This window comes from Oceanisphaera marina (genome assembly GCF_014643915.1).
Lineage (GTDB): Bacteria > Pseudomonadota > Gammaproteobacteria > Enterobacterales > Aeromonadaceae > Oceanimonas > Oceanimonas marina.
Genome location: NZ_BMKE01000020.1, coordinates 1 through 57,246 on the forward strand (window position 1 = coordinate 1; position 57,246 = coordinate 57,246).

A 57,246-nucleotide genomic window follows, 5' to 3' on the forward strand; every position below is an offset into this window, starting at 1 on the left:
TCGGCCGTGAGTGACTGACCTAACAAGTTCCGTTTCATGGCAGGCTCCCGAATGTAGCTATATGTAGAAATTATAGATCCACATGGGTTATGCCGTACTGCTTAATAATAAAAACGGGCACCAGGGCCCGTTTTTATTACCGACTAACAATACGCTTAGCTCATGAATTTGGCCTGGGCCGTGAGGCGAATGGCACCATCGGCGGCCGTCGCCAGTTCTTGCCCTTTGAGTATAAAGTGGCGGCTATAGTATTGCTGGTGCTCATCATGCTCGTGAAAGTGGTGTGGAGTGAGTATGGCGGTTAGCACCGGCACCTCGGTTTCCAGCTGTACCTGCATCAATCCGGTACACACTGTCTGCGCAACAAAGTCATGACGATAAATACCACCATCAACCACCAGGCCGCTGCAAGCGATGGCGGCATAGAGGCCGGTTTTAGCCAACAGCTTGGCCTGTAGGGGAATTTCATAGGCGCCGGGCACGGCAATGACGTCAATCTTGTCAACATCATAGCCAAGCTCGACAAGCTGGCTGCGAAAACCTTCCAGCGCCTTCAGTACGATGTCGGCGTGCCATGAGGCGTGAATAAAGGCGATGCGTTGGTCGCGAACGTTAAACTCGTTTGCATTCGTTAAGCTCTGATCCATGGGTCAATCCTGTTATAAAAATCACTGAATCAGGGCGAACGTACAGGCAAGTACGGCATCAGGCGAAGCGATGCTTCGCGAAAAGCCGAAGGTCTTTGGTCAGCACAAACCACACCCGGACGGGGTAGTAAGCTGCTGTATTAAGGACATGTCTGACGCTCTCTCTCATCCGGACTTTCACCGTCGGCTCTGGAGTTACACCAGATCTGCTGGACCCTTGCCGCTGATAGTTCAGCTGGTAAGGCGCTCGCGGGCTTAATGGTTGGCCTGTTATGGCCGGTCATTTTACCGCCGGTGGGGAATTTCACCCCGCCCCGAGAACGAAGTCGGTTATACCGATCACCAGAATATAAAATTTTATGGCCGCATAGTAAAGCGCACCAGGGCCGGCATTGTCGAATTTAGCGGCTGAAACGCGCGACTACCCTGGTGCGGTACTGCTTTAGCTGTTCAAGCTAGCGAGTGTGCTGCGTACCTCATTGAAGCGGTGTTGTTCCAGGCGCGCAAAACCGGGCTGCTTTCTTGCTTTTAAACGATTCAGCACTGGGGTGCTGATACCACATAAAAAGCAGGTAAGGGTGTGCGTGCTCAAAGACTGCGGACTTTGCTTTTGTAGCTGTTTGCACCAGAATTGCAGCTGATCGAGTGCCGGCAAGGCTGGTTTGGCAGGGGCGGGCAGTTGTGCGGTATTACCGGCACAGACCGAACAGTGACCACAGTGTTCGGGGGCATGATGGTCGGCAAAATATGCGGCAAGTTCTTGACTCAGGCAACGCTCACTTTCAAAGAATGCGAGCATTTTGTTAAGGCGGGCAATTTCGCTGTGCTCCTTTTGCTGAAACAGTTGATGCAAACGATAAGTCTCTGCCGCCAGATCCAGTGCTGGCTGCAGTATCTTGTAGACTTCCACCATTTGTTTGCTTTCCAGGCTGATCAAACCTTGCTGATGCAAATAATCCAGGGCGTTGATCACGCGCTTGCGTTCGCCGCCACTCTGCTGCCAGATGGCTTCAAAATCGACCTGACACCAGGTTCTCGCCATCGGTGAACCGGCAAAGACGGCCGTTAAAAAGGCCTGACGTTCGGGGTTGAAGCGGCTTATGATGTCTTCTTTGGCAACCATAAACTTGAAGCGATAGTCGGCATAATAGCTGTATTGCGGCTCGACAATGCGGTCCAGTTCCAGATACACCAGCAAGGTTCTCAGCGGCAATAACCGGATATTGCAGTCGTTGGCAAGGCGTATCGGCATGATTTCCCACTGTTCGCCGGCGGCAGGTAACTGTTGCAGCAATGAATGAATGGCCTCGGGCTCGGGCGTATCGCCGTACACAAAGTTTTCCAGCACATTCTGCCCAGCCAGATTGCCCAGCAGAGTACAGCGAGCAGGCTGGCCGTCGCGACCGGCGCGGCCAATCTCCTGACTGTAGTTTTCAATCGACTTGGGCAGATCGAAATGGATTACGCGGCGAATATCGGCCTTGTCGACTCCCATGCCAAAGGCAATGGTGGCCACAATACAAGGTGTGGTACCTGCCATAAAGGCCTGCTGCAGTTGTTGGCGTCTGTCCTGATCCATACCCGCATGATAGGCGCTGGCCTGCAAACCCGCGGCCACCAGTTGCTCAGCTACCTGCTCAGCCGTGTGTTGCAGTGTGACATAAACAATGGTGGGGGCATCGGGCGCTGGCCGCAGCTGTGCTATCAAGGTGTTGACCTTGTCTGCCTCGGCTACCGGCAAAACCTCAAGGTATAAGTTGGGGCGGTAAAAGCCGGTCAGCACCACGTTATTGGCGGGCAGTGCAAATTTCTGTTGCATGTCATTGATAACGGCAGGGGTGGCCGTGGCCGTCAGTAACAATACCTGAGGAATCTTGAGACTCTGGCAATAAGTGGGCAACTTTAAATAATCGGGCCGAAAGTTGTGGCCCCATTCCGAAATACAGTGCGCTTCGTCGACCACCAGTAATGAAATCGGCACCTGACCGATAAACTGCCGAAAACGCTCATTTTTCAGCCGTTCTACCGAAATCATCAACACTTTGATGTGTCCGTCGCGTACGCCCTGCATGATATTGCGGCTTTCTTCAGCGCTCTGGGTGGAGTCGATACTGGCGGCGGTAATGTTCATGCGTCGCAAAAAAGCCAGTTGATCCTGCATCAGGGCCAGTAATGGAGAGATAACCAGAGTGAGATGCGGCAGTAGTACCGCCGGTAGCTGGTAGCACAGTGATTTACCGGAGCCGGTAGGAAAAATCGCCGCTGCCGATTGACCAGCCATGATGTGTTCTATGACGGCCTGCTGACCCGGGCGCAAGCTAGAAAATCCAAAGTGGTGTTGCAAGCTGTTGAGCAAATTCATTATTTTTGATCCGAGAAAGCGGTGCTTATAGCTTGGCTTGCAGAGGTGGCTTTGGCAACGTTAAAGTCAGCGCCATACGCCATACGCCATACGCCATACGTCATACGCGATAAGAGAAGATCAAATGTCCGTGTTCGTTTAGCCTACGGCTTAAAGCTGCCCGAAGGGCTTAGATACCGTGGCGAGAGATTGTGTTCCGCCTTCGGCGAAATGCGAGAGCAAGCGTTCGCCTACCAGTACCAAAGCTAACGAGATACCGGTAATAAGGCATAAAAAGCCAAGATCCTGATTCGGATCTTGGCTTTGGTTTTGGATTTTTCTTTAGCTTATGGCTTAACGCTGCTAGTTAGAAGGTCATGAAGTCTTGATGGAAGGACTTTTCGCAGTAGCTACAGCGAAAGCGTACCTGGCCATTGATGGCACGCACCTTGAATTTGCTGCTCACTGGCTCGTTATGGCTGATGCAGTTGGAGTTGGGGCAGGAAAACACACCTTCTACCCGCTCGGGCAACTGCAACTGGAGTTTTTCCACCACTTCAAAGTCTTCAATCAGATTCACGGTGGCATCGGGAGCAAACAGCGCCAGCTGGTTGGCCTGTGCGGCCGAGAGCCGAACATTTTCCACCTTGATGATATCTTTGGCGCCCTGTGCCTGAGAGGGCAGATTAAGACCGACGGTGATTTTTTCCTGGTTTTTCACCAGCCCGAACAATTGCAGTATCTTGATGCCTTGGCCGGCTGGAATATGGTCGATGACGGTGCCATTGTGAATGGCTTCAACTTGTAGTTGGCTTTTGTTCATGATGTCTCTCACAGGCTCTCGTTCAGTACCAGGGCAAGCAGGGCCTGGCGTGCATAAACACCATTCTCTGCCTGTTCAAAGTAATAAGCGTAAGGGGTGTCATCCACTGCCGCCGATATTTCATCGATACGCGGCAGAGGGTGCAATACCTTGAGGCTGTCTTTGGCGCCTTCCAGTACTTCTGGGGTCAGCACGTACTTTGATGCCACATGCACATATTCTGTTTCGTCGAAGCGTTCTTTTTGCACTCGCGTCATATACAGAATATCCAGCTCGTCCATCACCTCTTCCATGCTGTCACGAATTTCGAAGTTAATGCCTTTTTCGCTCAGCTCATCACACAGGTAGCTGGGCATGGACAAGGCTTGAGGGGCAATAAAGTAGAACTTGCAGCCAAACAGGCTGAGCGCCTGGGTGAGCGAGTGCACGGTACGGCCATATTTCAGATCGCCCACAAAGGCGATGGTCAGCCCTTGCAGCGTGCCCTGGGTTTCGTAGATGGTAAACAAGTCCAGCAGGGTCTGCGTGGGATGCTGGTTGGAGCCATCGCCGGCGTTAATCACCGGTACAGAAGAAAACTCGGCAGCCAGTCGAGCGGCCCCTTCCTGGGGGTGGCGCACGACAAAGGCATCACAATAAGAGCTGATTATTTTGACCGAATCAGACAGGGTTTCGCCTTTTTTTGCCAGTGAGGTGCTGGTGCTATCGGAAAAGCCGATCACCGAACCACCCAAGCGGTGAATCGCGGTTTCAAATGACAAACGCGTACGGGTCGAGGCTTCAAAAAAACAGCTCGCCACAACCTGGTGTTGTAATAGATCGGGATGAGGCTGGGTTTTAAGCTTCACGGCGGTATCTATGATCAGTTCCAGCTCGGGTCGAGTGAAGTCGGAGATAGAAATTACATGCTTTTGATATAGGGGATTTGCCATCAGCAACGCTCTTGCAGGTATAAGGTGAAGGGCACAAAAAAGCCCCAATACGGGGCCATTAGAGCTAATCGACTGCAAACGCCGGTACTTTCACCGTCACCAATAGGGGCGGATCTCAATACAGTGGACTGTTCAAAAACAGCAATGAGCATTTTGGGGTCACTCCGAGCGCTTGCGAATCGTGCAGATTATAAAGAAATGTAGAACATAAGCAAAATATCCTGTGAATGCGGTGAAAATATAAGCGAACAAACCAATTAATGCCAAATAGCACTTTACCTTTGAGCAGGTATCTTTATAATTCGCTTCGTATTGCAGGGGCGTAGTTCCAATTGGTAGAACGGCGGTCTCCAAAACCGATGGTTGGGGGTTCGAATCCCTCCGCCCCTGCCAACTTCTTGCAAAAAGCCAGCCTAACCGCTGGCTTTTTGCGTTATGGAGTAGCTAAATGACGCCGAATCAAACACAGCTCTGGCAGCTGCTGGCATTGCCAGCCTGGCACTGCGCTCACCCCGAGCGACTGCCTTTTGCCCCTTCTCCTGCCGTGACGGCCGCCGAGGTACTCATCATCCTTGGTCAGGGAAAGATATTGTCTGCTACCTTTATTGCCGATATCAGGCTGGCCCTGTCGTTAACCGAGGCCCAGTTGCAGGTAATGGATGAAGCAAGCTGGCTGGCGGCAAAGCAGCCATTGGCCCCCATATTGCTTGGTTTGAATCTCACCAGTGCCTCGAACCATTTCCACTGGCATGACAGTCTGCCGATGGCTGATACCGGCAAGCCGGCGATGGACTTGTCTGCTCAGCAAAAACAAGCACTCTGGAGTTGTTTATGTCGCCTGTATTTCGCCCATTAACACCTGACGATCTCGATGCCATGCTCGCACTGGAGCAAGCAGCCCATGCCCATCCCTGGAGTCGCAATGTGCTGGCTGACAGCTTTGGCAATCGCTACTTTACCGGATCCTTGTGGTTGCAACAGCAACAAGCGGCCACTGAAAAGAGTGAGCAGCTATTGGGGTACTTTATTGCCGACGGCATACTGGATGAAAGCACCCTGATGAATATATGTGTGGCGCCGGAACAGCAAGGGCAGGGGTTTGGTCGCCAGCTGATAACGCATTACCTGCATCTTTGTGAACGGCAACACATCACCCAGTGCTGGCTGGAAGTCAGGGCGTCCAACATGGCGGCCCAGGCTTTGTATCAGGCTTGCGGTTATCAGGAAAATGGCCGCCGGCGCCATTATTATCAAAGTGCGGCTGGTGCTGAAGATGCGGTATTGATGGCATTATTGCTGAATAAGTAGCCTGATTGTTTCTATACTTAGTTGCACACTCTCTTTCAAGGACAGAAAAATGAGAGGTTTATGGAAAGAAGGGGCTGGTATCGGGCTCGGTATGGTCTTGTTTGGCAGCCTGTGGCCATGGTCCTGGCATGCACAGGCGGATATACATCGTTATCATGATGCCAATGGCGTGGTGCATTATACCGATAATCAAAAATATGTCGTAAAGTCGCTTCCCGCCAGCGGGCAAGAGCACGCCTTCAACCGCGATGGCGTCCTGGTTCGAGTGGTAGAGAAGCCGGATGGCCATTATTTCTTTGTCTTGAATCGACTGACCGTCGCCGTGGATCTGCGCTTTCGCTTTTCTCGCCAACACAACGTGACTATCCCCAAGCCGATGCGGCAGGTACTGACCCTACCGCCCACGGAGGAGCTGTTTGTTGGCAAATTGTCGGCACAAGCCGGTGGGGACTGGCGCTATGATTATGATTTTGATTACAGCAACGACGATATAGCGCAAGCCCATTCAGAGACGTCAACCAAACGGGATGCCCGCTCCATTTCATTGCCCCCCGGTTTTGTCAGCAATAAAACCACCGGCTCTTATTTTTCTGCCCATCATGATTTGGCTTCACCGGTTGCCGGGCGCTATCGTATTGCGCAAGGGTTTAATGGTGACTTCAGCCATAACAAGCTGTCGAACCGTTATGCGCTGGATATTGCCTTGCCCGTGGGCACGCCTTTGTTCGCCACTCGAGATGGGGTCGTCATCGCTGCGGTGGATACGCATACTGGCGGCGGACTGGCGCCACAATATCGTGGCAAGTCCAATCACCTGCGTCTGCGTCATGCCGACGGTACCATGACTTTGTATGCTCACTTGCAAGCCGGATCGCTACGCGTGCGCAGGGGGGATCGCGTTAAGGTGGGGCAGCGGGTTGCGGCGTCGGGCGACACCGGTTATAGCTCAGGGCCTCATTTACACCTGGCGTTACAAATAGACAAAGCCGGGCGCAGAGAATCCATTCCGTTTACCTTGCAAGGCAGTCAGCCTGTTGCCGGACTCTGGATGCTGGGTTCGGCTTTGGGTGATGAATAGTGAAATATGCCAAACATCCTGTTCCGTATTATATAGGGCATATAAACATCATTTAGTCAGTCCGGTTGGTGAAGCGCCTCTGCGTTAGGTTAAGATTCTATTTGTATGTTTTGTATTGGTTCTTTATGTTTCAATGGGTGGTGTGTGAATACAAAAACCAGTTGATTTATCCATTCCCCTGTGGCCTTTTACTTTCTTTTTTATGTGAAAAGCAAAGCTAACAGACAGGGTATTAAAGATGTCAGAGTTAATTGATGTTGCGAAAGATGACACCCGCAGCATAAGTCACTACATGCAGGTGCTGGGCCCCGGCATTCTTGGGGCTGCTGCCGCCATCGGTGGCTCGCACCTGGTGGCCTCAACCCAGGCCGGCGCCATTTATGGCTGGCAGCTGGTGGGCCTTATCTTGTTGGTCAACCTGCTTAAATATCCGTTTTTTCAAATCGGCGCGCGCTACACCATGGCGGCAGATGAAACCCTGATCCAGGGTTACGATCGCATTGGTCGCGGCTATCTCTATTTATTTACCACGTTGAACCTGGTAGCTGCGGTGATTAGCGCCGCCGGCGTGGCCATGCTGTGCGGCAGCATTCTGGGCTTGTTTATCGGCGACAGCCTGACCGTCACCCAGCTCAGCATGATAGTGCTGGCCGGCTCGCTGGTGTTCTTGCTGACCGGCCATTACAAGACCCTCGACAAGGTGACCAAATGGATTATCGTCGGCCTGGCCATTGCTACTGTGACGGCGGTGTGTATCGCCCTGAACAAGGGCGGCGTGGCTCCCCCCGATTTTGTATCCCCCAGCCCGTGGAATCTGGCCTCGGTCGGCTTTCTGGTGGCATTAATGGGCTGGATGCCGGCTCCTATTGAACTTTCTTCCTGGAACAGCGTCTGGCTACGGCAGAAAAAAGCCCTGAACAACAGCCTGGACTACAAAGATGCGCTGGTGGATTTTAACGTCGGCTACATTACTTCTACCTTGCTGGCGCTGGCCTTTGTTGCCCTGGGTGCCCTGGTGTTGCATGGCAGTGGTACCAGCCTGGCCACCTCGGGCATTGGCTTTGCTCATCAGCTGGTTGATGTTTATGCCAGTGTGATCGGTGAATGGAGCCGTTGGCTGATCGCTCTAATCGCATTTTTATGCATGTTCTCTACAACCGTGACGGTACTGGACGGCTACAGCCGTGCCTTGAGCGAGTGTTTTGTGCAGTTTGGCCAGCCCCAGGGCAGCGGCCCTACCGGCAAGGGGAGTCGCTATACCTACCCCTTGATGATTGCCATGGGCATTATCAGCGCCTTTATTATCATGTTTTTTAAAGGTGCCTTACTGGCCATGCTGGAACTGGCGATGATTTCTGCCTTTATCAGTGCGCTGGTGTTTGCCTGGCTGAATTATCGATTAATGAGGCTGCCGCAGGTTCCCGAGCGTTATCGTCTGGGGCGGGGCATGATTGCCCTGAGCTGGGTAGGGATACTATTTTTTGCCGGTTTCAATTTGCTGTTTTTTTATTGGTATCTCTTTGTAAAGTAAGCTAAAAATAATGCTTTTGGCGGCCTGGCGGTTGCCATTGCTCAGCCTGTGTTTTACTTCGCGGCCAGCTGTATAGCTGGCCGTTTTTCATGGAGCCTTCATCGGTCAGGCTGGAGGTGGGGGCTGGCTTTCTCTTTTGTGATCCTGGGCGCTAAAACCTTGCCATCTTGGACGGCAATCAATGCTAACGTAGGAGAGCAAGTTAAAACTTGACCAAAAACAGGTTTATTTTCAGGTGAAGATAAATATATAGTGTGCAGGCTGCACACTATTTTTATGCAACTTTATTGACTTGTTACGCCTTTTTGTTTGGGAGCAATCGAGTGGTTTGTGGTATCGAACCGCGCGATGCGTGCTTTAAGGTGGGTGAAAAGTAGCAAACCGTCGAGTCAGGTGCGGCCTTTGGGCGAGTACCTATAAGTGAATGCGGCTTATGGACGGAACAAGCAGCTTGCTTAACGCCAGGCAAGCAATGGGCCTGGTGGCAATATCAACATTAATTAGGGATGTATTATGTTAATCGCAATTCCAAAGGAAACGCTTGGCGGCGAGACTCGGGTGGCTGCGTCCCCCAAGTCGGTAGAGCAGCTACGCAAACTGGGGTTTGAGGTGTGCATCGAGCAGGGCGCGGGCAGTTTGGCCAGCTTTGACGATAGCGCCTACCAAGCCGCGGGTGCCACGTTGGCGGATGCCAGCCAGGTATGGCAAGCGGCCATTATCTACAAGGTGAATGCCCCCACTGCCGAGGAAATCGAGCGGCTGCAAGCAGGCACTACGCTAGTCAGCTTTATCTGGCCGGCACAGAATCCAGAATTGGTCGAGCAGCTGAAAAACAAAGGCGTGACCGTGCTGGCCATGGACATGGTGCCGCGTATCTCGCGTGCTCAGTCACTGGATGCGCTGTCTTCCATGGCCAACATTGCCGGTTACCGCGCGGTAGTGGAAGCCGCTCACGAATTTGGCCGCTTTTTTACCGGTCAGATCACCGCCGCCGGCAAGGTGCCACCGGCCAAGGTGCTGGTGATTGGTGCCGGTGTGGCCGGCCTGTCGGCCATTGGTGCCGCCGGTTCACTGGGTGCCGTGGTGCGCGCCTTCGATACTCGCCCCGAGGTAAAAGAACAAATCAACTCCATGGGCGGCGAGTTTTTAGAGCTGGATTATGAAGAAGATTCAGACTCAAGCGATGGTTACGCCAAAGAGATGAGCCAGGCGTTTATCGATGCGGAAATGGCGCTGTTTATGCAGCAGGCCAAGGAAGTCGACATTATCATCACCACGGCGCTTATTCCCGGTAAGCCGGCGCCCAAGCTGATTACTGCCGACATGGTGGCCAACATGCAGCCCGGTTCGGTAATCGTGGACTTGGCGGCGCAAAACGGCGGCAACTGCGAATTGACTCAGCCGGGCGAGCTGTTCGTATCCGACAACGGCGTCAAGATTATCGGTTATACCGACCTCAACGGTCGCCTGCCTACCCAGTCTTCCACTTTATATGCCACCAACCTGGTGAATCTGGCCAAACTGCTGTGCAAGGAAAAAGACGGCAATATCAAGGTCGACTTCGACGACGTGGTACTGCGCAACATGACGGTGGTCAAAGACGGCGAAGTGACTTTCCCGCCGCCGGCCATCAGCGTGTCTGCCGCTCCCAAGGCACAAGCCAGCGCGCAGCCTCAGGCCAAGCCCGAGCCAAAAGCGCCTGGCAACCTCAAATATTACCTGGGGGGCATTGGCGTCTTGCTGTTTGCCTGGTTGGCCGCCGTGGCACCGGCGGAGTTTTTATCGCATTTCACCGTATTTGTACTGGCCTGCATCGTGGGGTACTACGTGGTGTGGAACGTATCCCACTCGCTGCACACGCCCCTGATGTCGGTGACCAACGCCATTTCGGGGATCATCGTGGTGGGCGCCTTGTCTCAGGTAGGAAACGGTGGCTTTGTCAGTTTTCTGGCCTTTGTGGCGATACTGATAGCGTCAATTAACGTGTTCGGCGGTTTTACCGTGACACACCGCATGCTGAAGATGTTTAGAAAGGGCTAATAGAATGTCACAAGGACTTGTAACTGCGTCTTATATTGTTGCCGCCGTGCTCTTTATTTTGAGCTTGGGCGGTTTATCCAAGCAGGAGTCGGCCAAGGCCGGTAACTGGTATGGGGTAGCGGGCATGACTATTGCGCTGCTGGCCACCATTTTCAACCCGGAAATCACGGGACTGGGCTGGATTATCGTGGCCATGGCCATAGGGGCCGCCATTGGTATTCGTCTGGCGCTTAAGGTCGAAATGACCGAAATGCCCGAACTGATCGCCATCTTGCACAGCTTTGTGGGTTTGGCGGCAGTGTTTGTCGGTTTTAATACTTATCTGGATCATGAGCCGCTGTTCGGTGCCATGCTCAATATTCACAATACCGAAGTCTTTTTGGGCGTGTTTATTGGTGCGGTCACCTTTACCGGCTCCATTGTCGCCTTTGGCAAGTTGCGCGGGGTGATTTCCTCCAAGGCACTGCAACTGCCTCACCGTCACAAGCTGAATCTGCTGGCGGTGGTGGTGTCGGCATTGCTGTTGATCTGGTTTGTGCAGGTAGAAGGTTCTACCTTCCCGTTATTGGTGATGACCCTGATCGCACTGGCCTTTGGCTGGCACCTGGTGGCCAGCATCGGTGGTGCTGATATGCCGGTGGTGATCTCCATGCTGAATTCCTACTCGGGTTGGGCAGCGGCGGCGGCAGGCTTTATGCTGTCCAACGACTTGCTGATCGTCACCGGTGCTCTGGTGGGTTCCAGCGGTGCCATTCTGTCTTACATTATGTGCAAGGCCATGAACCGCTCCTTTATTTCGGTGATTGCCGGTGGTTTTGGCTCCGATGACACCGCCAGCAGCGGTGATGAAGAGCAGGGTGAGCATGTTGAAGTGACGGCGGAAGATGTGGCCGACATGCTGAAAAACTCCAGCTCGGTGATTATCACCCCGGGTTATGGCATGGCGGTGGCCCAAGCGCAATATCCAGTGGCCGAGCTGGTCTCCAAGCTGCAGGCCGCGGGCGTAAAAGTACGCTTCGGTATTCACCCGGTGGCCGGGCGCTTGCCCGGACACATGAACGTCTTGCTGGCTGAAGCACGGGTCCCTTACGACATCGTATTGGAGATGGATGAAATCAACGATGATTTCGGCGATACCGATACCGTACTGGTGATTGGTGCCAACGATACCGTTAACCCGTCTGCGGCAGAAGACCCCGCCAGCCCCATTGCCGGCATGCCGGTGCTGGAAGTGTGGAAGGCCCAGCAGGTGGTCGTATTCAAACGCTCCATGAATACCGGTTATGCCGGGGTACAAAACCCGCTGTTTTTCCGTGAAAACAGCACCATGCTGTTTGGCGATGCCAAAGACAGCGTGGATAACATCCTCAAGGCGCTGTAATCGTTTTGAAAACATGAAAAAAGGGAGCTTCGGCTCCCTTTTTTATTGCACTGCTCTTTTACTGCGGTTGGTGGGTATTTTAATCCAGCTGGGAAATGCCAACGACAACACCAGCCCTGGGGCTGGTGTTGAATTATACAGGGTAAAACAAATCTTAATGCCTTAGGGCAGAGGCTTAGTTACCGCGATAGGTAGAGAAGCCGTAAGGGCTCAGCAACAGGGGCACATGGTAATGCTCTACGCTGGCATCGGCAGAGAAGATAACCGGAATTTCAGGGAAGAACGTCTCGGTATCGTGCTTCTTGAACCATTCGCCGGTTTCAAAGGTAACGCGATAGGTACCTTGCTCCAGCTTTTTACCTTCCGGGTATAAGGCGGTGATGCGACCTTGCTCGTTGGTCACGCCGGTATTGAGTTGAGCCCAGTCATCACCCTGCTTTTGTTCCAGTACGACTTGTACGCCTGGTGACGGCAAACCGTTTTCCAGGTTGAGTACGTGTACGCTCAAAGGATTGCCTGCGGCAAAGGCAAAGCTGGAAGCACCGGCCAGCATGGCACCGGCCATAACATATTTAAGTTGTTTCATAGGATTTCCTCGAGTTGATAGCATGATTAAGGTGAGACCTTAATTTCCTGCTCGCCTGGTCATTTACCAAGGCGTGCGTGTGTTCTGGACTCATCATGCCTGCACCTGGCTATCAAACCCATTACCGGTTTATTACAAAGCTGTCATCTTTCTGGATCCGGTTATCGGCAGATAAGTCAACAGTGATAAAGTGACGACTATTCACTGCCACGCACCGAAAAAGGGGAAGGTCACCATGAAAATACTTGTCGTGGAAGATGAGGCTAAAATAGCTGATTATCTGAAAAAAGGTTTTAGTGAGTCCGGCTATTCGGTGGAAGTTGCCTTTGATGGACGAGAAGGCGAGTTTCTGATCCGAGAGGGGCATTTTGATCTGATTATTCTCGATATCATGCTACCGGGACTGGATGGCTGGCAGCTGCTGCAGATTATTCGCCGTACCTCCAGCACGCCGGTTATTTTTCTCAGTGCCCGCGATGCGGTAGAAGACAAAGTGCGAGGCCTGGAGCAGGGCGCCGATGATTATCTGGCCAAACCGTTTTCGTTTGCCGAATTGCTGGCGCGGGCACGCAAGCTATTGCAGCGTGCACCGGTACGCGAAGTCACCTTATTCCAGCTGGCCGATTTACAGCTGGAATCTCTGAGCCGGCGCGTAACGCGAGCAGGACAGCGCATCGAGCTGACCAACAAGGAGTTTACCCTGCTGCAGCTGTTGCTCGGTCATCAGGGGGAAGTGCTGTCTCGCACCTATATTGCCTCTCAGGTGTGGCACATGAACTTTGACAGCGACACCAATGTGGTGGATGTGGCTATTCGTCGATTGCGCGCCAAAATAGACGACGGCTATCAGCCCAAGCTTATTCATACCATGCGCGGCATGGGCTATGTGTGTGAGGTGCGTACGTGAGAGGGTGGCGCAACTCCCTGAGCCTGAAACTGGCGCTGATGTTTGCCGTAGTCAGTGTTTGCTTACTGGGCGGCATAGGTTTTTACCTGAATTACTCGCTGCAACGAGAGTTGGTGTGGCGTGATGATCAAAGCCTGCTCGGGCGCCTGGAGCACATAGAGGCACTGTTGGGCGAGAGCGACAGCGTGACCGAGCTGCGTAGTCGGCCGCAGTTGTACGCCAATATGCTGGGTAATCAAGACAGTCTGCTATGGGTATTGGATGACACGGGCGAGGCCTTGATCAGCGTGAATCCCGGGCAGTTACCCTTACCCGAACTTGGCCGTAGTGAACACTCACAATTGGGCTTTGATGATAACAAGCAGGCGCGGCTGGCATGGCGGTATCTTGAGCATGAAGGCCAGCCGCTGTTGCTGATTGCCGGCAAGTTGCTGGCACCACGGGAGCAAATGCTGGCCGCCTATCGGCTGAAATTACTGGTCACGCTGGCGGTGGGTGCCTTGTTGGCGTTTGTGCTGGGCGGTTGGGTCAGTCGGCGTGCTTTGCAACCCTTGCGAGCGCTGGGGCGCAAGGCCGAGACGATTGATGTGCGCCGGTTACATGTGCGTTTGAACCAGGCCGATTTACCTCAGGAATTACAGGGTCTGCAGGATAGCCTGAATCAGATGCTGGCGCGTCTGGAAGAGGGGTTTGCCCAATTGTCGCGTTTCTCTGAAGATCTGGCCCATGAAGTGCGCACCCCCTTGAGCAACTTGATGGGACAAACCGAGCATACCTTGCGCAAACCTCGGCCGCTGGAAGAATACGAAGGGCTGCTGGCATCTCACCAAGAAGAATACGAACGCTTGTCGCGCATGGTCGACAGCATACTGTTTTTGGCCAGAACCGAGCAACCCAAGGCGTCGATGAATCAGCGCTGGGTCGATCTGTCGGAGTTGACCACCCAGTTGTGTGAATACTTCGAGGGCATGGCCGAAGAAGCCGATATGGTCTTGCACAACGAGATGAGCAAGTTAACCGAGGCACACTTACCGCCAGCGGCCCGGGTCTGGGCCGATGAAGACCTGTTGCGCCGTGCACTGGCTAACCTGATCAGCAATGCCCTGCGCTACGGTGCCAAGGGGCAGCCCATTCGGATAAGCAGTTATCAAATGCCGGGACAAAGGGTCATCCGGGTGAGTAATCAGGGCCCGGTCATCGCCGAGACGCAGTTAGCACTCCTGTTCGAACGCTTTTATCGCTGTGACCCCTCCCGTGCCAACCCCGGTCAAACCGGTGGTCTGGGCCTGTCGATTGTGCGCTCGATCATGCAGCTGCATCAGGGCCGGGTGTGGGTTGAGAGCGATAAGGGGAGCACCCGCTTTATGCTGGCGTTTCCTGATCGCCCATAGTATGTGATATGAGGTGAGGCTTAATGAATGTTAATCTGCATCTGTTGCCTTTCGAGTGGCTATTTCCTTGCTAAAGACTAATAAATCCCTTATTTTTTAGCGCTTTATAGTTATTAAGGAAAGTAAATGACCAGTTGGCGTAGTGCCTTGCCGCTCACATTTCCGGTAATGATGGGCTATTTACCCTTGGGGGCCGTATTTGGTGTGCTGTGGGTAGACGCGGGTCTCGCCTGGTACTGGGCTCCCTTGATAAGCATTATTGTATATGCGGGCGCCTTGCAATATCTGGCCGTGGGCATGCTGGCGGCGGGCATTGGCTGGATTGATCTGGCGGTGGCTTCATTACTGGTTAACTTTCGTCATTTGTTCTATGGCCTGTCTTTGTATCACCTGCTGCCCAAAGGCATCTTGGGTCGTCCCTATTTTATCTTTGGTATTACCGATGAAACCTATTCGTTGCTCAGTGCTCCGGGTCAGGTAACCGACAGTAAAACCGCGCTGCAAGTGGTGCTGTTTAACCAATGCTACTGGGTATTGGGTACCCTGATTGGCATAGTGCTGGCGCGGGGGCTGCCGCCTGGCTTGCAAGGGCTGGACTTTGCGTTGACTGCCTTGTTTGCGGTGCTGGCGGTAGAACAAATACGGGCCAGAAAAGATTGGGGGGCCGTGCTCCTGGGGCTGGTCTCCGCGGTTGTTGCGGGAGTCTGGGTCAGTGAGTACTTCCTGTTGGCGGCGTCCATCATGCTGGTATTGGTACTGCTGGCATGGCCACAACCTCGGTTACAGGAGAAAGAGGCATGAGCGAACTGGATTATCTGATCAGTGCCCTGATCATGGCGGCGGTTACCTTTGGTTTGCGGGCGTTTCCTTTTGTGGCCCGTGGCTTTATTGCTCATCACAGGCGCATTCAAATACTTGGCCGCCGCTTGCCGGTCGCCATGATGGTACTGCTGACCCTGTATGCCATGAATGTGCATAACTGGAACCAGCCCAGTGATGGTTATGCACAGATCATCGCGGTGGTGGTGGTGGCGGTGTTGCAGCTATGGCGCCGACAGGCCTTGCTCAGTATTTTAACCGGCACCCTGGTGTATATGGCGTTGGTGAACGGCTGGGTGGGCTAACTTGCCGTGATCTGGGCAGAGTACACACTGGCTAGAGCGCCGCGAAGCTTGTTTTCAGCGCTGGCTGGTGAATTTTTTGCTGCTGTATGCGTACAAATGATCGCTGACCCTTTACATAAGATATAATCGTTACCCCCGCTAATTTTGGACGATGATTATCATGGATTGTTTGGTTGCTCGTATTTTGGGACGATTGCGTCCTCTTTGTTTGACCATCTTGTGTCTGGCCGGAGCCGTTGCTGTTCCCGCGCAAGCCCAGCCTTTTGTGTTTACTGCCATTCCCGATCAGGACGAGCGTCACCTCACCGAGCGCTTTGGCAAAATTGCCGACTACCTGAGCGACAAGCTGGGTGTCGAGGTTGAATATATACCGGTCAAAAGCTATCCCGCTGCCGTCAGCGCGTTTCGTAATGATCAGGTACAGCTTGCTTGGTTTGGCGGTCTGACCGGCGTACAGGCGCGCGAACTGGTGCCCAATAGCGAGGCCATCGCCCAGGGTAAAGAAGATACCGAGTTCGTCAGTTACATTATTGCCCACACCAGCACCGGATTAGAGAGAAGTGAGCAGTTGCCAACCGAGTTGGCCGGCAAGCGCTTTACCTTTGGTGACAAAGGCTCGACGTCTGGCCGCCTGATGCCCGAGTTCTTCTTGCGTGAGCACTACGGCAAGGCTCCGAATGAACTGTTCTCGCGCGTCGGCTTTTCCGGCGACCATAACCGCACCATTAGTCTGGTGCAGTCTGGTGCCTTTGAAGTGGGTGCCTTGAACTACGCAGTGTGGGACGCTGAACTTGCCAAGGGCAACATAGATACCAGCAAGGTCAAGGTGATTTGGGCCTCGCCGAGTTATCCGGATTATCAGTGGACCATACGCGGCGATGTAGACGCGCGCTTTGGTACCGGTTTTAAAGACAAGGTACAACAAGCCTTGCTGGACATGACGGATCCGGCCTTGCTGGCGGCCTTTCCTCGCTCGGGGTTTGTAAAAGCCACCAATCAGGATTATTCCCCTATTCGCGATACCGCCGTGGCCATTGGCATCATGGATGACAAATAGTGGACGCCAAATCTCTGCTGGTTGTGGAATGATTAAGGGTACCAGGTGCACATGAGTGCCGATAACTGCCTGTTTCAGTTTCAACAACAGGATCTGGGCTATGGTGCCAGCCCGGTGCTGCATGAGCTCACCCTGAAGATACACCAGGGTGAGCGGGTGGCATTGCTGGGCAAGTCCGGTACCGGCAAGAGCACCTTGCTGCGCAGTATGCGCGAGTTGCGTGCCAGCGAGGTGGCCTGGTGTCCACAGCAGCCCGGCCTGGTGCCGGTGTTGTCGGCGTTCCATAATATTTACATGGGGCGCCTTGCCCGTTATTCGGCCTGGTATAACCTGGCGAACCTGATTCGCCCCCAGGCCAGGCCCAGGGCTGAAATTGGTGAGCTGGCCGATCAGCTTGGGTTGCAGGACCAGTTATGGCAGCCGGCCGAGCGGTTATCGGGCGGTCAGCAAAGCCGGGTCAGTCTGGGCCGTGCCCTGTATCAGCAAAAAACCATCTTTATTGGCGATGAGCCGGTATCGGCACTGGATGAACGCCAGGCCGATGCTCTGTTGCAGCTGTTATGCGCGCGGCATCAAACTCTGGTGCTGGCGCTGCATAATATCGAGCAAGCGCTCACTCACTGCACGCGCATCATCGGCCTGCGGGCCGGACGAGTGGTACTGGATGCACCGGCCCAGTCGCTAAACGCGGGTGAGCTCAGCGACTTGTACCAAACGACTTGATGTCTGTTTCTCGTCCCAATCGTGCCATGGTGCACAGCAGTCTGCTGTTTGTGTTGCTGGCGGTGGCGTGTTTGCCCTGGGCCGATTTATCCATCAGTGCATTCGATCCCTGGTTTGAGCTGACACGGCTGGGTGCCGGGTTGCTGCTGCCTAGCTGGCCGCCGCTCTCCATTCTGGGGGCGGCACTGGCCAATACCCTGGCCTTTGCGCTGCAAGGGGTCGCGCTGGGGGCGGGGGCGGGGTTGCTGCTGGCGGCAGGCTATCGCCGTGGCGCTATTCGCCGTCTGGCGGCGGGCCTGCGGGCGGTGCACGAGCTGTTCTGGGCCTTGCTGTTTATCCAGTTGCTGGGCATTTCGCCACTGACTGGCGTATTGGCTATCGCCCTGCCTTACGCCGGTACCTTTGCCAAGGTATTTGGCGAGCTGTTTGAAGAGGCCGATCCGGCTCCCGAGCAGGCATTGTTCGCCGATTCGGGAGAAAAGCCGGGTTGGTGTTCCCGGTTGTGCTTTTTACAATTGCCACTGTGCTGGCGACAAATGTCCAGTTATATCGGTTATCGCCTGGAGTGTGGCATTCGCAGCTCGGCGGTGTTGGGCTTTATTGGCCTGCCCACCTTGGGGTATCACCTGGAATCGCTGCTGCGTCAGGGGTATTACGCCGAAGCGGCCAGTTTTTTTTACGCGCTGGTATTGCTGATTGCCACGTTGAAGTGGTGGTGGCGCCCCAGGTTGCTGCTGGCGTATTTAGCGGCGGCTTTATGGTGGTTGCCGCCTCAGGCCGTTTTTAACTGGCCGCTGACGGTACGCTTTTTTACTCAAGATATCGTGCCCACGCCGCTGCGCAGTGGAGAATGGGGTGAATTCCTGCCCTGGTTGCAAAGCTTGTGGGCAGAGCAGATTGCGCCCGGTTTGTTGAATACCCTGGTGCTGGCCTTGTTGGCTCTGGTGGTGATGGCCGTATTGGCCTTGTTATGGTTTCCGGCCATTTCGCGCCGATTTGGCAATAGGGGGACCCGGATTGGCAGCCATTTGGGCCTGGTGCTGATGCGTGCCTTGCCGGAATATTTACTGGCCTTTATCGGTACCTTGTTGCTGGGGCCCAGCATGTTACCGGCCATAGCGGCACTGGGGCTGCACAATGGCGCTATTATTGCGCACTTGCTGGGCCACCACCTGAACAGCTTGAGGTTTAGAGAAGACGCGCCCACAGGCGTTAACCTCTACCTGTTTGAAGTGTTGCCGCGTTTGTATCGCCCCTTTATGGCCTACAGCCTGTATCGTTTTGAAAACCTGGTGCGAGAAACGGCTATTCTCGGCATGTTGGGTATTCCCACCCTGGGCTTTTACATCGATTCGGCCTTCAGTGAGTTTCGCCTGGATCGCGCCATGCTGCTGTTACTGGTATGTGCGGCGTTAAATATGACCATTGATGCGCTGGCAAGGCGGTTGCGTCAACACCTCCATTTAAGCGAAGTGCAAACCACAGCATCCAGCCGCCCAGCATTACGCTAAATATCATCAGGTGGCCAACAATAAAAAAACACCAAACCTCGGGTTTGGTGTTGTCGTTTTAACCAGGTGGCCCGCGATGATTAATCTCTTACAGCACCAGGCCGCCGTCTATTTTCAGTACTTGCCCCGTGATGTATCGCGCGCGGTCACTGGCTAAAAACAGCACCCCTTCGGCAATATCCTGTGGCTCGCCCAACGCACCCAATGGAATACGCGCCGTCATTTTCTCCAGCACCTTCTCGGGCACGGCTTGTGTCATTTCGGTATTGATAAAGCCAGGGGCGATGCAATTGGCGCGAATGTGTGCTCCTCCGTGCACCAACTCTTTGGCCCAGCCCTTGGTCATGGCAATAATACCGCCTTTGCTGGCCGCATAGTTGGTCTGGCCAATATTGCCGTCTGTGCCCACGACTGATGAAATGCTCACTATGCTGCCTTTGGCCTGAACCTTGATCAATGGCAGCATGGCCTGAGTCATCAGAAATACCCCTTTCAGGTTGACGTCCAGCACCTGATCCCACTCTGTTTCCGTCATCTTGGTGAGCAGCGCATCGCGGGTAATGCCGGCATTATTCACCAGCACATCGACACGGCCTTGCTCATCGAGAATGCGCTTGCTCAAGGTATTGAGGGCTGAGCTGTTACACACATCCAGGGTAATGGCAGAGATATTGCTGTAATCGCCAATCCAGCTTTCTGCCGGTGCCATATTGATATCGCAGGCATAAACGCGCTTTGCTCCTGCTTTGGCCAGGGTTTCGCTAATTGTGCGTCCTAACCCTCTGGCGGCTCCGGTAACAACGCAGATTTTTTCGTGCATATCCAGATGAGATGTATTCATCAGCAAAATCCTCGAGTGAGTAAAAGATCTCGGCCTATCAATAGATGATGGCGAGGCTTCGATTGTAGCCTGAATTTTGCGCTGCATTGTTATGTTATTCTTAAATAATCTTAATATAACCTTGGATATAAGGCATTTAAAAGGAAGGGTTTAGGTATGCTTTTTTTGCTCTGCATTGTTGGCTGTGCAGGCACACGGAAAATGCAGGGAAGCAGGGGGGCAGAAACAACAAGGCCCGCACGGGGCGGGCCTTGTTTAATTGGCGTTGACTAACTTACTGGCCATTCCAGGCAGCAATCATGTCACGCTCTTCATCTGTCATCTGGGTCATGTTACCCAAAGGCATATATTTACTGGCGACCACTTGCTTGATGTGATCAGCCTGCAACAATATTTCCTTTGGCGAGTCCAGCAGAATGCCAAGAGGCGCAGCAGCAAAACCAGCCTGAGTCGGGTTTACCGCATGACACTCGACACAACGGTTGTTCATGATGGTTTCTACTTGCGCCAGTGTTACAGCGCCAGAAGCAGCGGCTTCGGTTGCTGCTTCGCCAGCGTCTGCTTGCTCACCTTCAACGGTTGCATCGTCAGTCGCTGCAACACTGGTCTGGGTCTGCTCTACAGGCGTCACCGGAGCCTGTACTGCTTTCTTGGCAGTCGGCGCACCAATCCAGACGGCAACCAGAATCAATGCCACACCGGCAATCGGGTAACCCGGACGGATTTTGCCGCCGTGCATCAGTACAAAGTACTGACGAATCAGGGCACCGGCAAAGATAAACAGCACCATGATCACCCAGGACAGAGAGTGAGTAAAGGTGAAGGCATAGTGGTTGCTCAGCATCAACAATACTACTGGCAGGGTGAAGTAGGTGTTGTGTACAGAACGCTGCTTACCGCGCAAACCATCGATCGGGTTTGGTTTTTCACCGGCCTTCATGGCATTAACCATGCGGCGCTGGCCCGGGATGATCCAGAAGAACACGTTGGCAGACATGGCTGTCGCCATTACGGCACCGGTCAGCAGGAAGGCGGCACGGCCAGAGAAGATGTGCGTGCTTAAATAAGCCACCACAACCATCATCACGGCAACGGCAATACTCAGGATACCATCGCGGGTCATGTTGGGGCTGATGCGCTTACACAGCTCGTTATAGATAATCCAACCTAACAGCAGGAACGCCAGAGCGGCAATGTTGGCCTGGGTGCCGGTCATGTTGGCGGCCCATTCCCACGGGCTGTTACGATTGACCAGGTAGAAGCTGGGCTTGGTCAGGTATAACAGGGTGAACAGACCAAAACCTGACAACCAGGTGGTGTAGGCCTTCCAGAATGACCAATGCAGATCTTCTGGCAGATCTTCCGGGCTGCTTGCGTACTTTTGATTGTGGTAGAAACCACCACCGTGTACGGCCCACATTTCACCGAATACGCCTTTTTTCTTGCAGGCTTCACCCTTGGGTGGCTTCAGGCCGTTATCCAGCATAACGAAGTAAATTGACTCACCCAGCCATGCGATGGCTGCGATGACGTGCAGCCATCTTATCAACAAGTTACCAAATTCCAGCAGATACGCTTCCATGGTCTTACCTTCTCTGTTTCATATTTATTAGTTGGGACCCTAGCGCATCGAAACAGGTGCCCAGCTTACTTTGAGCTGGGGGCTGAGACCACATGCGCTGCCTTCTTGTGTTCAAATTGTGTACTTTTCAAAAATCAAAATGTTGACAATTTGTGTGTAGATTTTTTTCAATTACGTGATGAATGTCAATGCTATTTAACAGTTAAATTATATTAATACGCTTGCAAAGCCTGATTTTACATTTTCACAAAGCATTAATCTTAACCTTATCAATTACTTACGATTTTCAAGGTGGTGGGCCTTTTTATCGATGCAATACTGATTAAAAAACATTCACCTAACATCAGGCGGCGTAATGATAGCGGATTTTGTGATCAAATGAGCAGTTAAATTCTGAAAAATGTATCGGATATGCTAAAGAGTTTCATCGGGGCGCTGGCCGTCGCCGTACTCGGCGTCTGAAGTGGTGTCTGAGCTATTTATTTATCAGGTATCGCCGGCGGTGGTTCTCGCTTCAAATTGCCGTACACGGGCCGCTAACAAGGTATGCAAATGCGCCGTGACAAAGTCTGGCTGCAAACGGTGCAGTACATGACTGACACTTTCCAGTGTCGACAGTGCCTGGCCGCCCGGACCCTTGCGAATGTGATAGGCGCCTTCAGGGGCCTGGCTGAAGCTCAGGCAGGGTAATTGACGTAGCCAGGGATTCATGTGCAACAAACGCCGGGTTTTACGCCAGGTACCATCCAGCACCACAAGGCCGCCAATACCTGAGCTGGCTTGTCCGCCTTCTTCGCTGTCCAGATCCAGTGCCTGGGGGCCCGGATACAGCAGCCACCAGTCACCCCGAGACAGTGGTGGCAGCGGAGCCAGTTGCTCGGTAATCTCGACGCGGATGTCGGGCAGGGCCAGACGCAGCAGCGGCACCGTACTTTTGGCGTGTCTGGCTTCCAGCGGGTGCTGTAATATCACCAGGGGTAACGGGCAGGGCTGAGTCACGACATGAGCGCACAGGCAGGCACTTTGGGGTAGATGACAATGCGAACAGTAAGCACGAGACATAAGAGTGCGACCCCTTGATGAAAAAGGACATAATAACGGCAAGCCAGTGGTGGGTGAAGTGTCCGGTTACCATTGTCCTTTTCAGAGGAAAGCCTAACTGTTGATTGAGGATCCGCCGCGGATCGGCGACAATAGCCGCCGTTTTATCTGTCGTTCCCCGAGTGAGGCCCAGTTTGGCCCTTTGCTCTTTCATCAAAGTAGAAGAAATCCGACCATGTCATCATCGCAATTTCTACAGGAAGTCGCCAAACGCCGCACTTTCGCCATTATTTCGCACCCGGATGCGGGTAAGACCACCATTACCGAAAAAGTATTGCTGCACGGCCAGGCCATTCAAAGTGCCGGTACCGTAAAAGGCCGTGGCTCTAACCAGCATGCCAAGTCTGACTGGATGGAGATGGAAAAAGAGCGGGGCATCTCGGTGACCACCTCTGTGATGCAGTTTCCTTATAACGGTTGTTTGATCAACCTGCTGGATACTCCGGGCCATGAAGACTTCTCGGAAGATACCTACCGTACGCTGACGGCAGTGGATTCCTGCCTGATGGTGATTGATGGCGGTAAAGGGGTGGAAGACAGAACCCGCAAGCTGATGGAAGTCACGCGGCTGCGCACCACTCCCATTATTACCTTTATCAACAAGCTGGATCGGGATATTCGTGATCCCATGGAGCTGCTTGATGAAGTGGAAACCGAACTGAACATGATGTGCGCGCCCATTACCTGGCCTATCGGCAGTGGCAAGTGGTTTAAAGGCGTGTATCACCTTAAAAATGACGAAATCATTCTGTATCAGCCAGGTCAGGGGCACACCATTCAAGATATCAGGGTCATCAAAGGTCTGGATAATCCGGCGTTGAATGACATTCTGGACGAGAAAGAGGTTGCCGACTTGCGTGAAGAGCTTGAGTTGGTGATGGGGGCGTCCAACGAATTTGATCAGGAGTTGTTTCTGGCTGGCGAGTTGACGCCAGTATATTTTGGTACCGCGTTGGGCAACTTCGGTGTGGATCATGTGCTGGACGGCTTTAGTAACTGGGCGCCCGCGCCCATGCCGCGACCTACCCAGGAGCGTGATGTCGAGGCCGGTGAAGAGAAGTTTTCAGGTTTTGTATTTAAAATCCAGGCCAACATGGACCCGCGTCATCGTGACCGTATCGCCTTTATGCGTATCGTTTCTGGCACCTATAACCAGGGCATGAAGATGAAACATGTGCGGTTGGGTAAGACCGTGAATATTTCCGATGCGGTCACTTTCATGGCGGGCGATAGAGAGCGAGCCGAAGAAGCGTTTGCCGGCGATATCATCGGCTTGCATAACCACGGTACCATTCAAATTGGCGATACCTTTACTCAAGGGGAAGACCTGAAGTTTTCCGGTATTCCCAACTTCGCCCCCGAACTGTTCCGTCGTATTCGCTTGCGTGATCCGCTCAAGCAAAAGCAGCTGCTGAAAGGGCTGGTACAGTTGTCGGAAGAGGGCGCGGTGCAGTTGTTCCGTCCACTCGATAACAACGATCTGATCGTCGGTGCCGTGGGTGTGCTGCAGTTTGATGTGGTGGTAGCCCGCTTGAAGTCGGAATATAACGTAGACGCCCTTTACGAGGCGATTAACGTCTCTACCGCGCGCTGGGTATATTGTGACAATGCCAAGAAGCTGGATGAATTCGAGCGCAAGGTGTCAGCAAACCTGGCATTGGATGGCGGCGATAACCTGACCTACATCGCCCCCACCATGGTGAACCTGAATCTGACCCAGGAGCGTTACCCCGATATTCAGTTCAGCAAAACCCGCGAACACTAAGCCGACGGTTACCGTGCTTTGATATTGTAACGCCGGCCTTGTAGCCGGCGTTTTTGTCTTCCTTTATCGAACGAGTGAGTGAGCGCAAGGAGGCTTTCATGCTGATGACCGACAGTCACTGCCACTTCGATTTTGCCGCCTTCGAGCCAGACCGTGCACAGCACTGGCGGCGCGCACAATTGGTGGGCGTACACAGGTTGGTGATCCCCGGCATTGAAGAAGCGCAATGGCCAGACTTGCCCCTGCTATGTGCGGCCCACCCAGGGCTGTATTATGCGTTGGGCTTGCATCCCTGGTGGTTGGCCAGGGCATCGACCGCCTGGCAGAGCACACTTGCCAAGGCATTGGACAACGCCGATAACCGTTGTGTGGCCGTTGGAGAGATGGGGCTGGATCGTAGTCTGACACTGGCACCCGACATTCAGGAAACGGCCCTGATTGCCCAGCTTGAGCTGGCAATCCAGTATCAGCTGCCGGTCATACTGCACAGCCATGGCACTCACGACAGAGTGTTGAAATGGCTGCGCCGCTACCCGGTAAAGGGCGGCGTGGTACATGGTTTTTCAGGATCCGTTCAACAGGCGGAGACCTTTTGGATGCTGGGCATCCATATCGGTGTGGGCGGTACCATTACCTACGACAGAGCCAATAAAACCCGTCAGGCCGTGGCGGCGTTGCCGGTAGAGGCTCTGGTACTGGAAACCGATGCCCCCGATATGCCCTTGTGTGGTTTTCAGGGCCAGCCCAATCATCCGGCACAACTACCGCGAGTCCTCACCGCCCTGGCCGAGCTGCGTCAGCAGGATGAAGCCTTGCTGGCCGAGCAACTCGAGAGCAACGTCAACCAGTTATTCGATTTCAGCGAGTAGTTAACTCGGTGCCTGGCGAGGGTGTTTTCCCGCTTTTGTGATGTTGTCGCTCGATTATCGAACACGCACACCTATACTGCTTGGCAGTGAGTTTGATTATTAAATCAAAGGGATAGTGCGATGACATTGATCATGAGTCTGGTCGGCATGCTGAGCCTGGTGCTCATTGGTTTGTTATTCTCCAGTAACAGAAGTGCCATTCGGCTGCGTACTGTGGGTGGTGCATTTGCCTTGCAGCTGGGCCTGGGAGCCCTGGTATTGTATGTGCCGCTGGGCAAGGAGATGCTGCAAGCTCTGTCGGCAGGAGTCGCGCAGGTGATTGCCTATGCCAATGACGGCATGGATTTCCTGTTTGCAGGGCTGGTAGGAGAGGCCGCGTTCGAGAGCGGGCTGGGCTTTATTTTCGCGGTGCGGGTACTGCCGATCATCATTTTTTTCTCGACCCTGATTGCGGTGCTGTATTACATCGGCGTGATGCAATGGGTGATCCGTCTGCTGGGCGGTGCCTTGCAGCGCTTGCTGGGCACCTCGCGTACCGAGTCGTTATCGGCCACCGCGAATATTTTTGTCGGGCAAACCGAAGCACCACTGGTGGTGCGCCCCTTTATTGCCACCATGACCCGCTCTGAACTGTTTGCCGTTATGTGCGGTGGCCTGGCCTCGGTCGCCGGTTCGGTATTGGCGGGATATGCGGCCATTGGGGTGTCGATGGAATACCTGATAGCCGCTTCTTTTATGGCCGCCCCCGGCGGACTGTTGTTTGCCAAACTGCTCATTCCCGAAACCGAAACCCCGGCCAGCAACGAAACCTTGGCCAATGCCGAGCTGACGGGCACGAATGACACCGACAAGCCGGTCAATATCATTGACGCTGCTGCCACCGGGGCCAGTTCTGGTATGCTGCTGGCATTGAACGTGGGGGCCATGTTGCTGGCTTTTATTGGCTTGATTGCCTTGCTGAATGGCATGCTGGGCGGCCTGGGCGAACTGATTGGTGTCGAAGACTTGAGCATGGAGCTGCTGTTGGGCTGGCTATTTGCACCTCTGGCATTTTTAATTGGGGTGCCCTGGGATGAGGCGGTGGTGGCGGGCTCCTTTATTGGGCAAAAGCTGGTGCTCAACGAGTTTGTTGCCTATGTTAACTTCGCGCCTTATCTGGGGAACGAGCTGCTGGTCGCCACCACAGGCCAGGCCATGACGGAGCATACCAAGGCCATTATCTCGTTTGCCTTGTGCGGCTTCGCCAACCTGGCTTCGGTGGCTATTTTACTCGGTGGGCTGGGCGGCATGGCACCCAGTCGGCGCCATGATATTGCCCGCCTAGGCCTGAAAGCCATACTGGCCGGTACACTGTCGAACCTGATGTCTGCTGCCATTGCCGGCTTTTTTCTGGCATTGTCGGGCATCTAGCCGTACCGGCATCCCTGTGAATTAATGATGGGTCGAGGCTGTAATGAGTGAGTCTGTATTGGCGAGAATTGCTCGTCAGGCGGTGGGTTTGATGGATTTAACCAGCCTGAACGAGGATGATAGCGAGCAAAGCATAGTGGCTTTGTGCCAACAGGCGGTAACGCCGGTGGGCACGGTGGCGGCCATCTGTGTGTATCCGCACTTTATTGGCATTGTGAGCGATACCTTGCGCCGTTTGCAGGTGAGTGAGCAGATTGCCATTGCCACCGTGGTTAACTTCCCCCATGGTAATCACAGCATTACCAAGGTTGAGCAGGATATTGCCGCCGCCGTGCAGGCTGGCGCCCACGAAATCGATCTGGTATTGCCGTATCGCCAATTGATGGCGGGTGATGATGCTTTTGCTCTGGCCATGGTGCGTGCTGCCAAGGTGGCGTGCGCTGGGGTTGAGGACAAGGGCGCTATCTTGAAAGTGATCATCGAAAGCGGCGAGCTGGCTACGCCTGCGCTGATTAACCAGGCCTGCGAATTGGCCATTGCCGGTGGCGCCGATTTTATCAAGACCTCCACCGGCAAGGTGGCGGTCAATGCTACGCTGGCCTCCGCCGAGATCATGCTCAAGGCCATTAGAGCCAGCGGCAAAGACGTGGGTTTCAAGGCTGCCGGCGGGGTGCGTACCACCGTCGATGCCCGGCAATATTTGCAATTGGCCGCCACCATCATGGGCCCAGACTGGATCAGGCCGAGCCACTTTCGATTTGGTGCCTCCAGCCTGTTGAATCAGCTATTGGATACCCTGGGGGCCAACCATGATGCATCGTTATCCCGGGGCTATTAAGCCACCATGCAAGGAGACATCATGAAGCGCGCAATAGTGTTGGTACTTGACTCGTTTGGTATTGGCGCCGCCGCCGATGCCGACAAATTTGGCGACCAGGGTTCTGACACCCTGGGCAATATTGCCGCCGCGTGTCAGCAGGGCAAGGCAGATATCGGCCGACAGGGGCCATTAACGCTCCCCAATTTGGCCACCCTGGGCTTGTTTCATGCCCATCAGGAAAGCACGGGCCAGCTGGCGGCAGGGGTTAGCTTGCCAACCGAGGTGCTTGGCAGCTACGGCTATGCCAAGGAAATTTCTTCCGGCAAAGACACCCCTTCGGGGCATTGGGAGCTGGCCGGGGTGCCTGTGTTGTTCGAGTGGGGCTACTTTTTACAGACCGAGAACAGTTTTCCCGCAGAGCTTATCGATGATCTGGTTCGCCAGGCAAAACTGCCCGGTATTCTGGGCAACAAGCACGCCTCGGGCACCACTATTCTGGAGCAATTAGGAGAGGAGCACATCCATACCGGCAAGCCTGTTTGTTATACCTCGGCCGACTCGGTATTTCAGATTGCCGCCCATGAGCAGCATTTTGGATTGGAGCGACTTTATCAGCTGTGCGAAATAGCTCGAGAGCTGCTGATGCCCTACAACATAGGGCGAGTCATAGCGCGACCATTTGTGGGCGAAAGCGCCGCCGAGTTTGCACGCACCGGCAACCGGCGCGATTACAGCATAGCGCCCCCGGCGCCGACCGTATTGCAAAAGCTGGTCGAAGAGCAGCAAGGACAGGTGGTGTCCATTGGCAAGATTGCCGATATTTATGCGCACGTCGGCATAACCCGCAAGGTGAAGGCCACGGGGATGGATGCCTTGTTTGATGCTACCCTGAGCGAGCTTGGTCGGGCCGGTAACAACACCTTGATCATGACCAACTTCGTTGATTTTGACTCCAGTTTTGGCCATAGACGCAATATTGCCGGTTACGCCGCCGAGCTGGAAGCTTTCGATCGTCGCTTGCCCGAGTTGCTGGCCTTGCTGGCACCGGATGATCTCTTGATCCTGACTGCCGATCATGGCTGTGATCCCAGCTGGAAGGGCACCGAACATACCCGCGAGCATGTGCCTGTGTTGTGCCTGGGGGCTGGCTTAAGCGCGGGATCCCTGGGGCTTAGAGGGACCTTTGCCGATGTCGGGCAAAGCCTGGCCCATTATTTTGGCACCAGTGCCATGGACTATGGCACTTCGTTTTTGTAACCACTAAAAATATTTCGCAACGGAAGAACACGGAACCGACGGAAACATTAAGCCGAGACAAGAGCGAAAAGTACCGAAGGTAATAATGGTAAGAGCTTTGGTCGCTATGTTTTTATTAATAGAATGCTTCAGATTTGATCTTTATTTTTCTGCGGTTGCTGTGGGTTCCGTTGCGAAGGTAATTGTTTTTTATTAGATGTAGATCTAAACAAACTGATACAGGAAAAGAGCAATGGCGACTCCTCATATTAATGCCGAGCGGGGCGATTTTGCCGACACCATTCTGATGCCGGGCGATCCGCTGCGGGCGCAATACATTGCCGATACTTTTTTGTCGAACGTCAAACCGGTGAATCAGGTACGCAATATGCTGGGCTTTACCGGCACCTACAAGGGCCGGGCCATTTCGGTGATGGGCCATGGTATGGGTATTCCGTCTGTGTCTATTTATGCCAAAGAGCTGATCACCGAATTTGGCGTCAGCACCCTGATCCGGGTGGGATCGTGCGGTGCGGTGCGCGATGACGTGGCACTGCGGGATCTGGTGATCGGCCTGGGTGCCAGCACCGACTCCAAGGTAAACCGCATGCGTTTCAAGGATCACGACCTGGCGGCACTGGCCGACTTTGATCTGGTCAGTCGGGCGGTGGCGGCGGCCAAGGCGTGTAAGGTACCGGTAAAGGTGGGAAATCTGTTTTCGGCCGATTTGTTCTATTCGCCGCAACCGGAATTGTTCGAGCTGATGAAACAGTACGGTATTGTCGGCGTCGAGATGGAAGCCGCCGGTTTATATGGCGTGGCAGCCGAATACGGTGCTCGGGCGCTGACTATTTGTACGGTTTCGGATCATATTCTGCGTAAAGAGGCACTCACGGCAAGTGATCGACAAAACACCTTCAATGACATGATGGAAGTGGCGCTGGAGTCGGTATTGCTGGAAGACTGACATCTATGGTGAAGAGTGAAGAGTGAAGAGGCCGTACCTGGAAACTTTGTGTTGGGCACCTCACTCTTCACTCTTTATCGTTTTTGGCGGCGCAGTCGCCAGCTTTGTATGCCTAACCCCAGCAAAATTCCCAGTAACAGACACAGTGGCAACAGCCAGCTTAAATGATGTTGCAGTTGCTGCCAGATACTGCGTTGCGCAAGCGCGATGGGATTGTTTGTCAGCTGTAAGCGCAAGAAGCCGATGGGAATGCCTTCTTGATATAAGGGCCGTACATAGGGCAGGGCAAGCTCTTGGTGTGCGTCGACGATGGCGCCGGATTCTGCCAGCAAGTGACCATTATTGTCATACAGCTGTGCCGAGCTGATCAGGCTGGCGCCGGCCAGTTCTTCTACCAGTTGGCGGCGTTGTGTGTCGTCTTCAGCCTGCAAGGCACGCACGGCTTGTTGTTCGGCATAATCCGCCAGCGGAGTGGCCAGAGTGCGCTGGGGAAATTGTTGCCAGTGATGGCCCAGTTGCGTGACCTGCAGCCATTGCCAGCCGGTAAACAGCACCAGCAGCAAGAGTAGCAGCCATAGCAGGAGTCGAGGTCGAGTAAGTTGCTTTTTCCACATGGTGGGCAATATGTCTCTTGCCTGCTTAAAAAGCAATACGCTACCCTGTGCGCTGGCCTTTGTAAGCATAGGAAGAGCAAGTGACATTGTTAATGGATGTGTTACCCGAGCAGCTTGGTGACTGGACTGACGTCTTGTCTGGCAATCGCTATCTTTGGCAGTCTGGCCAGCTGAAACCCGGGCATTTAAGTACGGTTAAAGGACATTTAGTGTTGCTGGCAGAGCAACTGCATAAATCGGCCCTGCAACAGAGTTTGCAGGAGCTGGATGCTGCCGGTATCAACGTTGAAATATCAGGGATGAAACGCGTTGCCGAGCGCGACGTACTGAGTTTGCGTTTGTCTGACTGGTCGTTGGAGCTGAAAGCTCGTCTGCAGCAGGTTGCTAACGGCTGGGATCTGGCGTGTGTACCGGCGTTGCCTGACGGCCATCAGCCTGGCCTGGTCTTGATGGACATGGACTCCACGGCCATTCAAATCGAGTGTATTGATGAAATTGCGCGTCTGGCCGGAGTGGGTGACGAAGTGGCTGCCGTAACCCGTGCTGCCATGGAAGGTGCCTTGCCCTTTTCCGAAAGTCTGCGCCGCCGAGTGAAGGCGCTGGCCGGTGCCGATGCCGCCATTATCGAACAGGTGATTGCCAGTATGCCGCTGATGCCGGGCTTAATCACTCTGGTGGAAGGCTTGAAAGCCATGGGCTGGAAAGTGGCGCTGGCATCTGGCGGTTTTACGCCCTTTACCGGTTACTTACGACAAACACTGGCGCTGGATGCGGATTTTGCCAACACCCTGGAAATTAAAAACGGTCGTTTCAGTGGCGACGTGCTGGGCGATATAGTGGATGCCGAAGCCAAGGCGCGTATTCTGGTGGAGCTGGCCGAGCGCTATGACATCCCCTTGAGTCAGACGGTGGCCATTGGTGATGGTGCCAACGATCTGCTTATGCTTGCCCAGGCCGGCCTGGGCGTGGCGCTGCATGCCAAGCCGTTGGTGCAAGAGCAAGCTCCGGTATGCCTGAATCAGCTTAGTCTGGAAGGGGTACTTGGCTTGCTGCAGGCCGGTTAACCGGCTGCTGACACAGGACCATTTCTGTAATATCAAATATCTGGCTCAGTACGGAAAGCTCGGCAAGCTGTTGTTCCAGCTGCTGGGTTTTATATAGCGAAGTCTGAGTCAGTTTCTCCCATTCCGGAACCACATAATCGAGCTGACGCAGCTGTAGTCGATTAATGACCACCAGGCTGACACGCAGATCCTTGCTATGGCGAGGATCCTGTAAAAAGGCTCTGCGATTGGGATCGGGATCGATCAGCAACCAGCTTTGTTCACTGTTGTTTGCCGCACTGGCGGTCCATATTTCAAGGCAGTGATGGTGTCTACCGTCAGGACGCAGTAGTTGAGTGAATATCGACTGCAATAACTGGCGAGACACCAGTCGACTGAAGTTAGCTTGTTGAAACTCATTGGACAGAAACGACATTAATGATGATTGCAACAGGCAGGCAATGGCACCTTGCAGATAAAACCCTCCCTCGTTGCGGCCCAGTAAAAACGTGGGCGCCGATGGCTGCTGCAATGTTTGGCGGCTGAGCCAGGTTAACCATGCCGGAGTATGATGAGTCTCGGGGCGGGCACGAAGTTTATCCTGGTTCTGCTCGAACAGGGCGGTTAAAAACTGATAAGCGGCATGACTCTCTTCCGCTCCTTCAATGCGCAAATGCAGGCTCTTGCCGTTGCCGCTGATATTCACCACGCGATAGGGGAGACCTTTCAGTTTCCACTGCGGACTGCGCTTATTCAAATCCGATAAGTGCACTGTGACCAGGCAGGGGACTTCAAGGCGAAGCGGCTCTGTCAGCAACACCTTGATCCCACTGCTCGACAAGTCTTCGGTATGGCCACTAACGGTTTTGCCGGCCAGGGTTAATTCCAGCGCGCTTTGCAACTTGAAACGGGTTTCCCGGCGCTTGGATGCCTGTCTGCCCTGGGGCGTGATGGTAGGGGAGTGCAAGCGCTGCGGGCGAATAAAGGGCGCAAGCTGCTGAATGTTCACCTTTTCTGCAACCGGTGCCATGGGGGCCGGAAGTGGCGTTAGCCAGAGTTGCCATTTCAATAGTTGCAACTGGCGTATACCTTGCAGGTCCAATGCGTTAACGGTTTGCTCGTCATATTGCAGCGGGCGAATATTAACGTAATAACATAGCAGGGTGCCGGTTCTTAATCCTTCATTGATAAAGGCGGCATAGGCCTGCTTGTGTGTCAGCTCCTGCTGGCTGGCGGTGAAGTAATAAGGTTGATGTTGCCCCTGATGACGAAAGCTGTACAGCAAGGTTGCCGATGAAGGCTGTCGGCTCATTTGCAGAACCCGCTCCGGCGATAACAAGGTCGTCAGCAAGTCGCCGGGTTTTTCTTGCTGCCAGGGCGCCAGCGTTTTACTGCTGTAGCGATTGGTCAGTATATGTTGCAGCTCGCCCTGTTCATCAAAAAACAACGACAGGCTGAGGCCGGTTTCCAACAAGGCCTGACCCCAGCATTGGGTTTTGACCGTGGTATATAAATCTTCGGCATCCAGACCATAGCGAGGGCGATTCTGTTCGATAAAATCATTCAATGCTTGTTGCCAGTCCGGTGCTTCTTCCAGGCGTTGCATCTTCAGGCGGCTCAGATCGTTCGTATCCTGCTTCAAGCGGTAGCGCCGTGGCGTGGCCAGGCAAGCCATGCCGGGCTGTTTGGCCAGCTCTGGCAACGATAGATTGACTTGCTCTGGCAGGCGAAGGGCATCGGACAGCTGTACCAACAAGCCTGCCGCAGAGATATCAAGACTGTTTCCCTGCAATGGTTCGCTATCATCAAGATGAAGCAAAACCGGTGTGACGAAGCGCAGCCTGCTTTCTTTACGCTGCAAGCCCAGTGAAGGCAGGTGCCAGGGGACCTTGTTGAATTGAGCCGGCAGTTTTCGCAAGGCGGCCAGCTCGGCCAGCAAAATCTCATACAGGCCGCGGGTATATTCCCCATTAAAATCTTTGAGCAAGGCGTAAAAGCGATGCGCGAGTCGCTCGGGCAGCCTGTGGTCCAGCCCCTGATGACGTACCAGTTGGCAGGGTTCATTAAAGAGACTACGCAAATCGAGTACCCGCAGGCACGGACTGGTCAGGCGACTCACCTCGGCCTGCAGCTGGTAGCGGGTTTCTTTATCGGCTTCGGGCAGCAGGCTGTCTAGCAAGCCGTCGATGTCGTTATGGTAACTCAGTGGTACCAGTCTATTGAGTAATGTCTTGTATGGGCTGAGATCCATCTTGGCCTAGTTTGGGGTTGAGTGGCTGAAAAACTTGGTCCAGTATAGCAGCTCGTCAATAAATGAGTGAGTAGCATGGCCAAGTCTAAAACGGCATTTGTGTGTGGGGAATGTGGTGCCGAGTTTCCGCGTTGGCAAGGACAATGTTCCGAGTGCAAAGAGTGGAATACGGTCACGGAAATCCGGTTGGCACCGGCAACTGCCGTCAGTCGCAACAGTCGTTTTGTGGGCTATGCGGGCACTCAAGACAACAAGGTACAAACCCTGGACGAAGTGGCATTAACCGAGCTACCGCGCATCAACAGTGGCTTTACTGAACTGGATCGCGTGCTGGGGGGCGGCATGGTGGCCGGCTCGGCCATTTTGATTGGCGGCAGCCCGGGGGCGGGTAAGAGTACGCTGCTATTGCAGGTGATGTGCGGGCTGGCCAGCCGCATGAAAACCCTTTATGTGACCGGTGAAGAATCACTGCAGCAGGTGGCGATGCGCGCCCAGCGGTTGGGATTACCGCGGGATCAGTTGCGCATGTTATCCGAAACCAGTGTCGAGCAAATTTGTCATGTGGCGCGAGAAGAAAAGCCCGCCGTGGTGGTGATCGACTCTATTCAGGTGATGCATGTAGCTGAGGTGCAATCGGCTCCCGGATCCGTGAGCCAGGTGCGAGAAGCGGCGGCGCAATTAACGCGATTTGCCAAGCAGCAAGGGGTGATCATGCTGATGGTAGGGCATGTGACCAAAGACGGAGCTCTGGCCGGGCCCAAGGTATTGGAGCACTGCATCGATTGTTCCATCATGCTAGATGGTGCCAGTGATAGCCGTTTTCGTATGCTGCGCAGCCACAAGAACCGCTTTGGTGCCGTCAACGAGCTGGGTGTGTTTGCCATGACCGAAACCGGACTCAAGGAAGTGAGTAACCCATCGGCTATCTTTCTGAGCCGGGGCGAAGAGCAAACCACCGGCTCTGTGGTGATGATCATCTGGGAAGGAACGCGCCCCTTGCTGGTTGAATTGCAGGCCTTGGTGGATTACTCCCAACTGGGCAATCCGCGTCGGGTCACAGTAGGGCTGGAGCAGAATCGCTTATCCATGCTGCTGGCAGTATTGCACCGTCATGGTGGCTTGCAAATGGCGGATCAGGATGTGTTTGTCAACGTGGTGGGCGGGGTAAGAGTAGAAGATACCAGTGCCGATCTGGCCTTGTTGCTGGCGCTGGTGTCGAGTTTTCGGGACAAGCCGCTGCCGCAAGAGCTGGTGGTCTTTGGCGAAGTGGGGTTGTCGGGAGAAATTCGTCCGGTGCCGTCGGGGCAAGAGCGCCTGATGGAAGCGGCCAAGCATGGCTTTACCCGGGCCATAGTGCCCTGGGCAAATAGACCGAAACAGTCACCACCAGGTATGGAAGTGATAGCGGTTAAAAAACTAGAAGAGGCGCTGGAGGCGCTTTAAAAGAAAGAACAACAAGCTTGAGGTATAACCTATGGCAGGGTCGAATTCATTCGACCCTGCCAAGTCTATTCCGTTTTTCGGTCATCTATTAACTCTTCAAACTGGCGCAGGAGCAAGGCTTCGTCGCCAAGATTAAGCTCTACCAGTCGACGCAGGTGTTCGGCACTGTTGATATCCAGTTGCTGGCATTCCAGGCCGATGGCTCCCGGTTGATGAAAACGCTGGTACGCCAGCATGGTAATGTGCTGGTCGTATCCGTCCAGTGCCAGCCGCAGCTCGACGGGCTCACCATTTTGCACCGTCCAGGGCTCGGTCACCGTCACCAGAGCCCCCTGCAGTGAAATATCCTTTACCTCGGATTGATGCTGCTGGCCGTCTGCTTGTACCAACCAGGCGGGAGTACTAAAACCGATACGGATAAATAGTCTGCGTTCAGCCATGTTCGGCACTCCTGGTTAGGCCGGTTCGCTGGTATTGAGATGATTCAGCAGTGAAACGGCGAATACCAGGCGATCTTCAAGGCTGAATCGTTCTTCCAGCATTTCGCCAAGCTGGCTTAGGTCCTGATCCAATTCCAGCAAACCGTCTTCATCTGTCTGGGCGTACTTGTCATGAAAGTCCAGCGCCTGTACCGTCCCTTTTTTGAGACGTGGATAAATACGTTCTGCCAGGGTACGGCCATTGCCGCGTGCCGCTTCATATGCCGCCATGACATAATCGTATATTTCAAAGTGGGCGGCGCTAACATAATCCACCAGCTGGCTGCAGAAATTCGACAGCTCCTGGGGGGTTGGCAGGGTCTTTTTATTGGTGGACAAACGAATATATTCCACCAGCAACTCTTGTCGGGCGTTGATAAAGGTATCTAACGCTTGATGTTTTCCGGCAAGCCGAGCTTTGGTTTGTTCCATTTTCCTGAGCATGATTCCCTCCTTGGGGTGACCTGAGCAGGTAGTGACTACCATCATTAAAGAAAAGCCTTGCCCGGGTCAATAGCGTTGCGCATAACTTGAGCGCCAGCTCGCTATTAAGCATAGCTGCCAACAGAAAAAATACGTGAAAAATAAAACAGAGCATCATAAAGAAAAAAAGCTTTAATTTTAGATAGATGCCGGAAAAAACCTAGTGTCACTATCCATAGCGATAGAGAAAGACACCCAGCTTACGGCTGATTGGGGCTTTATGGCTTCTGATGTTACAATGTCGGCAATTTGCCACCTGTTTTGGAACGATGGAATGAAACCACTCAAGAATGATCGTTACTTACGTGCTCTTTTGCGTGAGCCAGTAGACTGCACACCGGTATGGATGATGCGTCAGGCGGGCCGTTATTTGCCCGAATACAAGGCGACCCGAGCCGAAGCGGGCGATTTTATGTCGCTGTGTAAAAACGCCGAGCTGGCCTGTGAAGTGACGCTGCAGCCGTTGCGCCGATTCCCGCTTGATGCGGCAATTCTGTTTTCCGATATTTTGACCATCCCGGATGCCATGGGGCTGGGTCTGTACTTTGAAACCGGTGAAGGCCCCAAGTTTCAGCGTCCTATTACCTCTATGGCCGACGTGCAAAAACTGGGTGTTCCCGATCCCGAAGGCGAGTTGCAATATGTGATGAATGCCGTGCGCACCATCCGCCGTGAGCTAAAGGGTGAAGTGCCTTTGATTGGTTTCTCTGGCAGCCCCTGGACACTGGCCACCTACATGGTGGAAGGCGGTGGTTCCAAGGCGTTCACCAAAACCAAGAAAATGATGTTTGCCGATCCGAAAGCCATGCACCTGTTGCTTGATAAACTGGCCGACAGTGTGACCAGCTATCTGAATGCGCAAATTGCTGCCGGTGCCCAGTCGTTGATGATCTTCGATACCTGGGGTGGGGTTCTGAGCACGCGTGATTACAAAGAGTTCTCACTGCAATATATGGCAAAAATCGTCGACGGCCTGACCCGTGAAAATGAAGGCCGCCGCGTACCTGTAACCCTGTTTACCAAAAATGGTGGTCAATGGCTGGAGGCGATCGCCGCCACCGGTTGCGATGGTATTGGTCTGGACTGGACCATTGATATGGCCGATGCCAAGCGTCGCGTGGGTGACAAGGTAGCCCTGCAAGGCAACATGGATCCTTCCATGCTGTATGCTCCTATTCCTCGTATCGAACAGGAAGTGTCGACGATTCTGGAAAGCTTTGGTGAAGGTCCTGGCCATGTATTCAACCTGGGCCACGGTATACACCTTGATGTTGACCCCGAGCATGCCGGCGCCTTCATCGAGTCGGTTCACCGTCTGTCTCGGCCCTATCACGCCAAGTAACGGCATTAAGTCATAAAAAAAGCGCCCAATGGGCGCTTTTTTATTGGCTGCTGTTTATCCCGCCAATTCTTTTTGATATCTGGCAATGGTGGCCAGGAAGGTACGCTTCTCGTTACCGGCCAGGCCCTCGGCCATGGGGAGTTTCACCTGCATGGCATCGACCGCGCGGTTGTTCACGTGAAATTCATAATGCAGATGCGGGCCGGTAGAGCGGCCGGTGTTGCCCGACAAGGCAATGCGTTGCCCCCGGCGTACTGTGTCACCCTGTTTCACCAGAAACTTGCTCAAATGCAAAAAGCGCGTGGTGTACTGGCGACCATGACGAATGACCAGATAATTACCGGCCAAAGCATGGCGTACCGCTTTAACCACGACACCGTCGCCGGGAGCCAGCACGGGAGTACCGATGGGCACGGCAAAATCGGTGCCCTTGTGGGGCTGCACACGACCGGTAATAGGGTGTTTTCGGTGCAGGTTAAAGGTAGAGCTGATACGGGATGAGCGTTCAAGAGGTATGCGAATGAAGCCACGCTCCAGACTCTGTCCCTTGTTGTCGTAAAATTTTCCATCTTCGTGACGAAAGGCGTAAAAGGTACGGCCTTTGTTGGTCAGCTCTACGGCCTGCAGCTCGGACTTGCCGGTGCTCTGACCCTTGACGAATTCGCGCTGCACCAACACCTTGAAGCTGTCTCCCTGGCGCAAGTCGCGGGCAAAGTTGAGTTGCCACTGAAACAGGTTTGCTACCCGTTGAATCTGGGTAGCCGATAGCCCGGCATCACGGGCACTGATATAAAAGCTGCCATTGATAACACCGGCCAGGGCGCGGGTTTCCCAGTTACTGGTTTCAGTCTGAATCTGGCTGTCGTAGTTGTCACCGTTGCGGGTGAAAGTGCGGGTGTGCAGCAGATCCTGCTGGATCTTGAATTCCAGCAGCAGGTTCTCGGGGTCAATCAGCATGGACAAGGTTTGTCCGGGTTTGAGTCCGTCCAGTATTTTTTCTTTGTCCGCATCCAATAGCCGGTACATGGTGGCCAGTGGCAGCCCAAGGCCGTTGAAAATGGTGCTGAGCGTATCGCCATTTTGTACTACATATTGCTGCCATTCCGGCTCTGTAGCGGCTATGTCATCCAGTGCGTCTACCGGCTCTACCGGGCCCAGATCATCGTTGGGCAAGGTATAAAATTCGGTATTGTTTACTTTGGTTTTTGCTGCGGTTTGCGGCAGGTTCAGGCTGCTTGGAACACTGATGCTGACCGGCCGATCCAGTATATTCTGGGTCGAGGGCAACATGATGGCGGTGGTCAGCGTCAGCGTGCTGAGCAAGACGATGCCATAGAGGTGCCGCTTGGGTAATTGTGCGGGTACGTTCTGTAGTCTTGCTTGTATCGGGCGGAGAAGATTCATCCGGATTACCTATGCCTGTTAGGTGACTGAAATAATGAATGCAAAAACCGCTTTATCTATCCAGGCATAGATCCAAAGATAATAAAGCGGTTAATATTTATTACCAAATGGCCCATACATGGTATGGGCCCATCGGTTGGAACGACTTAAAACAAAAAAGTTCCCTATTGTATCGGATTTAATTTTAAAGGTTTAGGGAACTTGGTGTAAACAAGCGACCATAGCGTCGGCTAACTGATGCATAAACGTAAAATAACTGCCCGGGGTCGGTTCAATGTCGGCCGCCAGTGGATCCAGTATGCCGATGCGGGCCTGCGTATTACGCATAACGGCTTCTACCACGGCTGGCTTGAACTGCGGCTCGGCAAACACGCATTTTGCCTGGGACTGGCGTAGTGCCTGATGTATTTTTGCGACGGTTTTGGCACCCGGAGCCCGAGCCGGATTCACGGTAAAGTGGCCAAGCGCAGGCAGTTGATAATGACGTTCCCAGTAACCATAAGCGTCATGAAATACGAAAAATCCCATGCCTGTTAGCGGTTCCAGTTTGGCGGCAACTTGTTGATCTGCCTGGGCCAAGCCTGCCTGAAAAGTGGCAAGGTTGCGTTGATACCGATCAAGGTTGTCCGGATCCAGCTGCATGAGGCGCTCGGCCAGCAGGCGGGCAATGGTGTGTGCATGATGCGGATCCAGCCAGATGTGGGTATCCTGTGCCCCGTGATGGTGGCCATCATCGTCGTTTCCGATGCTGATTTTATCTGTATCATGGTTGTCATGATGTTGAGAACGAGCATCATGGTCTGCATGGTCTGCATGGTCTGCATGGTCTGCATGGTCTGCATGGTCTGCATGGTCTGCATGGTCTGCATGGTCTGCATGGTCTGCATGGTCTGCATGGTCATCAAGGTTGTGGCTCTGTTGCGAGTGATGATCGTCGGTATCTATCTGTGCCAGCAGTGCCAGACTGTTGGAGTGTTGATCAAGCAGTGAGGTTAAAAATACTTCCAGCTCAGGGCCAACCCACAGCACCAGATCGGCTTTTTTAACGCGCCGTACATCTGATGGACGTAAAGCGTAATCGTGAGGCGAACTGCCAGGTGACAGCAGCAGCTCGGGCGCGGGCCCGCCCTCTGTAATGGCGCTGGCAATCAGTTGCAGCGGTTTGAGCGAGGTTAAGACTTCCACGGCACGAGCCTGACTGATGAACAACAAGGGCACGATCAGCGATAAGAGAAGTTTCATGAGGTGCTTGATCCAGATGGGTAATAGAGTTTGGTTGGTAGGCAATGTTATAATATTACAAATTGAGATGTAAAGGCGTAAACGAATGACCAAACTGGTTGAATTGACCGATGTAGGGCTGAATATAGAGAACAATGTCATTCTCGAACGTATTTCACTCACGCTGCACAGCGGTGAAATTCTCACCATTGTCGGGCCGAACGGGGCCGGTAAAAGTTCATTGATGAAACTGGTGTTGCGCCTTAACGAGGGGCACACGGGCACGTTATGGCGAAAGCCCGGCCTGCGTATCGGCTATGTACCACAGAAGCTGCATCTGGATTCGGTACTGCCCCTGACAGTGGCGCGCTTCATGAGCCTGTCTCATGGCCGTCGTTTCACCGTGTCCCAGGCGTTGGCCAAAGTGGGCGCCGAGCGTCTGGCCGATCGCGCCATGCAGGCGTTGTCTGGCGGAGAAATGCAGCGCATTCTGTTGGCTCGGGCCTTGATGATGGAGCCGGAATTATTGATCCTCGATGAACCCGCCCAGGGGGTAGACGTACACGGACAAACCGAACTTTACGCTTTGATTAAACAGCTGAGCGATGAGCTGCAATGCGGTGTGCTGATGGTCTCCCACGATTTGCATCTGGTGATGGCGAGTACCCACAGGGTCATTTGTCTGAATCAGCATATCTGTTGTCACGGCGAGCCGGAAACCGTGGCCCGCCATCCAGAGTTTGCCCGTTTGTTCGGCCGCCCCGAACTGGCGCAGCTGGCAGTGTATACCCATCATCATGACTGTGACGATGAGCACCACGGAGATGTACGTCATGTGGGATAGTTTTTTATTGTATGCGCTGTTGGCCGGTCTTGGCATTGCCATTCTAGCGGGGCCGCTGGGCAGTTTTGTGGTGTGGCGGCGCATGGCGTACTTTGGCGATACCCTGGCGCATTCTTCGCTGTTGGGGGTCGCCTTTGGTTTGCTGCTGCAAATCGATTTAACGCTGGCCGTTTTGGCCGCGTGTTTGTGTTTGGGTATTTTGCTGGCGGCCTTGCAGCGCTCCAGCTGGCTGGCTACCGATACGTTGCTGGGCATTCTGGCTCACACCTCGCTGTCGCTGGGTCTGGTGGCTCTGGCCTTTATGGACAACGTGCGCGTCGACTTGATGGCTTACCTGTTCGGTGATTTGCTGGCCATTCAATTGGTAGATCTGTACTGGATTTACGGTGGTGGCCTGGTGTTGTTGTTGATCCTGCGCCATTACTGGAGTCAATTGCTGTCTATCACCGTGAGCGAAGAGCTGGCGCGGGTAGAAGGCATTCGGGTTGAAGCGCTCAAGTTGTTACTCTTGATGATGATCAGTGTGCTGATTGCGGTGGCCATGAAGTTTGTGGGGGCCTTGATTATTACCTCGTTGCTGATTATTCCAGCCGCGACTGCACGGCGCTTTAGCCGCACGCCAGAGCAGATGGCATTTTATGCAATGGGACTGGGTATGGTGGCGGTACTGGGCGGTTTGCAGTTGTCGGTCAGCCATGACACCCCGGCGGGACCTTCTGTGGTTGTCGTCGCCGCTGCGTTATTCCTGCTCTCACAACTGGTACCCAAGCGGGGTTAATAAGATAGCTGTCAGCGATAAGCTTTAAGCGGTCAGACAAATACAGAGCCAAGCTAAAGAAGATGTTTATCTTTAGCTGATCGCTTACAGCTCTAAAACCTGGTGTACCCGCTGGCGCAGGGCCGGCAGCTCTTCCTGTTCAAACCAGGGATTCTTGGTCAACCAGTAGCGGTTACGGGGAGAAGGGTGGGGCAGGGGTAAACGAGTGGGCGTAAATTCCTGCCAGTGACGGACGGTTTCGGTCAGGGTTTTGTATTGCTTACCCAGGTAGTGGCGTTGGGCATATTGGCCAATCAGCAGGGTAAGCTCGATATTCGGCAATACCTCCAGCAATTGCTGATGCCAGGCGGGTGCGCATTCCGGTCTGGGGGGCAGGTCACCACTTTTTCCCCTGCCCGGATAACAAAAACCCATCGGCATAATGGCGATCAGCTGCGGATTATAAAATTGCTCTCGGCTCAGTTTTAGCCAGCGACGCAGCGTATCGCCGCTGGGGTCATTCCAGGGAATGCCGGTTTCATGAACCCGCACACCCGGTGCCTGCCCGATGATCATGATGCGGGCAGCGGGATCCATTTGCAGCACAGGGCGAGGCCCCAAAGGCAAATGTGCTTCGCAGATGCTGCAGGCTCGGGCCTGCATCAATCTCTGCTCGAACAAACTGCTCATGAGCCCTCCCGAACTTAATAACCCAGATTAAAATCGACCATGCCTTCCATCGGCTTGCCCTCTATGTACCTCAGGTAGTTACGGCTGAAGCGAGTGACGATTTGTTCAGGAAAGCTGTACCCAGAGTTGTGTGGCGTGATCACCACATTGGGCATATCCCACAGCGGGCTTGCGGTAGGCAGAGGTTCGGTGGCAAAAACATCCAGTACGGCCGCGCCAATGCTGCCCTGACGCAGCGCCTGGATCAAAGCACCTTCATCAACGACATCACCCCGGCCGACGTTGAAGAAAATGGCGCCCGGTTTGACATGGTTGATGCGCTGGGCATCAAACAAGCCGCGAGTTTGCGGAGTTGACGGCAAGACGCTGACCACAACATCGGCACGAGACAGTACGTTATTGAGTGCCGGTAGCTGATAGGTGTGGTCAAAACCCGCCGCTTCTCGGCCCGAACGGCTGATCCCCAGTACCGTCATGCCAAAATGTTTGGCGGTGTGGGCGATATGCTGGCCAATGCTGCCGGTGCCGATAATCAGCATGGTTTTGCCATGAATGCTTTGATAGGGAATGGGCTGCCAGTTATGCAGGCGCTGCTGTTCTTTGTAGTGGCGCAGATGGCGGGTCAGCGATAACAGGTGGGCAAACACATATTCGCTGACCAAGGGGCCAAAAATGCCTCTGATATTGGTGAGCAGATAATCTTGGCGACAGTCCGGGTCCAGCAATGCATCTACTCCGGCATAGGTAGATTGTGCCCATTTAAGCGCCTGGGCTTCTTTCAAGCGGGCACGCAGTCTGGCCGGTTCGCCAAGCAATATGTCGGCTTTGGTCAAGGCGGCCTGAATATCCACTTCTTGTTCCGGTGCCAGAATAGTCAGCCCGGGCAGGTAGGCCTGCCGTAATAAAGCCTGGTATTCGGCGTTATCCTGGCTGAGCAATAACAGGGTATGATTGGCCATACCTTCTCTCCTTAATATGCTTTTTGTAGCGGCATTTTATGAGACAATGACACAAGCATATACTTATACCAGCGTTTGCCCCATAAAATGTGAACCTTGGCTGTAAAGAGCCATCATGGCAAAAACGTCGCCGCTTAACCACAAGGAAATATCCGTGTTTGGTGAGAAATTCTACAAAAAAATCAATAAGCTAGCACCTTGGCAACAAACCGTGTTTGCACTGGCGCTGGCCCAGCGGATGTATCCCAATTATCAGCTGTTTAGTGATACCAGTCATTTTGGTAATGGCACCCGTTTTCGCGAAACCCTGGATGTGCTCTGGACGTATCTGACCGTAAAAGGGTCTCGAGTCGATCTGAGTGCCGAGCTTGAATCATTTGAAACCCTTATTCCCGATCCCAGCCGCTTTGAGCAATACGGTGCTTATCCTGCTCTGGATGCCTGTGTTGCCCTGGGAGCTGCCTATAACTCTGTTATTTGCCGAGTGGGTGAAGAAGTCATGGAAGCCAGTGGCGCCTCTTTGGGGACGGTTGCCGGGTTTGTCGAATTGCTGGCCGAGCGGGATCTCAGCGAGGAAGAGCTATACGACAATGAATTAATCATGGCAGAAATGGAATTTCAGGTCGAGTTGCTGGAAAAAGTAAGCCAGCCAAGAGACGCCGAGGCTATTCTGGCGATCCGCGACTTTGCCGCCCAGGAGGGCGTGTCCAACATCGGGATCAGTTTGGAATAGGGCTAAGCGCCCAGCGTAAAGATAGACACCGTCTTGTTTATGCCGTCTTACCGGGCTTGCCCCGGTATCTTTCTTTTGCTGGGCTCTTTCACTTATCTTAAAGGCTGCAAGCTGTCCGCAGGGCCTTTATTCGTGCAACAGACTGCCGACTTGCAGTAGTGGCGCCACGTCCAGGTCGTCGGCGTTCATCATGGATGACACGCGCTGTACCGACGACAACAGCAGATTCTGCTCCCAGGCTTCCAGCGCCTGAAAACGCTGAATAAAGCTTTCCTGCAAGGGTCTTGGTGCCGTCTTGATTTTGGCTTTGCCATCATCGGTCAGCACGGCATACACCTTGCGCTTGTCGGTCTGACTGCGTTCACGCCGTACCAGCTGCTTCTGCTCCAGCCGGTCGATAATGGTGGTGGCGGTGGCCTGACTCATGTGAGTGGCCTGAGCCAGATTGCGCATGGTAATGTCGCCGTGCTCGCTGATAGCCTGCAGCAGCAACAGCTGAGGGCCGGTCAGGCCAGAGGCCTTGCTGAGTTGGCGAGAGTGAAGGTCGATTGCGCGAATGATCTGGCGTAGTGCCACCAGCACTTCTTCATGTTTTTCCATGGTATTCCTGCCGATGGCTGACTGACTGAATTGGCGCGCACCATAGCGTAAATCGATGGCTGTTTAAAGCCCTGGCAGGATCCTGCTGGTGGTTTAATCAGAGAGCATGTGACAATGTTGCAATTGTATGTACAATTGAGTTTGTTACAGGAGGCCTCGTGACCCAATCCATTCCCCTATATCAGCAGATCAAACAGCATATTCTGGTTCGAATCGAGTCCGGGGAGTATCCGCTGCATCAGCAGATACCGCCGGAGCAGGAGCTGGCCGGGCAATTCCAGGTCAGCCGAATGACGGCCCACAAGGCGATTCGGGATCTGGTACAGGAAGGTTATCTGATGCGCCGGGCCGGGCTGGGCACCTTTGTTACCGAGCCCAAGGCGGAATCACCGCTGGCGGATATCAACAATATTGCCGACGAAGTACGGCTGCGCGGTCACCACTACAGCAACCGCATTTTGGTGCTGGAAGCGATGCGAGCCAATGAGGAAGTGGCCCTGCACATGGGGATGCGGCTGAATGCCCGGGTCTTTCATTCGGTGATTGTGCATTTGGAAAACAAGCTACCGATACAGGTGGAAGAGCGTTTCGTTAATCCGGCGCTGGCGCCCGGCTATTTACAGTGTGATTTTGGCCAGCAGACGCCCAACGCCTATCTGGTGGAGCACTGTCCGCTGTCGGATATGGAGCACATTGTCGAGGCACGCCTGGCGCCGGCCAATATTGGCGACTGGCTGCAGTTATCACCAGAAGCCCCCTGTTTGCTGGTGACTCGGCGTACCTGGTCGTTACATCAGCTGGTCAGTTTCGCCCGGCTGTGGCACCCGGGCGACAAGTACAAACTGCGCTCAACGCTAAAATTGTAGGGATTAGGGACCGGAAAAATGCACAAGTCGCCTAATCCCAAGTTCCTATTCCCCAGTCCCCTGTCCCTAAAATTTACCGCCACTGACTCAACTTCAAGTCCAGGCTGCGTTCACCATCGGTAACCTGCACTTCACTTTCCTGCAGAGTGGCAAACAGATCTATGCTGCGGGCACAGAGCTCGGCCAGCTGTTCTGGCTGCGGGTCGTCAAGATGATAAATCTGCAGTCGAGGCAACCGCCCCAGCTCGTTCTGGTGCTTGTTCCACCATTCCTGGGCGCTGCGCCCGCCATAGCTGTATACCACCACCTGTTCGGCCCGAGACAATGCCTGCTTGATGCGCTTGGTGCTGGGCTCTCCCAGTTCTACCCACAATACAATGCGACCATCCGGTGATTTTTGCCACAGCTCCGGCTCGTCGTCGGTGCTCAGGCCTTTGGTAAAGCTCAAGTCGTCACCGGCATGGCGCATAAAGGCCAGCAGACGCACCATCAGCCGGGTGTCGGTTTCGGACGGGTGCTGGGCCACGGTCAGGCTGTGTTCTTGATAATAGTGTCGATGCAAGTCGCTGATATTCATGCGAACTTTATGCAGGGTGGCAGTCAGGGCCATGAGGTTGTCTCGTGTAAAAGGCGACATCTTAACGGTAAGCCGCAGTCGGAGCCAGCCCGGCGCCACCACTCTGCCCATCATTTACTTCTTTCATTGCTTTAGAGCCAGCGGCTGTCAGTGCCAGAGGGATGTGTATACAAACATTTCCGAGTTGTTAATTTTCTGGGTGGTATTTGTGTGATCTTGATCGTTTTATTTGCATTAAGTAACACATATCGCTTGCGAACAATGACGGTAAGGTTTAAATGTATATACAAATAACGCATCAAGGACGCTTACATGGATCAGTCATCACCTTGCCTCTGGGTAAATGCCTCTCTGTTTGATGGCCTGAACGGCGCCGCCGAGCCGATGGCGGTGGCCGTGCAGGAGGGCCGTATCGCCTGGCTCAAGCCGATGAGCGAACTGAACGCCGCTGATCAATCCGGTTTCGAGTGCATCGATGCCAAAGGCGCCCTGATGACCCCGGGACTGATTGACTGCCACACCCATCTGGTGTTTGGCGGCAACCGTGCCGGTGAATTCGAAGCCCGGCTGGAAGGGGCGAGCTACCAAGACATCGCCCGCGCCGGCGGTGGCATCATCAGCACGGTGCGCGCCACTCGCACCGCTAGTGAAGACGAGTTGTTCGAAAGCGCCAAGACCCGGCTGCAGGCCCTGATGGCCGACGGCGCGACCACGGTTGAAATCAAGTCCGGTTACGGCCTGGATCTGGAAAACGAGCTGAAGATGCTGCGGGTGGCGCGTCGTCTTGGCCGCGAACTGCCGGTTCGGGTGGTCACCACCCTGCTGGGTGCCCATGCTCTGCCGCCGGAATATAAAGACGACGCCGACGGCTACATCAGCCTAGTGTGCAACCAAATGATCCCGGCCGCCGCCGCCGAAGGGCTGGCCGACGCAGTGGATGTGTTTTGCGAACACATCGCCTTCTCGGTCGAGCAGTGCGAGCGGGTTTATACCGCCGCCAAGGCGCACGGCCTGGCCATCAAGGGGCACACAGAGCAATTGTCCAACCTCGGCGGTAGCGCCGCCGCCGCTCGGGCTGGCGCATTGTCGGTGGATCACATCGAATACCTGGACGAAGCAGGAGTCAAGGCGTTGGCCGAAGCCGGCACAGTCGCCACCCTGTTGCCCGGTGCCTTCTACATGCTGCGAGAAACCCAGTTGCCGCCCATCGAATTGTTGCGCCGGTATGGCGTGCCGATGGCGCTGGCCACCGATGCCAACCCGGGCACTTCACCTATCTTCAGTCTGAAACTGATGCTGAACATGGCCTGCACCCTGTTCCGCCTGACCCCCATCGAGGCCCTGCGCGGTGTGACCGCCCACGGTGCCCGGGCGCTGGGGTTGCAGGAAGAGGTGGGGCGGATCGCCCCAGGACTGCAGGCGGACTTCTGCCTGTGGGACACCACTAATCCGGCGGAGCTGGCCTACAGCGTGGGCCTGCCCCGGTTAACCCACCGTGTCGTTGCTGGAATGGTTGCCGAAAAAATATCAGAAGATGCAGCATGAAGCCGGGCATAAATGCCCGGGGTCGTACTGGATGTAATTGAACGACTGACTGAACAGATTCGGGCCTGCGGCAAGCTGCGGCTGGCGGAACCGAATCCCGAGTATGAGCTTGATGGCCACAGGACCAATGGCGGCTCGGTTAATTTATACTTTGACACTGTAGAGGGATCACTTAATGTCACAGCAAAATACGTCACAACAAGACAAGCGTCACGCGCCCGGCCGCGTTATCAAATCACCGACCGGCGTCAACAAGATCTGCAAGAGCTGGCTGACCGAAGCCGCCTACCGCATGCTGCACAACAACCTGCACCCGGACGTGGCCGAGCGCCCCGAAGATCTGGTGGTGTACGGCGGCATCGGCCGTGCGGCCCGTGACTGGAACTGTTTCGACCGTATTGCCGAAGTGCTGACTCGCCTGGAAGACGACGAGACCCTGCTGGTGCAGTCCGGCAAGCCGGTGGGGGTGTTCAAGACTCACGCCGACGCGCCGCGCGTGCTGCTCGCCAACTCCAACCTGGTGCCTCATTGGGCCAACTGGGAGCACTTCAACGAGCTGGATAAGAAAGGCCTGATGATGTACGGCCAGATGACCGCCGGCTCCTGGATCTACATCGGCTCGCAAGGCATAGTGCAGGGCACCTACGAAACCTTCGTCGCCGTGGCCAAACAGCACTTCAACGGTGAAGCCAAGGGCCGTTGGGTACTGACCGGTGGCCTGGGTGGCATGGGGGGCGCTCAGCCGCTGGCCGCCACCATGGCCGGGTTCAACTGTATTACCATTGAATGTGACGAAACCCGTATCGACTTCCGCCTGCGCACCCGTTACGTCGACAAGAAGGCCTACAGCCTGGACGAAGCGCTGGGCATGATCGATGAAGCGAAAGTCAAAGGTGAAGCGATTTCCGTCGGTCTGCTGGGTAACGCCGCCGATGTATTTCCGGAGCTGGTCGCGCGCAACATTACCCCGGATGTGGTTACCGACCAGACCTCCGCCCACGATCCGCTGAACGGCTACCTGCCCCAGGGCTGGACCATGGAGCACGCCGCCGAGATGCGCAAGCAGGACGAGGCCGCCGTGGTCAAGGCCGCCAAGCAGTCGATGGCGGTACAGGTACAGGCGATGCTGGATCTGCAGGATCGCGGTGCCGCGACTCTGGATTACGGCAACAACATCCGCCAGATGGCGCTGGAAGAAGGCGTGAAGAATGCCTTCGACTTCCCCGGCTTCGTACCCGCCTATGTGCGTCCGCTGTTCTGTGAAGGCATAGGTCCTTTCCGCTGGGTGGCCCTGAGTGGCGATCCGGAAGATATCTACAAGACCGACGCCAAGGTGAAGGAACTGATCCCGGACAACCCGCACCTGCACAACTGGCTGGACATGGCGCGTGAGCGTATCGCCTTCCAGGGTCTGCCTGCCCGTATCTGCTGGGTCGGCCTGAAAGACCGCGCCCGTCTGGCGCTGGCCTTCAACGAAATGGTCAAGAACGGCGAGCTGAAAGCGCCCATCGTGATCGGTCGTGATCACCTGGACTCCGGCTCCGTTGCCAGCCCCAACCGCGAAACCGAAGCCATGCTCGACGGCTCCGATGCGGTTTCCGACTGGCCGCTGCTGAATGCCCTGCTGAACACAGCAGGCGGCGCGACCTGGGTTTCTCTGCACCACGGTGGTGGTGTGGGCATGGGCTTCAGCCAGCACTCCGGTGTGGTGATTGTCGCCGACGGCACCGATGCCGCCGCCGCCCGTCTGGGTCGGGTACTGCGTAATGACCCGGGTACTGGTGTGATGCGTCACGCCGATGCCGGTTATGATATTGCTATCGATTGTGCCCGTGAACAGGGTCTGGATTTGCCAATGGTTAACAAGGATTAATGTGATGACAACGCTGACTATCAACCCCGGAAAAATGACCCTGGCCGAGATGCGCAAGGTCTACGAACAGCCGGTCCAGATCAAGCAGGCCCCCAGCTGCCACGATGCCATTCAGGCCTCTGTTGACTGCGTTAACCGCATGGTCGCCGAAGATCGCACCGTGTACGGCATCAACACCGGTTTTGGCCTGCTGGCCAGCACCCGTATCAAGCCGGAAGATCTGGAAACCCTGCAGCGCTCTCTGGTGCTGTCCCACGCCACCGGCCTGGGCGAGCTGATCAGCGACGAGCTGGTACGACTGATTATGGTGCTGAAGATCAACGGCCTGGCCCGTGGCTTCTCCGGCATCCGTCTGCAGGTGCTGGAAGCGCTGATGACCCTGGTCAATCACGAAGTGTATCCCTGCATCCCGGCCAAGGGCTCCGTTGGCGCCTCCGGTGACCTGGCGCCGCTGGCCCACATGAGCTGCGTGCTGCTGGGCGAGGGTACTGCCCGTTATAAAGGTGAAGTGATCAGCGCCGGTCAGGCGCTGGAAATTGCCGGTCTCAAGCCGATGGCTCTGGCACCGAAAGAGGGCCTGGCTCTGCTGAACGGCACCCAGGTATCCACCGCCTTCGCCCTGCGCGGCCTGTTTGAAGCGGAAGACCTGTTCGCCAGCGCCATCGTGATTGGTGGCCTGACCGTAGAGGCTACCCTGAGCTCTCGTCGTCCCTTCGACCCGCGCATCCATGAAGTGCGTGGCCAGCAGGGGCAGATCGACGCCGCCGCCGGTTACCGTCATGTGCTGGGCGAGACCAGCGAAGTTAGCCAGTCTCACAGCAACTGCTCCAAGGTACAGGACCCGTATTCTCTGCGCTGCCAGCCCCAGGTCATGGGTGCCTGCCTGACCCAGCTGCGTCAGGTTGCCGAAGTGCTGCTGGTAGAAGGCAACGCCGTGTCCGACAACCCGCTGGTATTTGCCGAAGACAACGACGTGATCTCCGGCGGTAACTTCCATGCCGAGCCGGTGGCCATGGCGGCGGATAATCTGGCGCTGGCGATTGCCGAAATCGGCTCCCTGAGCGAACGCCGGGTATCCCTGATGATGGATACCCACATGTCCGGCCTGCCGCCGTTCCTGGTGGAAAACGGTGGCGTCAACTCCGGCTTCATGATCGCCCAGGTTACTGCCGCAGCGCTGGCCTCCGACAACAAGGCGCTGTCGCATCCGCACTCGGTTGACTCGCTGCCGACCTCCGCCAACCAGGAAGACCATGTGTCCATGGCGCCCAACGGCGGGCGCCGGCTGTGGCCGATGGCGGAAAACACCCGTGGTGTGCTGGCCATCGAATGGCTGGCCGCCTGTCAGGGCCTGGACTTCCGCGGAGGTCTCAAGACCACAGAAGCGCTCGAGGTTGCTCGTCAGGCCCTGCGTGAACAAGTCAGCTACTACGACAAGGACCGCTTCTTCGGCCCGGATATCGAGCAAGCCGATGCGTTGCTCAAGGCCAACAGCCTGAGCCATCTGGTACAGCCGGGTCTGTTGCCCAGCCGCTGAGTTGAATGAATAAACAGGGGAATTTGGGGGCGGCTTTGGCAGCCCCCTTTTTTATGGGCGACATAGAGTAACGATAAAAAAGGGCTCCTATGAAGCCTGTTTTTTTATCCAGTATCTGCTGCTACACTCGCGGCCTTTTATTAGCCTGGAAAGTGGTCGATGGCAGATTTTAAAACTCATGTGCAAGTCGCCTCAGTGGTGAGCGGCGCACTGGCGGGAACTTTGGCCTGGGCGCAACTGGTGAGCTTGCCCGAAGCGGGCCTGTTGTGGTTAACCGGCAGTCTGGGCGGCATTATGCCTGATATAGATGCCGATACTTCTCGCTCCATCCAGATTATCTTTCGGCTGTTCGGCATGCTCGGCACCACGCTGACGCTGCTCTATGGTCGCCAGCATCTCCCGCTGCCTGATACCCTGCTGCTGGGCGGAGCCGCTTATCTGCTGGTGCGCTATCCTTTGTGCTGGGCGTTTGCCCGCCTGACGGTGCACAGGGCCAGTCTGCATTCCCTGCTGGCCAACCTGGTGTTTGCCATGATAACGGTGGTGATTAGCCATCATCTGTTTCATCTCGGTGACGAGCTGGCCTGGCTGATGGGGGTATTCATGTTCACGGGGGCGGCGATTCATTTGCTGCTGGATGAGCTGTACAGCATCGACCTGGAAGGACGGCGGTTGAAAAAGTCGTTTGGCACCGCCTTTAAAGTCATTGCATGGCCGGCCCCTTTGCCCAATATGGCCTTGTTGGCGCTGCTGTTGCTCTGCTGGTGGCTGGTTCCTCCGCCGCAGCCCTTATTTGTGGTGTTGCGGCAACTATTGCCGCTTTCTCACATCTGATAAGATAGCTGGACTGGTATGGCTCGCTACCGCCAAACATAATTATAAAAATCGAGTGGCGACGGCCAGTGCCGATTAATATTCCACACACAGGACACAAATGATGAGCCTTGCAGACAAGGTATTGGCCGTAAACAACGACCTTCCTATTCGTACCCAGCAACCCGTACACAGCGGCAAGGTACGCTCGGTATACTGGTTGACCGAAGCAGACAGCCGTCGTTTAATTCAAGAAAAAGGCTACCCGGTTGCTCCCGATGCGCCCTTGGCCATTATGGTGATCAGCGACCGAATTTCGGCGTTCGATTGCATCTGGCATGGTGAAGAAGGCATGCAGGGCGTGCCCGGCAAAGGCGCGGCGCTGAATGCCATTTCCAACCACTGGTTCAAATTGTTTAAAGAGCAGGGACTGGCCGACAGTCATATTCTGGATATTCCCCATCCCTTCGTGTGGATAGTGCAAAAGGCCACACCGGTAAAAATAGAAGCCATCTGTCGCCAGTATATTACCGGCTCCATGTGGCGCAGCTATGCCAAGGGCGAGCGGGAATTCTGTGGCATTCGTCTGCCCGATGGCCTGCAAAAAGATCAGAAGTTACCCGAGTTGCTTATGACGCCCTCGACCAAGGGCATTCTGACCGGCATTCCCGGTGTGCCGGAAGCTGATGACGTTAATATCACGCGAAAAAATATCGAAGACAACTTTGCGGCCTTTAATTTCAAACGGCCCGAAGATATCGCCCATTACGAGCGGTTGTTGAAAGAAGGCTTTGACGTGATAAGCTCGGAATTGGCGAAACTGGATCAGATATTCGTGGATACCAAATTTGAATTTGGTTACGTGGAAGATGCCGAAGGTAATGACAAACTGATTTATATGGATGAAGTCGGTACCCCTGATTCTTCCCGGATCTGGGACGGCACCGCCTATGCTGAAGGCCGTATCGTTGAAAATTCCAAAGAAGATTTTCGCCAGATGCTGCTGAATCATTTCCCCGATCCGGATATTTTACTGAATAAAGAACGTATGCCAGAGCGGGAAGCACTGGCGCGAGACAACGCCTTGCCGGTGGACGTATTAATGAATATTTCCCGTACTTATATCGGCATCGCGGAAAAGGTGACCGGCCAGCGGCTGGAATTATCCGATAATCCCAAAGCGGATATCATCGCCATACTACGCGAGCAGTACGCACTGATTGATTAACGTAAAAACCCGGGCATGCCCTAACACCGATCAGTTAAGAATTTTGGCGATCGGTTGACCGATCCTTATACGGCGTCAGAATACCCTCATCACCACATGGTATGAGGGTATTTTTTTGCTTGGTCACTGGTTACTAGACACCGATACATTTGCCGCTCCTGAGTCGTTATCGACCTTCCACAAACACCTCCCGCTGGACTGGATACATACCGCGCTAGAGCAAACGGATAAAGCGAGTGTCAGGCGGCGCAAGCTCCCCGCCGAGCTCGTGGTCTGGTTGGTTATCGCCATGGGATTATTTCGCGACCGTTCGATTAGTGATGTCGTGGACAAACTCGATCTTATACTGACCGATAAGCTCGGAGCGTCAGTCGCACCGAGCGCCATTCCCCAGGCCAGGCAACGTCTGACTAGCGAGCCATTAGCCGCTTTGTTTGACCTCACAGCTGCACGTTGGATTGAAGAAGAAGACGGCAAAGATACATGGCATGGACTTCGACTTTTTTCTGTCGACGGCACCCAGTTTCGTACTGCTGATACGCCCGAGTTAGCCAAGCACTTCGGTTACGTTAAGCACAGTAAAACGTCTCATACCGAATACCCCGTTGTTCGTCTGTGTGCCTTTAGTTCACTGCGCAGCCGCATGGTGCATCATGTTGCTTTTGGCCCGAGTCATCAGGGAGAGGTCACCTATACCAAGCAACTGCTTGCGCATGTCTCCGATCACAGCCTGACGATATTTGACCGTTGTTATCTCAGTGCAGAATTATTGATTAACTGGCAACGCCAGCATCCCCACGCTCACTGGATGGTACCCATAAAAAGCAATACCAAATATACGGTGCTGCACTCGTTTTCAGAGTGCGATCATCTGGTGGAAATGAAAGTGTCACCTCAAGCAAGAAAATTAGATCCTTCATTGCCAGAGTACTGGCAAGCTCGGTTGATACTTTATCCGGAGCCTGTCAGCAGCAACCATATCAAGGGTGTACTGTGCTCGTTAGTTGATGAGCGGCAGTGCTCAGGCCAAGCGTTACTGGATGTCTACTTTGAACGATGGGAAATCGAGAATAGTTACGGTGAAATTAAACATCGAATGTTAGAGGACACTATTTTATTGCGTAGTCAGTCGGTCGAGGGAGTCACACAGGAGTTGTGGGGAATTTTATTGGCCTACAACTTAGTACGGGTGGAGATCAGCCGCATTGCTCACGAGGCAGAAGTCTCACCGCTGCGGATTAGCTTTATGATGGCGTTAAGAGATATTCAGGATGAAGTGATGTGGTGCGCCATCGCCGCGCCCGGCACTATACCCAAAAAGCTGAGGGCCATGCGCGAACGAGTGAAGCGGTATATTCTGCCTGAAAAAAAGAAAACGGCCCAAGAGTAGGACCGTTCGGATATCAAAAACTCGGTACACCATTCAGTCTAAACACGCTTAACTGAATGGTGTTAGCCCGAAGGCGGTTTTTAAACATAACAGGCAGATAGTGGCTTACGGGCGCATGGATTTTTCGCCGCGAGCTACGCCGCAAACACCACTGCGAACCACTTCCACCACTTCGGTGGTATCACTCATATTACGAATGAAGGCGTCGAGCTTGTCACTGGTACCCACCAACTGCACCGTATACAAATTGGGGGTTACATCGACAATCTGGCCGCGAAAGATATCGGCGGTGCGCTTGACTTCATCGCGGTTGGCACCGTCGGCGCGTACCTTGACCAGCACGATTTCCCGTTCAATATGATCGCCTTCGCTCAAATCACTGACCTTGAGCACGTCTACCAGCTTGTTCAGCTGCTTGGTGATCTGTTCAATCACCCGTTCGTCACCCGTGGTCACTATGGTCATGCGTGACAGGGTAGGATCTTCGGTAGGCGCCACCGTCAGTGTTTCAATGTTGTAAGCCCGTTGAGAAAACAGCCCCACTACTCGGCTCAAGGCGCCGGATTCGTTTTCCAGCAACAGGGATATAATACGCCGCATCAAGTTCTCTCCGTTTTGCTTAACCACATTTCATCCATGGCTCCGGTTTTAATCTGCATGGGGTAAACATGCTCTTCCGGATCGATCACGATATCCATAAATACCAGCTTGTCGGTCAGGGAGAAACATTTCTCCAGTGCCGCATCCAGCTCTTTGGGATCCGAGACCCGGATACCCACATGGCCGTAGGCTTCTGCCAGTTTGACGAAGTCCGGTAGCGAGTCCATGTAGGAATGGCTTTCGCGGCCCTCATAGAACATCTTCTGCCACTGCTTGACCATGCCAAGAGAATGGTTGTTCATGGAAATGATTTTCACCGGTATGTTGTACTGCATGCAGGTGGACAGCTCTTGAATATTCATCTGAATAGAGCCATCACCGGTCACACATACCGATACCGCGTCGGGCCTTGCCATTTTGGCACCCATGGCTGCCGGCAAACCGAACCCCATGGTGCCCAGGCCACCGGAGTTGATCCATTGGCGCGGCTTGTCGAAGGGATAATAAAGCGCGGCAAACATCTGGTGCTGCCCCACATCCGAGCTGACCATGGCTTCACCCTTGGTGATGCGATAAACCGACTCAATCACCTGCTGGGGCTTGATGTATTGCTCGCTGCTCTCGTAGCGCAAACACTGGCGTGCACGCCATTGTTCAATTTGTTCCCACCAGTCACTCATGGCCTGCGGATCGGTTTTCAGACCCAGCTCACGAATGGCATCCAGCATCTGACCCAGTACCGCATCGGCAGAGCCCACGATGGGAATGTGCGTCTTGATGTTTTTGGAAATGGAAGTGGGATCCACATCCACATGCACTATGGTGGCATGAGGACAGAATTTTTCGACATTGTTGGTTACCCGGTCGTCGAAACGCGCACCGATGGCCAGAATGAGATCCGAGTTGTGCATGGTCTTGTTGGCTTCATAGGTACCATGCATGCCCAGCATGCCCACAAACTGCTTATGAGTACCCGGCATGACACCCAGGCCCATCAGGGTGTTGGTCACCGGCAGATTGAACATTTCGGCCAGCTGAATCACCAGCGCACTGGCTTCTGCAGTAACGGCGCCACCGCCCACATACATAATGGGGCGTTTGGCATCGGCCAGGGCTTTCATCGCCTTTTTGATTTGTCCTTTATGACCCACACCGGTGGGATTGTAAGAACGCATCTCTACCGACTCGGGATAGGCATAAGGATGCTTTTCCAGTGGGTTTTGTACATCTTTGGGAAGATCCACCACCACAGGGCCCGGACGACCACTGGCCGCAATGTAGTAGGCTTTTTTGATGGCCAGCGGAATATCCGAGGCTTTTTTGCACAGGAAGCTGTGTTTTACTATCGGCCGCGAGATACCGATCATGTCGGTTTCCTGGAAGGCATCATCGCCGATATAAAAAGTAGGTACCTGACCGGACAGGATCACCATGGGAATGGAGTCCATATAGGCAGTCGCGATGCCGGTAATGCAGTTGGTTGCTCCCGGGCCCGAGGTGACCAGCACGGTACCCACTTTACCGGTAGCACGGGTATAACCGTCGGCCATGTGTACCGCAGCCTGCTCGTGGCGTACCAGTACATGCTCAATTTTACTGTTTTCAAATAAGGCGTCATAGATATCAAGCACTGAACCGCCGGGGTAACCGAATAAATGCTCGACTCCCTGATCTTCCAGCGCCCGTACTACCATTTCCGCGCCTGATAACATCTCCATGATAAGCCCTCCAGGCTTTACTTTATTCGCTCTGTTATTTGCGGCGGTCCAGGCCGCTCGGCCAGAACACCATGCCATAACAAAACGGATAGTTTTTATCTTTATAAAACAAACACTTCTGCCAGATAAGGTTAGAATAAGCAGAAAAAGGAAGAAAATTCACCTTAACCTGCTTTAAATCGCTTGTCTACGAGCTTTATTAAAAGCCGGAAGACAAGGTTGACGCACTCTCTCTATCTTCTGGCAGCAGAATGAATGCCATCCA

The 57,246-nt window shown here is 54.2% G+C and carries 51 protein-coding genes, 1 tRNA gene, 1 pseudogene and 1 riboswitch; of the genes and pseudogenes, 33 read left to right on the forward strand and 20 right to left on the reverse strand.

All coding sequences use genetic code 11. The features are described from left to right. Window positions 1–155 precede the first annotated feature (155 nt). The 4 genes from IEW52_RS11870 to pyrB form a co-directional block, all read right to left on the reverse strand. Window positions 156–647, reverse strand: a complete 492-nt coding sequence (locus IEW52_RS11870; RefSeq protein WP_188630292.1) for a 6,7-dimethyl-8-ribityllumazine synthase — start codon at window positions 645–647, stop codon at window positions 156–158. A gap of 153 nt (window positions 648–800) precedes the next feature. Next, a riboswitch (FMN riboswitch) is annotated at window positions 801–973 on the reverse strand. Between the two features lie 116 nt (window positions 974–1,089). Then, entirely contained in the window at window positions 1,090–3,003 is a 1,914-nt protein-coding gene (locus IEW52_RS11875) for a RecQ family ATP-dependent DNA helicase (protein WP_229667929.1), read from the reverse strand. A 352-nt stretch (window positions 3,004–3,355) separates the two neighbouring features. Then, window positions 3,356–3,814, reverse strand: coding sequence for an aspartate carbamoyltransferase regulatory subunit (gene pyrI, locus IEW52_RS11880; protein WP_188630344.1), 459 nt, complete (start codon window positions 3,812–3,814; stop codon window positions 3,356–3,358). Between the two features lie 5 nt (window positions 3,815–3,819). After that, a complete protein-coding gene (pyrB, locus tag IEW52_RS11885) occupies window positions 3,820–4,743 on the reverse strand; it encodes an aspartate carbamoyltransferase (protein WP_188630294.1) in 924 nt (307 codons plus the stop codon). Between the two features lie 316 nt (window positions 4,744–5,059). Here pyrB and IEW52_RS11890 point away from each other — a divergent pair. The 7 genes from IEW52_RS11890 to pntB all read left to right on the forward strand — a co-directional run bounded on the left by IEW52_RS11890 (window position 5,060) and on the right by pntB (window position 12,081). Next, window positions 5,060–5,136 (forward strand) — tRNA-Trp (locus tag IEW52_RS11890). Window positions 5,137–5,191: 55 nt separating this feature from the next. Continuing rightward, on the forward strand, window positions 5,192–5,599 hold the full coding sequence (locus IEW52_RS11895) for a DNA polymerase III subunit psi (protein ID WP_188630295.1): 408 nt from the start codon (window positions 5,192–5,194) through the stop codon (window positions 5,597–5,599). Beyond that, window positions 5,575–6,051 (forward strand): ribosomal protein S18-alanine N-acetyltransferase, encoded by a 477-nt coding sequence (rimI, locus tag IEW52_RS11900; RefSeq protein WP_188630296.1) that lies wholly within the window; start codon window positions 5,575–5,577, stop codon window positions 6,049–6,051. The genes IEW52_RS11895 and rimI overlap by 25 nt, the downstream gene beginning before the upstream one ends. Before the next feature lie 49 nt (window positions 6,052–6,100). Continuing rightward, on the forward strand, window positions 6,101–7,129 hold the full coding sequence (locus IEW52_RS11905; protein WP_188630297.1) for a peptidoglycan DD-metalloendopeptidase family protein: 1,029 nt from the start codon (window positions 6,101–6,103) through the stop codon (window positions 7,127–7,129). Window positions 7,130–7,367: 238 nt separating this feature from the next. Beyond that, the gene (locus tag IEW52_RS11910) at window positions 7,368–8,660 is read left to right on the forward strand and encodes an Nramp family divalent metal transporter (RefSeq protein WP_188630298.1); all 1,293 of its coding nucleotides are present in this window, start codon (window positions 7,368–7,370) and stop codon (window positions 8,658–8,660) included. Between the two features lie 513 nt (window positions 8,661–9,173). Next, the gene (locus tag IEW52_RS11915; RefSeq protein WP_188630299.1) at window positions 9,174–10,700 is read left to right on the forward strand and encodes a Re/Si-specific NAD(P)(+) transhydrogenase subunit alpha; all 1,527 of its coding nucleotides are present in this window, start codon (window positions 9,174–9,176) and stop codon (window positions 10,698–10,700) included. A gap of 4 nt (window positions 10,701–10,704) precedes the next feature. Further along, window positions 10,705–12,081 (forward strand): Re/Si-specific NAD(P)(+) transhydrogenase subunit beta, encoded by a 1,377-nt coding sequence (gene pntB / locus IEW52_RS11920; protein WP_188630300.1) that lies wholly within the window; start codon window positions 10,705–10,707, stop codon window positions 12,079–12,081. A gap of 175 nt (window positions 12,082–12,256) precedes the next feature. Here pntB and uraH read toward each other — a convergent pair whose 3' ends face one another. After that, on the reverse strand, window positions 12,257–12,667 hold the full coding sequence (gene uraH / locus IEW52_RS11925; RefSeq protein WP_188630301.1) for a hydroxyisourate hydrolase: 411 nt from the start codon (window positions 12,665–12,667) through the stop codon (window positions 12,257–12,259). Between the two features lie 235 nt (window positions 12,668–12,902). Here uraH and IEW52_RS11930 point away from each other — a divergent pair, with 235 nt between their 5' ends. The 7 genes from IEW52_RS11930 (at window position 12,903) to IEW52_RS11960 (ending at window position 19,380) form a co-directional block, all read left to right on the forward strand. After that, window positions 12,903–13,574 (forward strand): heavy metal response regulator transcription factor, encoded by a 672-nt coding sequence (locus tag IEW52_RS11930; protein WP_188630302.1) that lies wholly within the window; start codon window positions 12,903–12,905, stop codon window positions 13,572–13,574. Beyond that, window positions 13,571–14,965: a heavy metal sensor histidine kinase gene (locus tag IEW52_RS11935; RefSeq protein WP_229667924.1), complete on the forward strand. Its 1,395-nt coding sequence runs from the start codon at window positions 13,571–13,573 to the stop codon at window positions 14,963–14,965. The genes IEW52_RS11930 and IEW52_RS11935 overlap by 4 nt, the downstream gene beginning before the upstream one ends. A 126-nt stretch (window positions 14,966–15,091) precedes the next feature. After that, on the forward strand, window positions 15,092–15,766 hold the full coding sequence (locus IEW52_RS11940; protein ID WP_188630303.1) for an AzlC family ABC transporter permease: 675 nt from the start codon (window positions 15,092–15,094) through the stop codon (window positions 15,764–15,766). Then, window positions 15,763–16,089, forward strand: a complete 327-nt coding sequence (locus IEW52_RS11945; RefSeq protein ID WP_188630304.1) for a branched-chain amino acid transporter permease — start codon at window positions 15,763–15,765, stop codon at window positions 16,087–16,089. Before IEW52_RS11940 ends, IEW52_RS11945 begins: the two co-directional genes overlap by 4 nt. A 160-nt stretch (window positions 16,090–16,249) precedes the next feature. Continuing rightward, window positions 16,250–17,146, forward strand: a complete 897-nt coding sequence (locus tag IEW52_RS11950; RefSeq protein WP_188630305.1) for a putative selenate ABC transporter substrate-binding protein — start codon at window positions 16,250–16,252, stop codon at window positions 17,144–17,146. Between the two features lie 51 nt (window positions 17,147–17,197). Beyond that, entirely contained in the window at window positions 17,198–17,869 is a 672-nt protein-coding gene (locus IEW52_RS11955; RefSeq protein WP_188630306.1) for an ATP-binding cassette domain-containing protein, read from the forward strand. Then, a complete protein-coding gene (locus IEW52_RS11960) occupies window positions 17,869–19,380 on the forward strand; it encodes a PhnE/PtxC family ABC transporter permease (RefSeq protein ID WP_229667925.1) in 1,512 nt (503 codons plus the stop codon). The genes IEW52_RS11955 and IEW52_RS11960 overlap by 1 nt, the downstream gene beginning before the upstream one ends. Window positions 19,381–19,468: 88 nt before the next feature. On the opposite strand, the gene fabG is transcribed toward IEW52_RS11960, so the two are convergent. The 3 genes from fabG to IEW52_RS11975 form a co-directional block, all read right to left on the reverse strand. Next, on the reverse strand, window positions 19,469–20,221 hold the full coding sequence (fabG, locus tag IEW52_RS11965) for a 3-oxoacyl-ACP reductase FabG (protein ID WP_229667926.1): 753 nt from the start codon (window positions 20,219–20,221) through the stop codon (window positions 19,469–19,471). A gap of 274 nt (window positions 20,222–20,495) precedes the next feature. Continuing rightward, complete coding sequence (locus tag IEW52_RS11970) at window positions 20,496–21,803, reverse strand: urate hydroxylase PuuD (RefSeq protein WP_188630307.1); 1,308 nt, start codon at window positions 21,801–21,803, stop codon at window positions 20,496–20,498. A gap of 486 nt (window positions 21,804–22,289) precedes the next feature. Continuing rightward, a complete protein-coding gene (locus IEW52_RS11975; protein WP_188630308.1) occupies window positions 22,290–22,865 on the reverse strand; it encodes a tRNA-uridine aminocarboxypropyltransferase in 576 nt (191 codons plus the stop codon). Between the two features lie 214 nt (window positions 22,866–23,079). Here IEW52_RS11975 and prfC point away from each other — a divergent pair, with 214 nt between their 5' ends. From prfC to deoD, 6 genes are all read left to right on the forward strand, one after another. Further along, entirely contained in the window at window positions 23,080–24,669 is a 1,590-nt protein-coding gene (prfC, locus tag IEW52_RS11980) for a peptide chain release factor 3 (RefSeq protein ID WP_188630309.1), read from the forward strand. Window positions 24,670–24,767: 98 nt separating this feature from the next. Continuing rightward, window positions 24,768–25,538, forward strand: coding sequence for a TatD family hydrolase (locus tag IEW52_RS11985; protein ID WP_188630310.1), 771 nt, complete (start codon window positions 24,768–24,770; stop codon window positions 25,536–25,538). A 120-nt stretch (window positions 25,539–25,658) separates the two neighbouring features. Further along, window positions 25,659–26,948, forward strand: a complete 1,290-nt coding sequence (locus tag IEW52_RS11990) for a NupC/NupG family nucleoside CNT transporter (protein WP_188630311.1) — start codon at window positions 25,659–25,661, stop codon at window positions 26,946–26,948. 43 nt (window positions 26,949–26,991) lie between these two features. After that, a complete protein-coding gene (deoC, locus tag IEW52_RS11995; RefSeq protein WP_188630312.1) occupies window positions 26,992–27,786 on the forward strand; it encodes a deoxyribose-phosphate aldolase in 795 nt (264 codons plus the stop codon). Between the two features lie 21 nt (window positions 27,787–27,807). Next, window positions 27,808–29,025: a phosphopentomutase gene (locus tag IEW52_RS12000; RefSeq protein WP_188630313.1), complete on the forward strand. Its 1,218-nt coding sequence runs from the start codon at window positions 27,808–27,810 to the stop codon at window positions 29,023–29,025. Window positions 29,026–29,257: 232 nt separating this feature from the next. Next, the gene (deoD, locus tag IEW52_RS12005) at window positions 29,258–29,971 is read left to right on the forward strand and encodes a purine-nucleoside phosphorylase (protein WP_188630314.1); all 714 of its coding nucleotides are present in this window, start codon (window positions 29,258–29,260) and stop codon (window positions 29,969–29,971) included. A gap of 74 nt (window positions 29,972–30,045) precedes the next feature. On the opposite strand, the gene IEW52_RS12010 is transcribed toward deoD, so the two are convergent. After that, on the reverse strand, window positions 30,046–30,585 hold the full coding sequence (locus IEW52_RS12010; protein ID WP_188630315.1) for an AhpA/YtjB family protein: 540 nt from the start codon (window positions 30,583–30,585) through the stop codon (window positions 30,046–30,048). A gap of 86 nt (window positions 30,586–30,671) precedes the next feature. Here IEW52_RS12010 and serB point away from each other — a divergent pair, with 86 nt between their 5' ends. Further along, a complete protein-coding gene (gene serB, locus IEW52_RS12015; protein ID WP_229667930.1) occupies window positions 30,672–31,649 on the forward strand; it encodes a phosphoserine phosphatase SerB in 978 nt (325 codons plus the stop codon). On the opposite strand, the gene IEW52_RS12020 is transcribed toward serB, so the two are convergent. Continuing rightward, on the reverse strand, window positions 31,609–33,879 hold the full coding sequence (locus IEW52_RS12020; protein WP_188630316.1) for a PilZ domain-containing protein: 2,271 nt from the start codon (window positions 33,877–33,879) through the stop codon (window positions 31,609–31,611). The genes serB and IEW52_RS12020 overlap by 41 nt on opposite strands. A gap of 75 nt (window positions 33,880–33,954) precedes the next feature. Here IEW52_RS12020 and radA point away from each other — a divergent pair, with 75 nt between their 5' ends. Next, entirely contained in the window at window positions 33,955–35,322 is a 1,368-nt protein-coding gene (gene radA, locus IEW52_RS12025; RefSeq protein WP_188630317.1) for a DNA repair protein RadA, read from the forward strand. A 65-nt stretch (window positions 35,323–35,387) separates the two neighbouring features. Here radA and IEW52_RS12030 read toward each other — a convergent pair whose 3' ends face one another. Both IEW52_RS12030 and rsd read right to left on the reverse strand, forming a co-directional pair. Then, window positions 35,388–35,762 (reverse strand): PilZ domain-containing protein, encoded by a 375-nt coding sequence (locus IEW52_RS12030; protein WP_188630318.1) that lies wholly within the window; start codon window positions 35,760–35,762, stop codon window positions 35,388–35,390. 15 nt (window positions 35,763–35,777) lie between these two features. Beyond that, window positions 35,778–36,245 carry a sigma D regulator gene (gene rsd, locus IEW52_RS12035; RefSeq protein ID WP_188630319.1) on the reverse strand — a complete coding sequence of 156 codons (468 nt, stop codon included), beginning with the start codon at window positions 36,243–36,245 and terminating at the stop codon, window positions 35,778–35,780. Between the two features lie 313 nt (window positions 36,246–36,558). Between rsd and hemE the strand changes: the two genes are divergently transcribed. Continuing rightward, complete coding sequence (hemE, locus tag IEW52_RS12040; RefSeq protein WP_188630320.1) at window positions 36,559–37,626, forward strand: uroporphyrinogen decarboxylase; 1,068 nt, start codon at window positions 36,559–36,561, stop codon at window positions 37,624–37,626. 54 nt (window positions 37,627–37,680) lie between these two features. On the opposite strand, the gene mepM is transcribed toward hemE, so the two are convergent. Continuing rightward, complete coding sequence (gene mepM / locus IEW52_RS12045) at window positions 37,681–39,030, reverse strand: murein DD-endopeptidase MepM (protein WP_188630321.1); 1,350 nt, start codon at window positions 39,028–39,030, stop codon at window positions 37,681–37,683. A gap of 192 nt (window positions 39,031–39,222) precedes the next feature. Then, a complete protein-coding gene (locus IEW52_RS12050) occupies window positions 39,223–40,272 on the reverse strand; it encodes a zinc ABC transporter substrate-binding protein (protein WP_188630322.1) in 1,050 nt (349 codons plus the stop codon). A gap of 85 nt (window positions 40,273–40,357) precedes the next feature. On the opposite strand from IEW52_RS12050, the gene znuC reads away from it, so the two are divergent. Together znuC and znuB are read left to right on the forward strand one after the other, a co-directional pair. Next, window positions 40,358–41,095, forward strand: coding sequence for a zinc ABC transporter ATP-binding protein ZnuC (znuC, locus tag IEW52_RS12055; protein ID WP_188630323.1), 738 nt, complete (start codon window positions 40,358–40,360; stop codon window positions 41,093–41,095). Continuing rightward, entirely contained in the window at window positions 41,085–41,873 is a 789-nt protein-coding gene (znuB, locus tag IEW52_RS12060; protein ID WP_188630324.1) for a zinc ABC transporter permease subunit ZnuB, read from the forward strand. Before znuC ends, znuB begins: the two co-directional genes overlap by 11 nt. A gap of 84 nt (window positions 41,874–41,957) precedes the next feature. Here the strand turns inward: znuB and IEW52_RS12065 are convergent, their stop codons facing one another. Together IEW52_RS12065 and IEW52_RS12070 are read right to left on the reverse strand one after the other, a co-directional pair. Then, window positions 41,958–42,542, reverse strand: coding sequence for a uracil-DNA glycosylase family protein (locus IEW52_RS12065; RefSeq protein ID WP_188630325.1), 585 nt, complete (start codon window positions 42,540–42,542; stop codon window positions 41,958–41,960). A gap of 14 nt (window positions 42,543–42,556) precedes the next feature. Further along, entirely contained in the window at window positions 42,557–43,501 is a 945-nt protein-coding gene (locus tag IEW52_RS12070; protein ID WP_188630326.1) for a D-2-hydroxyacid dehydrogenase, read from the reverse strand. A gap of 154 nt (window positions 43,502–43,655) precedes the next feature. On the opposite strand from IEW52_RS12070, the gene IEW52_RS12075 reads away from it, so the two are divergent. Then, window positions 43,656–44,234 (forward strand): YjaG family protein, encoded by a 579-nt coding sequence (locus IEW52_RS12075; protein WP_188630349.1) that lies wholly within the window; start codon window positions 43,656–43,658, stop codon window positions 44,232–44,234. Between the two features lie 126 nt (window positions 44,235–44,360). Here IEW52_RS12075 and IEW52_RS12080 read toward each other — a convergent pair whose 3' ends face one another. Continuing rightward, complete coding sequence (locus IEW52_RS12080) at window positions 44,361–44,834, reverse strand: MarR family winged helix-turn-helix transcriptional regulator (protein ID WP_188630327.1); 474 nt, start codon at window positions 44,832–44,834, stop codon at window positions 44,361–44,363. Between the two features lie 158 nt (window positions 44,835–44,992). Between IEW52_RS12080 and hutC the strand changes: the two genes are divergently transcribed. Beyond that, complete coding sequence (gene hutC, locus IEW52_RS12085) at window positions 44,993–45,700, forward strand: histidine utilization transcriptional repressor HutC (protein WP_188630328.1); 708 nt, start codon at window positions 44,993–44,995, stop codon at window positions 45,698–45,700. 73 nt (window positions 45,701–45,773) lie between these two features. Here hutC and IEW52_RS12090 read toward each other — a convergent pair whose 3' ends face one another. Then, on the reverse strand, window positions 45,774–46,310 hold the full coding sequence (locus IEW52_RS12090; protein WP_188630329.1) for a YaeQ family protein: 537 nt from the start codon (window positions 46,308–46,310) through the stop codon (window positions 45,774–45,776). Window positions 46,311–46,589: 279 nt separating this feature from the next. On the opposite strand from IEW52_RS12090, the gene hutI reads away from it, so the two are divergent. The 6 genes and pseudogenes from hutI to IEW52_RS12120 all read left to right on the forward strand — a co-directional run bounded on the left by hutI (window position 46,590) and on the right by IEW52_RS12120 (window position 54,715). Beyond that, the gene (hutI, locus tag IEW52_RS12095) at window positions 46,590–47,822 is read left to right on the forward strand and encodes an imidazolonepropionase (RefSeq protein WP_188630330.1); all 1,233 of its coding nucleotides are present in this window, start codon (window positions 46,590–46,592) and stop codon (window positions 47,820–47,822) included. A gap of 175 nt (window positions 47,823–47,997) precedes the next feature. Continuing rightward, window positions 47,998–49,695 carry a urocanate hydratase gene (hutU, locus tag IEW52_RS12100; RefSeq protein WP_188630331.1) on the forward strand — a complete coding sequence of 566 codons (1,698 nt, stop codon included), beginning with the start codon at window positions 47,998–48,000 and terminating at the stop codon, window positions 49,693–49,695. Between the two features lie 4 nt (window positions 49,696–49,699). Then, window positions 49,700–51,232 (forward strand): histidine ammonia-lyase, encoded by a 1,533-nt coding sequence (gene hutH / locus IEW52_RS12105; RefSeq protein ID WP_229667927.1) that lies wholly within the window; start codon window positions 49,700–49,702, stop codon window positions 51,230–51,232. Between the two features lie 159 nt (window positions 51,233–51,391). After that, complete coding sequence (locus IEW52_RS12110; RefSeq protein WP_188630332.1) at window positions 51,392–52,066, forward strand: metal-dependent hydrolase; 675 nt, start codon at window positions 51,392–51,394, stop codon at window positions 52,064–52,066. A 103-nt stretch (window positions 52,067–52,169) separates the two neighbouring features. After that, window positions 52,170–53,273 (forward strand): phosphoribosylaminoimidazolesuccinocarboxamide synthase, encoded by a 1,104-nt coding sequence (locus tag IEW52_RS12115; protein WP_188630351.1) that lies wholly within the window; start codon window positions 52,170–52,172, stop codon window positions 53,271–53,273. Window positions 53,274–53,388: 115 nt separating this feature from the next. Then, window positions 53,389–54,715, forward strand: a pseudogene (locus IEW52_RS12120) (IS4 family transposase). Window positions 54,716–54,768: 53 nt separating this feature from the next. Here IEW52_RS12120 and ilvN read toward each other — a convergent pair. Together ilvN and IEW52_RS12130 are read right to left on the reverse strand one after the other, a co-directional pair. Continuing rightward, complete coding sequence (gene ilvN / locus IEW52_RS12125; protein WP_188630333.1) at window positions 54,769–55,263, reverse strand: acetolactate synthase small subunit; 495 nt, start codon at window positions 55,261–55,263, stop codon at window positions 54,769–54,771. Continuing rightward, entirely contained in the window at window positions 55,263–56,981 is a 1,719-nt protein-coding gene (locus tag IEW52_RS12130; RefSeq protein WP_188630334.1) for an acetolactate synthase 3 large subunit, read from the reverse strand. Before IEW52_RS12130 ends, ilvN begins: the two co-directional genes overlap by 1 nt. Window positions 56,982–57,246 lie beyond the last annotated feature (265 nt).

Excerpts from the sequence above, each read along its gene's own strand:
- IEW52_RS11910 (WP_188630298.1), top strand. The coding sequence starts at position 7,368 with ATGTCAGAGTTAATTGATGTTGCGAAAGATGACACCCGCAGCATAAGT.
- uraH (WP_188630301.1), bottom strand. The coding sequence starts at position 12,667 with ATGAAACAACTTAAATATGTTATGGCCGGTGCCATGCTGGCCGGTGCT.
- znuC (WP_188630323.1), top strand. The coding sequence starts at position 40,358 with ATGACCAAACTGGTTGAATTGACCGATGTAGGGCTGAATATAGAGAAC.
- IEW52_RS12115 (WP_188630351.1), top strand. The coding sequence starts at position 52,170 with ATGAGCCTTGCAGACAAGGTATTGGCCGTAAACAACGACCTTCCTATT.
- IEW52_RS11915 (WP_188630299.1), top strand. The coding sequence starts at position 9,174 with ATGTTAATCGCAATTCCAAAGGAAACGCTTGGCGGCGAGACTCGGGTG.
- IEW52_RS12070 (WP_188630326.1), bottom strand. The coding sequence starts at position 43,501 with ATGGCCAATCATACCCTGTTATTGCTCAGCCAGGATAACGCCGAATAC.
- pyrB (WP_188630294.1), bottom strand. The coding sequence starts at position 4,743 with ATGGCAAATCCCCTATATCAAAAGCATGTAATTTCTATCTCCGACTTC.
- IEW52_RS11970 (WP_188630307.1), bottom strand. The coding sequence starts at position 21,803 with ATGGAAGCGTATCTGCTGGAATTTGGTAACTTGTTGATAAGATGGCTG.
- IEW52_RS11960 (WP_229667925.1), top strand. The coding sequence starts at position 17,869 with ATGTCTGTTTCTCGTCCCAATCGTGCCATGGTGCACAGCAGTCTGCTG.
- hutI (WP_188630330.1), top strand. The coding sequence starts at position 46,590 with ATGGATCAGTCATCACCTTGCCTCTGGGTAAATGCCTCTCTGTTTGAT.
- rimI (WP_188630296.1), top strand. The coding sequence starts at position 5,575 with ATGTCGCCTGTATTTCGCCCATTAACACCTGACGATCTCGATGCCATG.
- radA (WP_188630317.1), top strand. The coding sequence starts at position 33,955 with ATGGCCAAGTCTAAAACGGCATTTGTGTGTGGGGAATGTGGTGCCGAG.
- IEW52_RS11945 (WP_188630304.1), top strand. The coding sequence starts at position 15,763 with ATGAGCGAACTGGATTATCTGATCAGTGCCCTGATCATGGCGGCGGTT.
- IEW52_RS12130 (WP_188630334.1), bottom strand. The coding sequence starts at position 56,981 with ATGGAGATGTTATCAGGCGCGGAAATGGTAGTACGGGCGCTGGAAGAT.
- IEW52_RS11905 (WP_188630297.1), top strand. The coding sequence starts at position 6,101 with ATGAGAGGTTTATGGAAAGAAGGGGCTGGTATCGGGCTCGGTATGGTC.
- IEW52_RS11950 (WP_188630305.1), top strand. The coding sequence starts at position 16,250 with ATGGATTGTTTGGTTGCTCGTATTTTGGGACGATTGCGTCCTCTTTGT.
- IEW52_RS12030 (WP_188630318.1), bottom strand. The coding sequence starts at position 35,762 with ATGGCTGAACGCAGACTATTTATCCGTATCGGTTTTAGTACTCCCGCC.
- IEW52_RS12050 (WP_188630322.1), bottom strand. The coding sequence starts at position 40,272 with ATGAAACTTCTCTTATCGCTGATCGTGCCCTTGTTGTTCATCAGTCAG.
- IEW52_RS12080 (WP_188630327.1), bottom strand. The coding sequence starts at position 44,834 with ATGGAAAAACATGAAGAAGTGCTGGTGGCACTACGCCAGATCATTCGC.
- deoC (WP_188630312.1), top strand. The coding sequence starts at position 26,992 with ATGAGTGAGTCTGTATTGGCGAGAATTGCTCGTCAGGCGGTGGGTTTG.
- hutU (WP_188630331.1), top strand. The coding sequence starts at position 47,998 with ATGTCACAGCAAAATACGTCACAACAAGACAAGCGTCACGCGCCCGGC.
- IEW52_RS11930 (WP_188630302.1), top strand. The coding sequence starts at position 12,903 with ATGAAAATACTTGTCGTGGAAGATGAGGCTAAAATAGCTGATTATCTG.
- IEW52_RS12065 (WP_188630325.1), bottom strand. The coding sequence starts at position 42,542 with ATGAGCAGTTTGTTCGAGCAGAGATTGATGCAGGCCCGAGCCTGCAGC.
- hemE (WP_188630320.1), top strand. The coding sequence starts at position 36,559 with ATGAAACCACTCAAGAATGATCGTTACTTACGTGCTCTTTTGCGTGAG.
- IEW52_RS12010 (WP_188630315.1), bottom strand. The coding sequence starts at position 30,585 with ATGTGGAAAAAGCAACTTACTCGACCTCGACTCCTGCTATGGCTGCTA.
- IEW52_RS11985 (WP_188630310.1), top strand. The coding sequence starts at position 24,768 with ATGCTGATGACCGACAGTCACTGCCACTTCGATTTTGCCGCCTTCGAG.
- IEW52_RS11955 (WP_188630306.1), top strand. The coding sequence starts at position 17,198 with ATGAGTGCCGATAACTGCCTGTTTCAGTTTCAACAACAGGATCTGGGC.
- IEW52_RS11895 (WP_188630295.1), top strand. The coding sequence starts at position 5,192 with ATGACGCCGAATCAAACACAGCTCTGGCAGCTGCTGGCATTGCCAGCC.
- ilvN (WP_188630333.1), bottom strand. The coding sequence starts at position 55,263 with ATGCGGCGTATTATATCCCTGTTGCTGGAAAACGAATCCGGCGCCTTG.
- IEW52_RS11940 (WP_188630303.1), top strand. The coding sequence starts at position 15,092 with ATGACCAGTTGGCGTAGTGCCTTGCCGCTCACATTTCCGGTAATGATG.
- znuB (WP_188630324.1), top strand. The coding sequence starts at position 41,085 with ATGTGGGATAGTTTTTTATTGTATGCGCTGTTGGCCGGTCTTGGCATT.
- hutH (WP_229667927.1), top strand. The coding sequence starts at position 49,700 with ATGACAACGCTGACTATCAACCCCGGAAAAATGACCCTGGCCGAGATG.
- prfC (WP_188630309.1), top strand. The coding sequence starts at position 23,080 with ATGTCATCATCGCAATTTCTACAGGAAGTCGCCAAACGCCGCACTTTC.
- IEW52_RS11975 (WP_188630308.1), bottom strand. The coding sequence starts at position 22,865 with ATGTCTCGTGCTTACTGTTCGCATTGTCATCTACCCCAAAGTGCCTGC.
- IEW52_RS12090 (WP_188630329.1), bottom strand. The coding sequence starts at position 46,310 with ATGGCCCTGACTGCCACCCTGCATAAAGTTCGCATGAATATCAGCGAC.
- mepM (WP_188630321.1), bottom strand. The coding sequence starts at position 39,030 with ATGAATCTTCTCCGCCCGATACAAGCAAGACTACAGAACGTACCCGCA.
- IEW52_RS12000 (WP_188630313.1), top strand. The coding sequence starts at position 27,808 with ATGAAGCGCGCAATAGTGTTGGTACTTGACTCGTTTGGTATTGGCGCC.
- IEW52_RS11990 (WP_188630311.1), top strand. The coding sequence starts at position 25,659 with ATGACATTGATCATGAGTCTGGTCGGCATGCTGAGCCTGGTGCTCATT.
- fabG (WP_229667926.1), bottom strand. The coding sequence starts at position 20,221 with ATGAATACATCTCATCTGGATATGCACGAAAAAATCTGCGTTGTTACC.
- IEW52_RS12110 (WP_188630332.1), top strand. The coding sequence starts at position 51,392 with ATGGCAGATTTTAAAACTCATGTGCAAGTCGCCTCAGTGGTGAGCGGC.
- pntB (WP_188630300.1), top strand. The coding sequence starts at position 10,705 with ATGTCACAAGGACTTGTAACTGCGTCTTATATTGTTGCCGCCGTGCTC.
- rsd (WP_188630319.1), bottom strand. The coding sequence starts at position 36,245 with ATGCTCAGGAAAATGGAACAAACCAAAGCTCGGCTTGCCGGAAAACAT.
- IEW52_RS12020 (WP_188630316.1), bottom strand. The coding sequence starts at position 33,879 with ATGGATCTCAGCCCATACAAGACATTACTCAATAGACTGGTACCACTG.
- IEW52_RS11870 (WP_188630292.1), bottom strand. The coding sequence starts at position 647 with ATGGATCAGAGCTTAACGAATGCAAACGAGTTTAACGTTCGCGACCAA.
- deoD (WP_188630314.1), top strand. The coding sequence starts at position 29,258 with ATGGCGACTCCTCATATTAATGCCGAGCGGGGCGATTTTGCCGACACC.